This window comes from Actinomycetes bacterium (genome assembly GCA_024222295.1).
In the GTDB taxonomy this organism is placed as follows: Bacteria; Actinomycetota; Acidimicrobiia; order Acidimicrobiales; family Microtrichaceae; genus JAAEPF01.
This window is the reverse complement of sequence record JAAEPF010000025.1, coordinates 173,015-230,685: the sequence shown is the minus strand read 5'-3', so window position 1 is coordinate 230,685 and position 57,671 is coordinate 173,015. Positions and strand designations below refer to the sequence as shown.

Below are 57,671 nucleotides of genomic sequence, written 5' to 3'. Positions count from 1 at the left end.
CGACCGCCCCCGACAATCGCCACAAGCTCGAGGCCGGCACCTCGCTGGTCACCGCCGGGATGGTGGACCGGCTCGAGCCGCTGATCGACCAGTTCCAGTCGCGCTACGAGCCCCCGCGCGAGTTCGTGGTGCCGGGCGAGGAGAAGGTGTCTGCGTTCCTCGACCTCGCCCGCACTGTTGTGCGACGAGCCGAGCGGTCGGCTGTGGCCGCCGGGGTCGAGGGGAGCGAAGCCGTCCGCTACCTCAACCGGTTGAGCGATCTGATGTTCGTGCTGGCCCGCTGGCAGGAAGGCGGCTGGGTGGCCGCCAAGGAAGTCGACTGACCCGCACGACAGGCAACTGACCATCCTGAGCCGACTGCACCGGAGGTGCCGACCATGACAGACCTGCTTGCGGTGAAGGTGTCCACCAGCGCGCCTGCCGGCGCGACGGCGGTGGCCACGTTCGCGTTCTCCAACCGCCTCAACAAGATCGATGGGGTCAAGAAGGCTGCGGCCGAGCGCGCCGGGTTCACCGGCAAGCCGGGCTCGACGCTCACGCTCAACGACGGCGACAAGGTCCGAGTCGTGCTCGGACTGGGGCCATCGGGCGAGGCGGGCGCGGGTGAGTTGCGGACGGCCGTTGCGGCGTTCGTTAGGGGTGTCTCGAAGCACCGCAGGGCTGCGGTGGACCTCGTCGACGTGGACCTCGAGGTCGACGAGGAACGTGCGGCGGCGGTGGTGGCCGAGGGTGCGATCCTTGCCAACTACTCCTTTGACGAACTGAAGTCCGATGACGACGCGGGCCCCTCGCTCAGCACACTCACGATCGCAACCGAAGGTGACCTGCGAGGCGTCCGGGCAGCGGTCGCGAAGGCTGTCGCGGTTGCCGACGGCGTGTGCTTCGCCCGGGACATGGTGAACCTGCCCGGTGGCGACCTGACCCCGGAGCGATTCGCCCGCCTCGCTGCGGAACGCGCCGAGGCGGCCGGCCTCCAGGTCGAGGTCCTCGACGAGACGGCCATCGTGGACGAACGGCTCGGCGGCGTCATTGCCGTCAACAAGGGCTCCGAGCATCCGGCCCGGTTGGTGAAGCTGACCTACACACCCGACGACGAGGTCGCCGCGGGCGGCGAGACCGTCGCCCTGGTCGGCAAGGGCATCACGTTCGACTCGGGCGGGCTGAGCCTGAAGCCACCGGACGGCATGATCGGCATGAAGATGGACATGGGTGGAGCGGCAGCGGTGCTGGGCGCAATGTGCGCACTGCCGGCAGTCGGTGCGCCCGTGCGGGTCGTGTCGTACACGCCGATGACCGACAACATGACCGGCCCCGATGCCCAGCGCCCCGGCGACGTCTACACCGCTCGCGACGGCACGACGGTCGAGGTGCTCAACACTGACGCCGAGGGCCGTCTCATCCTCGGTGATGCTCTGGCGTTGGCCTCGGAGGAGGAGCCGGCGGCCATCATCGACCTGGCCACCCTCACCGGCGCCTGCCTGGTGGCACTCGGCGACCGCATCGCCGGCCTCATGTCCAACGACGACGAATTGAGCGAGCGGATCGCGCGAGCGGCCGACGAGGCGGGGGAGCGGGTGTGGCCGCTGCCGTTGCCCGACGACTATGCCAAGCAGCTCGAGTCCGACATCGCGGACGTGAAGAACATCGGCACCCGCTTCGGTGGAACGCTGACCGCAGGGCTGTTCCTGAAGAAGTTCGTGGGCGAGGGCATTCCGTGGGCACACATCGACATCGCCGGACCCGGCATGGGCAACGAGGCGTGGGAAGTGGTCCCGAAGGGTGGCACCGGCTTCGGCGTCCGCACGCTCGTGCGGCTGATCTCCGACTGGTTGGATGATCCGGCTGACGTGCAGGCCCCACAGGAGGGTTAGTACCATTGTGGGATCAACGACAGCGGCTTGCTGGAGGGGCACCGCAGTCGTGACCGCGCCGGGGTGGCAACAGCCGGCCTGACGGGGACGACCAGCGATTCTGGGCCGGGCGCGCCCGAAGCCGTCGGAAGCTCCGGTCGGTTCGGTCACCGCCCCGGCCTCGATGCGCTGCGGGGAATCCTCGTGGCCGTCATCCTCTGGTACCACCTCGCACCGCATCAGGTGCCCCTGGGCGTCGCGTCGATAGACGTCTTCCTGGTTCTCAGCGGCTTCCTGATCTGCACGCTGTTGCTCACCGAGATCGATGACGCCGGCCGCAGCACCGGCGTCGACCTGCGCGGGTTCTGGATGCGTCGGGCCCGCCGGCTGATCCCTGGTCTGTACGTGATGCTCGGTGTGGTCGTGGTGGCCTCGGCGCTCGGCGTGTACGAGTCGACCGAGGTGGCCCGCACGGCGCGGGGCTCGGTGTTCTATGCCGGCAACATCGTGCAGTTCGGCGGCGACTACTTCTCGGCGTTCGGCCAGCGGAACCCGCTCGAGCACCTTTGGACCCTCGCGGTGGAAGAACAGGGCTACCTGGCCCTGGCGATCGGTACCGCGCTCCTGGCGCTGGCCTGCCGCACCACTCGTTCGGCGCGGCTCGTGCTCGCCGTGGCAGCCGTGCTGGCCATGGCGCTCACAACGCTGCGGTCGCGGGGCCTGGTCAGTGGTGGTGCTGACTCCAACCGGATCTACATGGGATTCGACACCCGTGCTGTCGCCCTCTGCGTGGGCGTGTTGCTGGCGGTGTTGCTGTGGCGCCGCTGGAGTTCGGAGTCGGGCCCGATGCGAGCGGCGCGCGCGGCCGGCCTGGCCCTCGTGGCCGTGTTGGTGGTGGCGGCGGTGGTGGGCTCCTCCATCGCGTCTGACAGGTTCGCGTCGGGCGGATGGCTCGTGTCGTCCCTCCTGTGTGCCCTGTTGGTCGTGCTGGCGGTGCGCACCACGAAGCCGGGGGCGTTCACCCGCCTCGCACCGTTGCGATGGGCCGGCACCCGGTCCTACGGGATCTACCTGTGGCACCTGCCCCTGGTGGTGCTGATCGCGGAAGCCGGCGGCTGGTTGCGCAGCGGCGTCGCCGTGCTGGCCACGATTGCCGCCGCCGAGTTGTCGTTCCGCTTCGTCGAGTCGCCGTTTCGCGGCAACAGGGTGTCCGGCCGCTCATTCGTGATGCTGGTGATCGGGGCCAGCGTGGTGCTGGTTGCGATGACGTACCTGTCCGCTTCCGATGAGCCGGTGCCCGAGGAGGTTGCCTCCGGGAGCACGTTCCGCGGCGACGATCCGCCACCCGAGAGTTCAACCCAGGCCGGTGGCGACCCGGCACCCGCCCCCGATGCCGCAACGACAGCCCGTGAACGGGCGCAGTCAGGCGGGCCCGACGGTGAGCCGACCACCTCGATCAGCCGAACCCCGCAACGCGTGTTGGTCTGGGGTGGTTCATTCGCCACGATTGCAGGCGCCGCTCTGGCCGACACCGCTGCGGACCTCACAGTCGTTGCGCATCCGCAGTGCGTGAACCCCGGCGATTGCAGAACGGTTCGCCCGGGCGCTGAAGCACAGGGATTCGACCTCGTGGTGCTCGCGATCGGCGGTCCGGAAGCGTTCCACAGCCCGCCTTCGAACCCGTACGACGTATCGGCTCCCGAGCGTGGTGCCGCCAGACTCTGGGCCGAGCTGTCGGTGGCGTTCGGCGACGTTCCGGTCGGCCTTCTCACCCCACCCGACGAGCGCGAGAGCCTCGGTGAGGTGCTGCACCTGCGCCACCATGCGGGTAACGATCCGGCCAACTTCGTGTTCGGCGCTGATCCCACGCAGTGGCCGGGCGAGCTGGCCGAGCGCCTGGAAGCCCAGACCCAGGGGGCGGCCAAGACGAAGGTCATGCTCGTCGGTGATTCGGTGGCATGGTCGCTGGCCACCCGCTTCGCGCCCGATGGTGCAGTGGTGTGGGATCGCTCGCAGCATGGCTGCAACACCGCGGCGGGCAGGCAGGTGTCGCACAACTCCGGTGTGGACAACAAGGGTCCGGTATGTGATTGGCGCGAGGACTGGACGGCGGATGTGGCCGAGTGGGACCCCGATGTCGTGGTCCTGCACACGGGCACCTGGGAGAGCTATGACCGCCAGGTCGACGGCCGCCGCATCGAGGCGGGGTCACCCGAGTGGTCCGCCCTGCAGCGCCAGCAGTTCGAGGAGGCATACGGTGTCCTGTCAGCCGGGGGAGCGGTCGTCGTGTCGGTGATCCAGGCGCCCGCCTCGGAGACCGCTCCGGGCAAACCGTTCGAGACGCGTCCAGAGGAGTCACCCCGCAGGATGGCGGCGGTGCTGGAGGCTGCGCGTGCGGCCGGGCGCCTCCGTGGCGACGTGGTTGTACTCGACGCGGCGGAGGCGGTCTGCACGCCGGACTGCGGCTCGCCGGAACTGCGTCCCGACGGGGTGCACTACAGCCGCGAGGGCGCGGGGCTGATAGCCGAATGGCTGTACCCGCAGCTCGCCGAGCTCTACCCGGGTGGCTGAGCAACACCCGGCCCGTGGCCTGCCGACCCGGTCACCCTGCAGCGGACTCGCCAATCCGGTCGCTCACATCGCGTGGTAGTCGACGGTGCAGGTGTGGGGGCAGGGACGGCAAGTGGGTGCGCACCTCCAGTACCTCACCGTCGCGGGCCAGTCCGAAATAGCACAGCCGATCCACGGCGCGCGCTGTTGGGCCGTGTGCTCCCGATCGCCGACCAAGGCCAAGCCTGCGGGCCAGGTCGGCGCGGTCCATGTCGAAGCCCTCTGGCGCATCGCGCAGTGCCCGAACGAACGAGCGGTGGGCGAGCGTGGCGGCGGGACCGAGCACCGGAAGCCAGTACTGCTCCGCGTATCCGCCGAGCACGTCGTGGCCCTCGATGGCGAGTCGCGGGTCCCACCATGGCCGCACCGTGATCGTGACTGCTTCGTTCTCCCCGGGTTCATCCATGGCTGTCGACGGTAGGAAACCTGCGCTCGTTCGTCACCGGGTCGCGCGACCCGGTTGCACCGGACGGTTCGCGGTGCAGACTCGGGGCACCAGTAGGGTCTGCGGCGGTGCCCCCCGCCGACACATACCCCTCGCTCTGGCTGCGCGCGACCTGTCGGGTCGCGCGTCCCTTCCTGGCGGTCGTGATCGTGGCCATCGTGTCGTTGTGGGGTGCGGCACCGGCCGGTGCCGAGGAAATCCCGATCGGGCCGCTGTATCCGATCTCCGCCACTGAACCGGCACAGGAGGTGGTGTCCGCCGGAGCGGACATCCCGGTCACCTTCGGCCGGCGAGGCCCGCTGCCGACCGCTGACGGCTGGCTCGTCTCGGGTCCGGCGGTGCCCTTGCTGGGCATGGCGACCGTGGCGATGCTCGCAGGCGGAGCCATGATGCTGGCCAGACGGTGCCGCGACGTCTCACTGGGACTGTCACCGGTCGATCGCACCTGATCCCGGTCCGTCGCCGGGATCGGTCCGACGGCCCTTGCCCGTGGCGTCAGCTGCGCAGTCGTCGGGCGATCTCGGCGCCGATCTCCAGGCTCGCCGTCGCCGCTGGTGACGGTGCGTTGAGCACATGCATCACCTGTGAGCGAGCATCACCGCTGCGTTCAATCAGGAAGTCGTCCACGAGCGAGCCGTCTTCTGATACTGCCTGTGCGCGCACGCCGGCAGGGTGACGGTGCAGGTCCGAAGAGCCGATGTCCGGCACGAGTCGCTGGAGTTCACGCAAGAAGAGCGCCTTCACCGCCGACCGTTGCATCTCGGCGAGCCCCTGGCGCAGGTTGTCCCGTGCCAGGGCACGGAAACCGGGGTAGCGCAGGGTGTCGAGCAGGTCTCGGGGGTTGAGGTCGCGCCACCGGTATCCCTCGCGGCTGAAGGCGAGCACGGCGTTGGGCCCTGCGTGAACCGACCCGTCGACACCGCGGGTGAGGTGGACTCCGAGGAACGGGAAGTCGGGGTCGGGTACGGGGTAGATGAGGCCGTTGACGAGTTCGGCCGCCTCGTCGCGGAGTGAGTAGTACTCGCCGCGGAATGGCACGATCCGTGCCTTCGGCTCTGCGCCGGCCATGCGGGCGAGCTCGTCGCTGTGAAGGCCACCGCAGTTCACGACGGTGCCGGCCTCGAACTCCCCAGCGGTCGTCGAGAGCCGGCGCAGCCCGGTGGGGCCACGGTCGATCCGCTGCACGCGGGCGCCCGTGCGGATCTCGCCGCCGAGGTCACCGATGTCATCCGCCATGGCCTCGGCCACAGCCGGGAAGTCGATGATTCCGGTGCTCGCCACATGGACAGCCGCCATCGCTGCCAGGTTGGGCTCGTACTCGCGGGCGCCCGCGGCGTCGAGCAGCTTCACGTCGAGCCCATGCTCCACCCCGCGGTCGTGCAACCGTTGCAGGCCCACCATCTCCTCGGGGCGTGTCGCCGCGATGAGCTTGCCGGTCACCTCGACGGCGATGTCGTGCTCACTCGCGTACTGCACCACCGACTTGCTGCCGGCGATGCAGAGCCGGGCCTTCAGGCTGCCTGGCCGGTAGTAGATGCCGGAGTGGACGACGCCACTGTTGTGGCCGGTCTGGTGGCGGGCGATGCCATGCTCCTTGTCGAGCACCGTCACCTTCGACGTCGGGTCGTCGAGCATGAGCGCACGGGCCGTGGCCAGCCCCACGATGCCTGCTCCGATCACGACCACGTCGCAACGCTGTGCCATACCGGGTGGCACTCTATTGGAACGATGACTGGCAGCGACACCTCGACAAGCGACGCCACTGGCCCCTTCGACACGGCTCGGCGGATCCTCGCCGATGCGGAGGCGATAGCGGTTCTGACCGGCGCCGGGATATCGACCGATGCGGGGATTCCCGACTTCCGCGGTCCCGAAGGCCTCTGGACGAAGAACCCGGCGGCAGAGCGCGCATCAACCATCCAGAACTACCTGGCTGACGAAGAGGCTCGCCGTGCCTCGTGGCGGATGCGCATGGATGGCAGGGTGCAGGACGCCCAACCCACTGCTGGGCACCATGCCCTGGTCGATGTCGAGACGCAGGGTCGCCTCACGCACCTGACGACCCAGAACATCGACGGACTGCACCAGAAGGCAGGGACCAGCCGAGACCTGCTCACCGAGGTGCATGGTTCGGTCGACGGCATCGTGTGCGTGTCCTGCGGCAGCCACAGCGAGGTGGGGCCGATCCTCGACAAGGTCCGTGCGGGTGACGACGATCCCAGATGCGATGACTGTGGGGGCATCCAGAAGACGACTGTTGTGATGTTCGGAGAGATGCTGCCCGACGGCGCGATGGAGCAGTGCCGGGCGGCGATCGAGCGGGCCGACGTGTTCCTGGCCGTCGGCACCACACTCGAGGTGAGTCCGGTCAACCAGATGGCTTTCTGGGCGCTGCAGCTCGACCTGCCGGTGGTGGTGGTCAACAAGGGCGACACGGCGGCCGACTCGTTTGCAGCAGCCAAGGTCGAGCAATCGATCAGCGACGTGCTGCCCCGTCTGCTCGCCGGCTGACCAGGTTCGCCGGGCCAGCGGCTTTCCGGCTTTCGGGAATGTTGACCAAGTTGGTAGGGTTTATGGAGCTGACAGCTCCCCGCAGCTCTGCCACCACCCGGACAACCCGGCCGGCGCCCGGGAGCACCCGAACCGAAAGCCAGATAGATGCCCAGTTTCCGTGACCTTCTGAATGCAGCCAAGTCCGAGATCCGCGAGGTCGAACCCGTTGAGGCCGAGGGTCTCGTCGACGCCGGCGCCATCCTGCTCGACGTCCGCGAGGCCGACGAGTTCGAACAGGGCGCAGTGCCCGGCTCGGTCTTCCTGCCGCGCGGCCACCTCGAGAGCCAGGTGGAGGGCAAGCTGTCCGACAAGTCCACCCAGGTGGTCGTGATGTGCGCCGGCGGGGTGCGCTCCGCGTTCGCCGCCCGCACCCTGGCCGAACTCGGCTACGACGACGTGGTATCGATGATCGGCGGCTTCAACCGCTGGAAGGACGAGGGCCGCGACTGGCGGGTGCCCGAGGTGCTCACCCCCGAACAGCGCAACCGCTACCACCGCCACCTCCTGCTGCCCGAGGTGAGCGAGGAAGGCCAGCAGAAGCTGCTCGGCGCCAAGGTTCTCCTGCTCGGCGCCGGCGGCCTCGGATCACCGGCTGCGCTCTACCTCGCTGCGGCAGGTGTGGGCACCCTCGGCATCGTCGACATGGACGTGGTCGACGACTCCAATCTGCAGCGCCAGATCCTGCACAACGTGGACCGCGTGGGTGACCGCAAGGTCGACTCGGCCAAGAAGACCCTCACGTTGCTCAACCCCGACGTGAACGTGATCACCTTCGACGTGCGCCTCGATGCCTCCAACATGGAGGACATCGTGAGCCAGTTCGACATCGTGGTCGACGGCGCCGACAACTTCCCGGTGCGCTACATGCTCAATGACGCCTCGGTGAAGCTGGGCGTGCCTGTGGTACATGGCTCGATCTTCCGCTTCGAGGGCCACATCACGGTGTTCGATCCCCGCAACGGACCCACCTACCGGGACATGCTGCCGGAGCCCCCGCCGCCGGAACTCGCCCCGAGCTGCGCCGAGGCCGGCGTGCTGGGTGTGCTGCCCGGCATCGTCGGGTCCATCCAGGCGCTGGAGGCGATCAAGTTGATCCTCGGGCTCGGCGACACGCTCGTGGGGCGCTACCTGACCTTCGACGCACAGGACATGGAGTTCCGCGAGTTCAAGATCCGCAAGGATCCTGCCAACGAGATCACGTGGGAGAACCGCGACCGCGTCCAGGTCGTGCCGCTCGACGGCCACTGCATGCCCGCACCGCTGGCAGCTGCCGACTGAGCCGGCCACTGGGCCCGGCCAGTGGGAGCTTCCGAGCCCATCAGTCTGACGCGCCTATTCCCTGAGGTAGCTGTGTTCGATGTTCGTGGCGGCACGAGCGCAGGTTGTGAAGCAAGCTGACTCGCATTATGTTCGGTGTTCGTGGCGGCACGATCAGAGTCTGAAGGTCCCAGTGGGGCAACAACTGCTGAGTACTCCCGCGAACTCGGCGAGGCCATCGAAGCCCTGGGGCTCGACGTCTGGGTGCACGGGGACCATGTAGTCGCCGACGGTACTGCGATAACCCTTCCCGTCACCGAACGTGCCCACCCGCACCCGGGCGTCGTTGCCGGCCTGGTGGCAGACCACGAGTACCCAGGGCTGATGGTTGCCGACCGGCTCTCCGAGAGCGCTCGGCAGGTCTTGCGCGATGCCGGTTGGTCCTGGCTCGACCGACGCGGGCACATGCGGCTGTGGCTGCCCGGCCTGCGCATCGACGCTCCCATCGGGCTGGGCCAGGACACCCGCAGCGCCGTCACCTCGCCGTGGACCCCGGTCGGACTGGAGATAGCCCTGCATGCGCTGCTGCACCCCCAGCTCGAGGTGTCGGCCCGCAGCGTCGCACGCGACACCGGGCGTAGCGCAGGCGGAACGCAGGAGATCCTCAACCGCTTCGTGTCCGAGGGGTTGATCGGCTCACAGAGCCGACTGCCGCTGCTGCCCGACCTGTTCTGGGAGACGGCGTCGCACTGGCCCGACGATGGCTGGATGCCCCTGCCCATCGCCATGGAGGAAGCCGCGTGGATCGCCGGCTCCGATGAGCTGGTGCGGGTGGACGAACGTGCCGCCACACTCGGCGGTGCCCGGATCGCCGCTGCGGCCGACCTGCCTGCGCGCTGCTACGCCCCGAAGGCTGCGGTGCGAAGGCTTCGTCCCCACAGCCGCACCGACGAGCCGGCACGCACATGGGTTCGCCTGGCGCCCGTCACCTGGATCCCGGAGCTGGCCGGTTTCGAACCTGACGAAGCCCACCCGTGGCGCATCGCTCACCCGATCGTGTGTGCCCTGCGGCTCGCGACCGACGAAGCCCGCGGTCGCGAGATCGTCGAGGACTGGGGCGTAGTTCCTGAATGAACGACACACCCCACAACGCCCCGGCGACCGTGGTGCTCACAGGCCGCCCGGGGGGAACCACACACCTGGCGGTCGAGGCCCTCGCAACCCTGCCCCAGGAGTTCGTTCTCATCGGTGGGCTGGCCGTCCTCTGCCGCGTCGGGGTCCCGCACAGGGCGACTGTCGATCTGGACACGCTCGCCCGCAACCTCGAGGGATTCCATCCGGAACTCCAGCATCTGGCGCTGTCATCCAGCGGCGGTGGCCAGTACGTGATGCCGGGTCGCCTGGACCTGGACGTGATCGATGTCGCCACCGAAAGCGCCGAGGACGTGATTGCAGACCTGTCCGCACAGGGCGAGCTGAGCGACCTCGAGCTGAACGTGATCGCCCACACCTGGGCACATGACACCGCCACCGACGTGGCGATCGCGGTGGTCGACGAAGATGGCTCACCGCTCATCGGGCGGGTCGACCGGCTCGTGGCGAGTACGGCGGGCCTGGTCGCCATGAAGGCAACGACCGTGCCCTTGCGGGCGTCTTCCAAGCCCGAGAAGAAGGCGAGCGACCTGTATGACCTGGCGAGGTTGCTGGTGGGAGCAGTTGGCGCCGCCGAGGTCAACACTGCGCCTGACGAGTTGCGCGACTTCGTGCTCGACGCGCTGCATCGTCACTTCGTAGATGACCGGGGCCGCGATCGCACCTACCGCGAGATCCGCCGGTTCGACGAGGTCGCAATCGACATGGACGAGGTCGCCGGTTCGGTGGAAGACCTGGCCACCTGAGGGTCGGGGGCCACCAAACGGAGGGCGCCGACTAGAGGGTCACCTGCGGGTCCCGGTGTTCGTCGGGATGGCGCAGTTCCTTCACCAGCAGTGTCCCGGCCAGGGCGACAACCGTGGCGGCTGCAGCGACCATGCCGAGTTCCACACGCAGCAACAGGTCACTGCTCGACACGGCTGTCACCAGGAGGAAGACCACCACCGCGACACCCCAGGGCCAGCCGGTCTCGTGCTGGTGGTGGAGCGCGATCTGGGCCTGGTTGACCGTCATTGCGGTCATCATCAGCATCGATGCCAGTGTGAGCAGTCCCATGTCGCGGGCGCTCAACACGAAGTCGGAGCCGAACAGCAGCTCCACCAGCCACGGACCGACAGCGGCGGAGAAGGCCACAGCCACCACCGTGAGCCCGGCGATTCCGATGAGCAGGAGACGCATCAACCCGCGGAATTCAGTCATCTCGTCCGACGCGGCGTGGTGCGAGAGCCGCGGCAGGATGAACGCCTGTACGGCCTGGAAGAAGAACAGCGGAACCCGCGCGATCACCAGGCCCGACAGGAAGATCGATGCCTTGTCGCCGTCGGCGTCGCTGGCGAGCACCTCCACCGCAATGGTGCCCGAGTTCAGGATGACCGAAGTCAGCAGGGCGGTTAGCAGCAGGTGGGCGAAGCTGCGCCTCAGTGGGCCCCAAGGCGCGGGCTCGCCCTTGCCTCCAATCTGGGTGCCCCTGACCATCGGTGCGACCGAGCCGATGAAGGCCGACGACGTCACCACGATCGCGAACGCCATCGGTGACGCCACACCGGCGAGCGCCAGCACCAATGCGGGTATGGCCTTGATGGATGCGTCGACCACGAAGAACGTCGCGTATCCGTAGTAGCGCCCCGATCCAGCCAACAGGCCCCGCACCACATACGACAGCCCGACACCGAGGATTCCGTAGAGCAGGGCCAGCACAAACGAGAAGCTGCCCCTGAACAGGGCGCTCGCGAGCACCGGACTCAGTGCCAGCACCAGCACTGCCAGCCCCCCGAACAGGACCGCGCCCATCCTCGATACCTGGCTGACCAGGGCACCGAATGGCTCTCCGCGGGCGCGTCGTGCCGAGATGGATCGCGAGAGTTCCTGCTCGATCGGCAGGAACAGGCCGGTGCCGACCAGGTAGAGGCTGGCCCAGAGCACCGAGACCTGTCCGGAGTCCTCCGCTCCAAGTGCGCGTCCGGCAGCGGCCAGGAAGATGTAGGCGGCCAGGCCGTTGATGCCCAGCCCGATGCCCATGGCCAGCGGACCAGCTGACTCGAGGCGCTCGCGAAGCCCCGCCGGCGAGGTCCCGGGTGCTTGGTCAGGGGATTCCGGGTCTCTGTTCATAAGATCGGGGCGATGGTACCCCCGGCCCCAGAGGTGGACGCGGCTTCGCCCCCACCACCGCAGACTTCCCTGGTGGGCGTCGTGGTCCTCAACTGGAACTCCGCGTGGTTCACGCGCCGTTGCCTACGCTCTCTCGCCGCCCAGGACTACCCGGCCGACCGGATGAGGGTCGTGCTGGCCGACAACGGTTCGGTCGACGGATCCCGCGAGGAGCTCGCGGCGTGGCTGGCCCGCCCTGGCTCGCCGGATGTGGAGCTGATTGACAACGGCTCCAACCTCGGGTTCGCCGAGGGGTGCAACCGGGCCATTCGCCACCTTCTGGAGCCAGGCGTCGCACGAGTCGACCACGTAGCACTGCTCAACAACGACGCTTGGGCCGAGCCGGGCTGGCTGCGCGCGCTGGTCGAGGTGATGGAGGCCTACGACAACTGCGCGGCGGTTTCGTCGCGCCTGCTTCTCGAGCCCGGGTTCGCTGCGGTGGAGGTCGACTCGCCGCCGGGCCGGATCGAGCTCAAGGGAGCCCGGGTTGCGGCTCCCGACGGCACTGGCTCGTTCGATGTACTCGACCGGGTGCGCACCGACGGGTTCTCCGACGAAGGCGCGCTCGAGTGGCCGGCTCGGCGAATCTGGCAGCTTGCAGCCGGCAGTTCCGGGACAGTCTGGCTGCCGGCAGGTCCGGCGCAGACCGCCTCCAGGGTCACCGTTGCCGAGCCCGGCGGACCCGATGTCGACTTCGAACGCTCGGTTGGCGCGGGGCGCACCACGCTGCTCAACGGCTTGGGCACCGGCATCAACGAGTCGGGTGAGGGGTTCGACATCGGCTACGCCGAGCCCGACCCCTGGGCCGCACGGCCGACGCCGCCCGACGCTGCGCACTCGGAAGTGGTTGACGGTTTCTGTGGTGGTTCGGCGCTCCTGCGGGTCGACGCACTGGAGCAGGTCGGCCTGTTCGACCCGGCGTTCTTCGCCTACTACGAGGACACCGATCTTTCGTGGCGACTGCGCAACGCCGGCTGGGAGGTGCGCACGGCGCCCGCATCGGTCGCCCACCACGCGTTCGGTGCATCCGGCGGGGGAGGATCTCGCTGGCACCTGTTCCTCGACCGGCGCAACTGGTTGGTCACCAACTTCCGCAACGGCGACGGGCGCGCAGTCAAGCGTGCGCTGGGCTGGCTGTGGCGGGGGGCGTGGCGGCTGTTCCGGGTCAACATCTTCGGCAAGGCACGACGAGGGCAGCGCATCCAGGTGGAGCCGTTCTGGACCTGGAAGAAAGCAGCCATTGCCGCGTCGTTGCGTATCCCCGGCGCACGACGCCAACGACGGCCGGGTTGGAGCGAGAGCGACCGGGTGCGTGGCCTGTTCCAGCCGGGCGGCTCCCCGAAGGCACCGGAGCCGTGGCCCGGCGGGCCCCTGGTCGTCTACGTCGACGTGGGCGAGACCATCAAGGCCGGCTACCGCGCCGGCATCCAGCGCGTCGTATGCGCGCTGGTGACTCACCTTCCGGCAGCGAGCAACCAGCTCGAGGTTGTGCCCATCCGCTGGAACGAGCGCAACGGCGGGTTCCGTCGCGTCACGGCGGAGGAGTACGAGTCATTGTTGCGCGCCGGAGGAAGCCCTGAGTTGCCCGACGAACCGCCCGCCGTTGCGGGGGTCAAGGCCGCCTTGCGGTCGGGGCTTGGGCGACTCGGAGTCCTGGGCGCGGTCCGGCGGCGCCGCGAGCAGGTCTTCGGAAAGCAGCAGCGTGAGCTCGAGGACTCGCTGATGCTCAACCGCCTCGAGCCGGGAGCGGTGCTGCTGGAGGTCGACGCTGTGTGGAACGAGCTCGAGGTCGACCGCGGGGCGCTGCTTGCGGACCTGCGCCGGTCCGGGGTGCATGTCGCGTCGTTCATCCACGACCTGTTGCCGGTGGAGAACCCCGACTGGTTCGCGCCCAAGCTGCGCAGAATCTTCGACCCGGCGGCCCTTGCCCAGCTCCGTGAGTCCGAGTTGTTGGTCTGTGCCTCGGCCGCCACCCGCGAGCAGATCCAGCGGGTCGCGGACGACGCCGGCATCCAACCGTCACCGGTGTCGGTGGTGCCGCTCGCCACCGAAGACTGGAACACCACGGGTCGGACGGAGACGAGTGGCGAGGGGGCCGTGTTGCCGGCTGGTGTGCGGGCCGGCGAGTTCCTGTTGGTCGTTGGCACCCTCGAGCCGCGCAAGAACCACGCGCTCGCCATCGACGTGTTCGACCGCCTCTCCGGACAGTTCCCCGACCTGCAGCTCGTGCTTGCGGGCAGGCCAGGTTGGGGCAACGACGAACTCATCAGCCGAATCGAGGGCCACCCCGACCGTGGCGGTCGGTTGCGCTGGCTCGACGACGTGCACGATGAGGAACTCGACGCGCTCTACCGCAACGCACGGCTCGTGCTCGTGCCCAGCTTGTCGGAGGGGTTCGGCCTGCCGCTCGCCGAGGCCCTCGGCAGGGGAGTACCGGTGCTCGCCTCCACGGGCGGTGCGCTGGCGGAGCTGGGTGGCGACGCCGTGGAGCACCTCGACCCCCGCGACGTCGATGGCTGGACCGCGGCGGTGTCGCGACTGTTGTCGGACCCCGAAGCGCACCAGAGGGCACGTAGTGCCTCGGAGGGATTCGACGGCGAGACCTGGGACAGCACTGCAGCGGCCGTGGCGGACGCCCTGCTCGGCAGGTTCCGCCCGGGCGACGCCTGAGACTTTGTTGAGAATTCGTTACAGTCATCGCAACATTGCCCCGCGCGGTGTTAGCGTATTCACCGTCAGTGCGGGCGCCCTCGGCCCGCGACGAGGTCGGGACTCATAACGAATGAAGCTTCTTCGTCGCTTCGCCGTATTGGGCGCGATGGCGTTGTTGTTGCTGATGGCGCCGTTGCCACAGCTGTCCTTCACCGAGCAGGCGGTCGCGGCCACGGTCGACCTGCCGCCACCGGATGAGGCGACCGCCGAGGAGATGGCTGAGGTTCAGGCCGCCGCCGACGAACCCCTCGACACGCCGCGCGTGCAGGCCGTCGACGAGCAGGTCGAGGAGTTCTCCCTCATGGCGGTCGTGTTCGACGAGCCCACCGAAGAGCCGGTGATGCTCAGGGTGCAGAACACCGACGGATCCTGGACCGGGTGGGCAGAGCTCCACGCGGATCCCAACGAAGGACCCGACAACCCCACCAACTGGGGCACCGTGCCGTTCTGGGTGGGTGCCGGCCAGGCCTATGAGCTGAACCTGGATGCCGACGATGCCGAGGTTGCGCGAGTGGTCCTCGTGCGCAACGAGACCCGCCGGGCCATCACCGTGCAGGAAGAGGTAGCGGGCGCGTCCACACAGGCCCCGTTCGGCATCAACCCGCGTTCGGCATGGAACGCCCGCGCCGTCGGCTCGATGAGCTACGGCAGCACGATCAAGAAGGCCGTGGTGCACCACACGGTGTCGGGCAACAGCTACTCCCAGGCGCAGGTGCCCGGGATCATCGCCGGCATCCAGGCGTACCACCTCGACGGCCGCGGTTGGTCCGACATCGGATACAACTTCCTCGTCGACAAGTACGGCGGCATCTGGGAGGGCCGGGCCGGCGGCATGGATCGACCGGTGATCGGCGCCCACGCAGCCGGGTTCAACACCAACACCGTGGGCGTTTCGGTGATCGGCGACTACACCCAGACCAGCCCCACTGCTGCATCCAACGAGGCCGTCGCCCGTGTGGCGGGCTGGAAGCTGTTCCTCGGCAACCAGGAGCCGCTGGCGACGTCCAACTTCACCTCCGGCGGCGGGCCGAGATTCCCTGCCGGCACCGTCGTGAACCTCCCCAACATCGTCGGTCACTCCGACGTGGGGTCCACCGCCTGCCCCGGAAGCGTGCACGCTGCGCTCGGTGCGATCCGCCAGCGCGCCCAAGAGTGGTTCGTCTACACCCGCGAGGTCTCCGGGCCGGTCGGTAACCTCGAGTATCTGGGTTCCTCGGGATCCACGGTGACGGCGGTTGGCTGGACGCACGACCTTGATGGCGACAACCCGGTCCAGGTCAGACTCGACGCCGCCGGTAGGTCGGCCACAACCACCGCCAACGGCCCTCGTCCCGACGTGCAGGGTGCCTACCCCGGATACCCGGCCAACACGGGATTCAATGTGGAGGTCACGGGGGTACCTCCGGGCTACAACAACATGTGCGTGCGCGCGATCAACCAGAACTACGGCAACGACCTGACGTTCCCCTGCAAGTGGATAAACGTCGGTGATCCGGCCGGAACCAGCCCGACCGGGTCCATAGCGGCTGCGAATCCGCTCACCGGTGGAGTCGAACTCGGCGGCACCGTCCGGGACCCGAATGGACGGGTCCAGTCCGTCAAGGTCGAGATCGACGGCGCGATCGTGGCTGAAGCGGCCCTGCCTTCCGGGGACCTGTGGCTCGCCCGCGTGATCGGCATAACGGCCGGCCGCCGCAGGATCTGCATGATCGCCGACAACGTGGGTGCGGGTGTCAACACCCGGTTCGACTGCAAGTGGGTTGACATCCCGGGCGCATCGCCCTTCGGCTTCTTCGATGGGTTCTTCCAGGATGGCGACTACGTCAAGGTCAGTGGTTGGGTCATCGATCCGGAAACCAAGGGTCCGCTGTCGGTCCACATGATCTACGACGGCAGTACGTCCTGGGCGATCCCCGCCAACAGGTCCAGGCCTGATGTGGCAGCCATATACCCGGACTACGGCCCCAACCACGGTTACGAGTTCGAGATGCGGATGTCCAAGGGCACCCACACGCTGTGCGCCGTCGCAATCAACACCGGTTGGGGTGCCAACCCGCTGCTCGGCTGTCGAACGGTCACAGTCAAGTAGTTCGGATTCCTCCTGACGTCGCCGACAGCGGTCAAGATGGCGGCAATGAAGTTCCTGCTGGTCTCCACCGACCATACGAGCGCCACCACGCGTGTGCTTGCTGCCGGTCTGGCTGACCACAACCCGCACGCCCGGGCTGTGGTGTTGGAGGCCGGCCTGCGCTCGCCAAGGTTGATGGCCGGCGGCGACGGGGCCGTTCCGCAGGTGGACTTCGGGGGCCTTCGCTGGGCCGACTTCGTGTTGGCGCTTGGTCAGAGGCGTGCCGGTTGGGCTGCGCTGCCCTGGGTGCTGGAGTGGCTGGCCGTCGAGGGAGAGCTCGATGAGGCGGACTCGGTGGCGGTGCTCGACGATTCGTTCGCCGTACTCGGAAGCCTCGAGTCGCTGTTTGCAGCCGACGGAGCCATCGCAGCACGCGCCCGCCATGTCGATGACCGGCTGGGCGCATGGGGGGGTTTCGCACCCGGACTTGCCGTGGTGCCAGGACCGCAGTCGTGGGTGGGTTGGTGGAAGGACCGTGCGCTCGACCGCGTGCGCGGCGCCGCCGGCACGACGGCGGACCCCTGGTGGGATCTCCCACTCGACGCACGCACCATCACCGACCCGGCGCTGTGCCTATCGCCGTGGACCGCTGGCCAGATCGACCTGGATGCCTCCGGTGGAATCGGCGCAACCGGGGCACAGCCGCTCCTTGTCGACTTTGCAGGCTTCGATCCCTGCCAGCCGTGGTGGTTCTCGCCACCGGGAGGAGAGCCAACGGTCGCACTCGACAAGGTGCCCGCGCTGGCAAGGCTGTGTGACCAGCACGCCGAGCGCCTGTTGGCGGCCGGATGGAGCGCAACTGGCGGCAGCGAGCCTGATCTCCTCCTGCCGGGTGTCCGGGCCACCGATGAACTGCGCTCCTGGTATCGCGGGCTGCTCGCGGAGTCAGCGGCCACCGGTGGGGAGTTGCCCCCCAACCCACTCGTGCCGGGCGAGGTGCGGACGTTCGTGGAGCTGCTCGATGCCCCCGGCGAAGCTGATGGCACGGGTGTGAACCGCCACGTGGACCTGCTGGTCGACCGCAGGGAGGACCTGCTCGACGCGTTCCCCCATGCACGCTGGCAGGACCGGCCCCGTTTCGGCCGATGGCTCTGGAGTCATGGCCTGAGCGAGGGCGACAGCTCGCTTCTCACGTTGCCGGATCCACCGGCCCCGCTGGCGCCGGTGGTAAACGCCGGTGCGCGCCGGCCTTTCGGTGTGAACCTGGTCGGGTACCTCGGCGCCGACCTCGGCCTCGGCGTGGCGGCCCGGCGGATGCAACGGGCCTTCGACGCCGCCGGCATCCCGCACGCAGCGGTGAGCTACGACCGCACGTCGTCGAACCTGCGCGTGGGCGCGACCGGCGACACCACCGCTCCGTACCACTTCAACCTGTTGCTGATCACGCCCGACCAGCTGCCCCTGTTCGTGGAGGACGTGGGGGAGGGGTTCCTGGCCGGCCACCACAACATCGGCCTCTGGTACTGGGAGAGCGACGCGGTCGCGCCCCAACAGGAGGCAGCTTTCGGGTTGGTCGACCAGATCTGGGTGGCCACCCACTACCTCACCAAGGCGTTTTCGGGCCACGAAGGCACCCCGGTGCGCGTGGTGCCTTCACCGCTGGTGTTCGACCGCCCCGCCCCGGAGCTCGTCGACCGCACGCGGCTGGGCCTCGATGACCGGTTCACGTTCCTGTTCTCCTTCGACCACCTGTCGGTGTCGGAGCGCAAGAACCCCCTCGGGCTGGCCGAGGCATACCGACGCGCGTTCCCCGACCCCGACGGTGGCACCGCCCTGCTGTTGAAGTCGATCAACGGCCACATCTTCGCCGAGGACCACCAGCGCCTCGTGCACGAGACCTCCGACCGCGCCGACATCATCGTGCGCGACGAACTCCTGCCGGCAGCCGATCGGCTGGCGCTGGTGGCCGCGGCCGATTGCTATGTGTCGCTGCACCGCTCCGAAGGGCTCGGGCTCACCATGGCCGAGGCGATGGCCGTGGGCACACCGGTGATCGCCACCGCCTACTCGGGCAACCTCGACTTCATGTCGTCCGACAGTGCCCTGATGGTGCCCGCAACCGAGGTGGAGGTCGGCCCGGGCCAGTACTACCCGGCGCATGGGCACTGGGCCGAGCCTGACCTCGACGCAGCCGCTGACCTGATGCATCGCGTGCGTTCGGAACCGGGACTGTCAGCGGGCCTCGAGTTGGCCGCTGCGGCAGCGTTGGCCGAGTTCTCCTACGACAAGGTCGGCAAGGTGGCCGAATCGGCCCTTCTGGAGGCCTGGAAGTCGACCGCACCCTGACGCTTCGTTCGCGTGGAAACAGCCCGAAGCTGGTAGAACTGGGTCACGTGAAGGGACTGATCCTCTCCGGCGGAGCCGGCACGCGGCTGCGGCCGATCACCCACACGAGCGCCAAGCAGTTGGTGCCCGTGGCCAACAAGCCGATCCTGTTCTACGGCATCGAGGCCATGGTCGCCTCGGGCATCACCGAGATCGGGATCATCACCGGCGAGACCGGCCCCGAGGTCGTGGAGGCCGTCGGCGACGGCTCGCGATTCGCTGCCAATGTCACCTACATCCCCCAGGACGCCCCACTCGGGCTGGCCCACTGCGTGCTGATCGCACGCGAGTTCCTCGGCGACGACGACTTCGTGATGTACCTGGGCGACAACATGCTCCAGCAGGGCCTGGGTGACTTCGTCGGCCGGTTCGAGGCCGACAAGCACGCATCTGCCAGCCAGCGGCTCGGTGAGGACACCGCTCCTCCCGCCGCCCAGATCCTGCTCTGCCCGGTTCCGGACCCGCAGCGCTTCGGCGTAGCCGAGGTCGACGCCGAGGGCGCCGTTGTGCAGCTGGTCGAGAAGCCGGAGAACCCGCCGAGCAACCTCGCGCTGGTGGGCGTCTACCTGTTCACCGCGGCGATCCACGAGGCAGTGGAGTCGATCGAGCCGAGTGACCGCGGTGAGCTCGAGATCACCGATGCGATCCAGTGGCTGATCGATGATGGCCAGCGGGTGCGTCACGACGAGCTCGAGGGTTGGTGGCTCGACACCGGCAAGAAGGACCCGCTGCTCGAGAGCAACCGTCGGGTTCTCGAGACCCTCGAGCCCCGGTTCGAGGGCGACATCGACTCGCAGAGCCAGATGGATGGCCGGGTGGTGGTGGAGCCGGGCGCCAAGATCGTCGACTCACACATCCGCGGTCCGGTGGTCATCGGGTCGGGTGCGGTGATCGAGCGCTCCTACATCGGCCCGTTCACTGCGGTCGGCGACGACTGCCGGGTGACCGACTCCGAGATCGAGCACTCGGTGATCCTGCGCCGTTCGATCATTGAAGGCGTCCCGCGCCTTGCCGACTCGCTGATAGGCCGCGACACCGAGGTTCGCCGCTCCCAGCAGCGTCCCGCTGCCACGCGGCTCATGATCGGCGACCACTGCAACGTCGACATCCAGTAGCGAGCCGAAACCCGTCGGGCGGGACTCGCCCGGTGTTTCGACCTAGCGTGGGCACGCGCCACGCCGCCCCCGATCCGAAAGGCCCCCCGTGTCAATGGCAGATGTGACCGCAAGCGAGCTGATCGACGGTGTGCACATCGTGCGCCCGAAGGTGTTCGGCGACGACCGCGGCTACTTCGTGGAGACCTACCGGCGCGAGTGGATCCCCGGTGGGCGCGAGATGATCCAGGGCAACCGGGGCAACCGCGTGGCCGGTTGCCTTGTGGGCCTGCACTACCACCTGCACCAGGCCGACTACTGGTATGTGCCGTTCGGTCACGCCCGGGTCGTTCTCCACGACCTGCGCCAGGGCAGCCCGACAGACGGCGCCACACAGATGATTGACCTCGGTGAGGTCGACGGTGGCCCCAACGAGCACCTCGGGTGCTACATCCCGCCGGGCGTGGCGCACGGGTTCGCCTCGATCACCGACATGGCAATCACCTATCTGGTCGACGGCTACTACAACCCGGCTGATGAGCTCGGAGTGGCGTGGGACGACCCCGACATCGCAGCCGACTGGGGCATCGATGGTGAGCCGATCCTGTCGGACCGCGACCGGTCGAACCCGAGGCGCACCGAGATCGAGCCCATGTGGCAGCCCCATTCGTCGCTTCGCACCTGAGTGCCGGGACCTGTCGCCACTGTTTCTGTACGCCCTTGACGCGCTGACCTGAGAGAAGGGAACGAATGAGGATCTTCATCACCGGTGGAGCCGGGTTCATCGGCTCCAACTACGTCCGCCACATCCTGGCCAACACCGACGACTCGGTAACCGTGTTCGATGCGCTCACCTACGCCGGCAACCGCGAGACGCTCCGCGAGTTCGACGACAACCCGCGGTTCAGCTTCGTGCACGGCGACGTCTGCGACCGCGATTCGGTGCGGGCCAACCTGCCCGGCCACGACGCAGTGGTGCACTTCGCAGCCGAGAGCCACGTCGACCGGTCACTGCTTGATCCCGACGTGTTCGTGCGCACCAACTGCATGGGCACCAACGTGCTCTGCGACGTGGCCGTCGATGCCGAGGTGGAGCGGTTCCTGCACATCTCCACCGACGAGGTGTATGGCTCGATCGAGGACGGCTCGTTCTCCGAGACCGACATCCTCCAGCCCCGTTCTCCCTACAGCGCAGCCAAGGCGGGCTCCGACCTGATCGCACTGGCCTACTACGAGACACATGACCTGCCGGTCGTGCTCACCCGGTCGTCCAACCAGTACGGGCCCTACCAGTTCCCCGAGAAGCTGATCCCGTTCTTCGTGACCAACCTGCTCGATGGCAACACGGTGCCGCTCTACGGCGACGGACTCAACGTGCGTGACTGGCTGTTCGTGTCCGACAACTGCCGTGGCGTTGACCTCGTGCTGCGCGACGGGCAGCTGGGCGAGGTGTACAACATCGGCGCCGGCAACGAGCGCACCAACCGCGACATCACCGACCGCCTGCTGGCGATGCTCGGCAAGGACGAGTCGTCGGTGGAGTATGTGGAGGACCGCAAGGGTCACGACCGCCGCTACTCGATCACCCACGACAAGGTCGCGGCACTCGGATGGCGGCCCGAGACGTCGTTCGAGGATGCACTCGAGCAGACCGTCGCCTTCTACGTCGACAATCGCGACTGGTGGGAGCGGCTCAAGGCCCGGGTGAAGAACCGGTGAACACCCGCGTGGAGCGAGACCGATGAGGATCATCGTCACCGGCTGCAACGGCCAGCTGGGCACTGAGGTCATGGAGTTGCTGTCGCCTCAGGGCCAGCACGAGGTGATCGGCCTCGACCTGCCCGACCACGACCTGACCGACCGCGATCACGTGCTCGGGGTGATCACGTCCAACCAGCCCGACGCGATCATCCACGGCGCCGCGTTCACCGCCGTCGACGCCTGCGAGGAGCAGGTCGACCTCGCCTACCAGGTCAACTGTGCGGCCACCCGGTTCGTTGCCGACGGTGCCCGGCGTGTTGGCGCACACGTGGTGTACGTGTCGACCGACTACGTGTTCGACGGCACCAAGGATTCCCCCTACGTGGAATGGGACACCCCCAACCCGCAGTCGGTCTATGGCCGCACCAAGCTCGGCGGCGAGATGGAGATCGACCCGCGCTGGTCGATCGCCCGCACCTCCTGGGTGTGCGGCTACCACGGCAACAACATGGTCAAAACCCTGCTGCGCCTCGCAGACGAGCACGACACGGTCAGCTTCGTCGACGACCAGATCGGCCATCCCACCTTCGCCGGCGATCTCGCCCGCATGGTCACCAAGCTCGCGGTCGAACGAGTGCCGGGCGTGTTCCACACGACCAACCAGGGCGCTGTGAGCTGGTACGAGTTCGCTCAGGCGGTGTTCGAGGCAGCCGGCCATGACCCCGGGCGGGTGAGTCCGATCTCCACCGGGGAGCTGCAGCCGCCCCGCCCGGCGAAGCGGCCCGCCAACTCGGTGCTCGACAACATGGCCTGGCGCATGCACGGCTTCGAGCAGAGCCGCGACTTCCGCGAGCCGCTCGCGGAAGTCGTTGCGAGGCTGGGGGCCTGACCCGTGACGGACCCGGCGCCCGCGCTGACGGCGACCAGAACCATGCCGAAGTGGTGGCTGTGGGCCGTGTTTGCAGGCTTCGCCCTCAGTTTCTGCACGTGGGTGTTTGCCAGCCCGCTCATGAGCTCGCCTGATGAACCTGCCCACATCATCCGGGCCGCCTCGGTGTGGCACGGTCAGTGGGGCGGGCCGAAGGTGTTGTTGCCCCCGGACCCGGCAGCTCCGGGCCTTGACATATACGCCACCGAGGTCGAGGTTCCTCGCTACTACGCCCGTTCCGGGGAGATCCCCGGGTGTTGGGCGGGTCAGCCTTCCATAGGCGCTGACTGCGCGCCCGAGGTGGAAGCAGACGACGACCTGGTTGACTCGGTCACCACTGCGGGCGTGTACACGCCGCTGTACTACTCCCTCGTCGGATGGCCCTCACAGCTCACTGCATCAGGGCTCGGGGTGTACCTGATGCGGATCACGTCTGCACTGCTTTGCGCCGGACTGGTCACCTTGGCGGTCGCTGCGCTCGGACGAATCCTCGACCCGAAGCTGGCCTTGCTTGCTGTGTGGGTGGCGGCCACGCCGATGGTGCACTTCCTGGCTGGCAGTGTGAACCCGAACGGTCTGGAGACATGCGCCGCGATTGCAGCCTGGGCGGCTGTTCTGGCGTTGCTCACGAAGGCGGCCTCAGGAGAACTCGACAGGTTTGCGCTCTGGTCGTTCGTGGGCGCCGCTGTGGTGCTGGTGCCTTCACGCACGCTCTCGCCCGCGTACCTGCTGGTGGCGGTGGTTGCAGCGGCCGCATTCAGCGGGCTCGATGCCGTGAGGTTCCTGGTGCGCCAGAAAATGGTGTGGGTGGGTGCCGCCGTGGTCGGGGTTGTGGCCTTACTCACCCTGTTGTGGGCCCGCGCCGCCGACCAGGTCGGCTCGATATCGGGTGGCTACGCACCCGACAATGAGAACATCATCATCTGGCTCTCCGCAGGAATTGATGACTGGGTGCGGCAGATGATCAGCGTGTTCGGTTGGCTCGATACGGGGCCCGTGGTCATCACCCTCGCCCTCTGGCTGGCCGTGGTCGTGGCTCTGGTGGTGTTCGGGGCGATGTGGGGCCGCCCATGGAGGGTTGCGGGCCTGGCGTGCCTCGTGTTCGGATCGCTTGTGTTGCCCGTTGTGATCCAGGCACCGGTGGCGGCGGAGCACGGGATCGCATGGCAGGGGCGCTACCTGTTGCCGGTCGCTGTCGGGATCCCCCTGATGGCAATGCTCACGGCCGACGATCCGGGGCTGGCCAGCCGGCTTCCACTCAGGCGTCTCGGGGGCCTCGTGCTGGTGTCCACCGGGGCGGCGTTGGTTGTGGCCCATATCGTGAGCATGCAGCGGTACGTGACCGGGATCCTTGAAGGCCCCGCGCAGATACAGAACTACATCGGCGCCGATGGATGGAACCCCCCAATCCCGAAGCTCTTGCTCCTGCTTGTGGCACTGGCGGCGGCCCTGTGGCCGATTGCGGTGCTCTTCGCTGCCCGCCGCGAGGCGCCGAAAGCGTCGGTGGAGGCCGCCAACGAAGCCTAATGTCGGGTCCGCGGCATGCCGATGGGTAGGGATGCTGGAGGAGTCATGAAGACGCGGCTCGCAACTGGGGTGTTTGCAGCGTTGGCTGTGTTCGCGTTCGGGCTTGTGCCCTCAGCGCAGGCCGCCGTTGCCTCGGCTCCACCGGCGCCCGTTCTCAGTCGGGTGACGATCCCTGAGGCAGCTGAGTACTTCACGGATGTGTGGGCCGATCCCATGGACATGTCGAATCCGGAGGATTTCGACACCACTCCACACCGCCGGAGCCCGGGCATCAACACCTCCATGGCCAACGGAGTACTCAACTACCACCAGTGGTGGGGAGCGGGGCGCCTCTATTTCACGGACTCGGCTCCAAATGAGTTGGTCGTACTCGAGCACCGCGAGGCCACTCACCGCCCAATCGACTCCTCGCGGTACACCCGGCTGGCGGTGCGTGCCTACACCGACCGCAACATCACGGGTTTCATCGTCTGGGACCACTGCGCGGGGCAGGTGCCAGGCGGGGCCTGCCAGGGCACCAAGGCCTTCAACCTGAGGGCGGGCTGGCACACATACGATCTCGACCTCACGGGCGCCAACGATTCCGACAGCTACACCGATGCGGGCCAGCCCAACAGCATCGCGGGCACGCCCTGGACGCAGGGGCCGATAGTCCGGCTCGCTTGGCAGCCATCGGCAGCGGGCGTGTCCGGCGTTCAGGGAGTCATCGACAGCGTACGGGTGTACCAGCCGGGCACGGCGACGGTGGGCGTCACCAACTCCGGTGCCACCGCCAACCTGTGGCACGACAACAACTCCAACACCGCAGACAACGGCACCGCGACCAATCAGGGGTCGGGGGCGGGTGTGCTCCGCCACAACCTTGGTCCCGGCCAGTCCACCGTCGACCTTGGTGCGTTGGTCCCGGGGGCATACCACCTCGACTTCGAGATCGGTGGCGACTTCTCGGCGCCGTCACCCGCCGTGACGATCGACCCGGCACCCCGGCCCGTCGTGCTCGACCCGGACGTGGCAGGCGAAGGCGACTGGTTCGAGGCAACGCGGGGCGAAGGCAACGACTACTCCAACGTCGCCGACACGTTCACCATGTTCGATGGCCTTCCGAATGTCCGCAATGCGGAATTCGGGGTGTTCGGTGGGCAGCTTCATGCACATTCGGCAGGCCTGTTCGATGACCCGCAGGTGTACCTCACGGATGCCTTCTGGAACGGGCCCGTACTCGATGCAGAGGAGTGGCACCGGATCACGTGGCGGATCACCTACGACGGCACCTGGGGCACCAATCAGGTGCCCGGAGAGGGCCTCGACACCCGGTTCTGCTGGTTCCTCGCCAACGGACCGGCCACGTGCAGCAAGGACGTGTTCCCGGTGCTCGGGCCACAGACGTACTCAGTGGATCTCAAGACGGCCAACCCGGCAGATGTCGAGAACGTTGGTCAGTCCGGTCTCGGGTTCGGCGGCCCGCTGAGCCGCTGGGTCCATCTGCTGCGGTTCGACCCGCATGAGGATCCGGGCATGAGGAGTTGGCACCTGGACGACATCCGGATTGCCCACGACGACCGCATTCCCTACGGGGGCAGCTTCCCCATCCGCTTCGAGGACCGGGCGCACCAGGCCGGGTCGACCGCTGAGGTGTTCGTCGACACCGACCCCTGGCTTGGCAACGGGGCAAGCAACATCGCGAACGTCAACGTTGCTCCCGGTGTCAACACCGTGCACTGGTCTGGTGCCGACTTCCCACCGGCTCGGTACTGGGTCCATGTGAAGATCACCGACCCCCTCGGCAACCGCCGAACGCATACGTCAACCGGTCCGGTGGACCTGCCTGACCCGGCCAAGTGGTCACCCTTCGGCACACTTGAGGCCGTCGAGGGTCGCAAGGGCTACATCTACCTTCGTGGCTGGAGCATCGACCCGAGCTGGGTGCGTGACCCCACCGACGTGCACGTGAGCATTGATGGTCACAGCATCGACCTGGGCCCGGCCAACCAGGCGCACCTGGGAATCGGTCTCATGCGGACCGACGCCGGACCATGGCATGGCTTCGACCGCCAGATCCCTGCCGCTCCGGGGGCTCACGACGTGTGTGTTTACGCGATCAACTTCGGGCACGGCGCTCACACGGGCATGGGATGTCGCACCGTGGTGGTCAAGTAGCGGTCAGCGACGCTGGTTCTGGCGGCTCGCCGAGCGCCTGACCACCTCGAGAAGCAGGTGTGGCGGTAGCAGTGAGTCACGCTCGACATCTGCGTCGATGGAGCCGTCAAGGATGTCGATGAAGCGGTCGAGCTGCGTTGCGAGAGGTTCGCGCTGGTGGCGGATCACCGGGATGTCGATCACGGTCTGTTGGCTGTAGCCGAGGCCGGAGTCCTCGACCGGGGCATTGCCGACATGTCGGTAGATGGTGATGTCCTGCCGAACGAGGTCGAGCTCGATCTGCCGGTCGAGCTCGGTGATGGTGAGGGTTCGGATCTTCCGCTGTGAGGTGCGGCTGGCAGTCGCCATGCCGATGCCACCTGATGGGAAGTCGACGATTGCGTCGGCCATGTCCTCGGCGCCCTCTGCGCTGTCGGGGTGGAAGAAGCCGAGGTGGCCCTCCGCTGCGGTCGGCTCCTCGTTGAACACCCGCAACAATACGTCGAGGTCGTGGATGAGCAGGTCCGAGGCGACACCGGTGCGGATCCGGGCGACATAGGGCGAGTGCCTGGAGGCGGCGGCGTGGATCGGCTTCTCCACGAACTCCATCGCGGTGAGGATTGCCGGGTTGTAGCGCTCGAGGAAGCCACACATCAGGGGGAGTCCGAGTTCGGCCGAGCGGTTCACGATCTCGGTCGAGTGTTCGAGGGTGTCGGCGAGGGGCTTCTCGACCAGCATCGGCTTGCCGGCGTCGAGCACTTCAAGTGCGATCGGATGGTGGAACTGCGTTGCGGCGGCCACGAACACGGCATCGACCGACGCGAAGTCCGGGCCCTCGACCCAGCTCGAGCCGAAACGACCGGCGATCTCCTCGCCGACCTCGCGGTTGGGGTCGGCCACCCACGCGAGCTCGGCGCGGTCCGACTGCGAAATCACCCGGGCGTGCAGCGAGCCCATGGACCCGGCGCCGATCAGGCCGATGCGCACCGGGGTCATCAGGAAAGCGCCGATCTGATGGTGGAGGCGACCTTGTCGAGGTCGCCATCGGAGAGTCCGGGGTGCACGGGCAGCGACAGGACCTCTCCGCAGACCCGCGCCGCGACCGGGGTGTTGTCCGTTCTAACCAGGGGATGGTCCCTGTAGCAGTCGTAGTCGTGCACGAGCTTCGGGTAGTAGATCCCGCAGCCCACGGCATTGGCCTGCAGGTTGTCGTGAAGCTCGTCGCGGCTGAGTGCGGCATCGTCGGTGACGCGCACCGTGTACTGGTGCCACACATGGCCGCGTCCCTCAGCGACACGCGGCGTCACCAGCCCTTCGATGCCGGCCAGCGCGTCGGTCAGAGCGGCGGCATTCCTGCGGCGCGCCTCCACGTTGGCGTGGTAGCCGGCCAGCTGCGGAAGCCCGATGGCAGCGGCCACGTCGGTCATCCGGTAGTTGTTGCCCGCCATCTCGTACTGGTAACGGGCACGCATGCCCTGATTGCGGAGCAGGCGCAGCCTGTCGGCGAGAGCGTCGTCGGTGGTGGTGACCATTCCGCCCTCACCTGTGGTGAGGTTCTTAGTCGCGTAGAACGAGAAGCAGCCGAGTCCGCTGGAGCCGGCCGCGCGGTCACCGATGGTGGCTCCGTGAGCCTGCGCAGCGTCTTCCACCAGTGCCAGGTCGTTGGCTTCGACGATCCGGTCGATCGCATCGAGGTCGGCGCACTGGCCGTAGAGGTGGACCGGCATCATCACGCGGGTGCGGTCGTTCACAGCGGCATCGGCCGCGGTGGGGTCGATGTTGAAGTCGGCGTCGCTGATGTCGGAGAACCGCACCGTGGCACCGGCGCCGAGGATCGCGTTGAGGGTGGCCACGAAGGTGAAGGGTGACGTGATCACCTCGTCGCCGGGCTCGAGTTCGAGTACCTGGATGGCGGCGATCAGCGCTGTGGTGCCGTTGTTGACCGCGACCGCATGCGGGACCCCGGTGAGCGCAGCGAAGCCGGTTTCGAACTCGGCCACCAGCGGGCCCTGGGCCACCTGCCCTGACCGGAGCGCCTCGACCACGGTCTCTTCGGTGCCCTCGGGCAGGGCCACTGTGGAGATGGGAATCATCGGGGGCGATGCTAGGTGATCGCCCTCCCGCTGCCATTCTTCGCCGCCGCGCGGGCCACCCCTACACTGTCGGTTACATGAGCGACGAGATCCCACTTGGACGCCCCACCACGGGCGACGAGGAAGTGGAGGCGGTGCGGGAGGTCCTCGAGTCGGGCTGGGTGGCCGGTCAGGGGCCGGCCGGGCGCGCCTTCGAAGCCGCATTCGCCGCAACCGTTGGTGCTCCGCATGCCAAAGCGGTCAACAACTGCACCGCCGGCTTGCACCTCGCGTACCTGGCGCTGGGCGCCGGGCCGGGCGACGAGGTGATCGTCGCCGACTACACCTACCCGGCCACCGCCCATGCCGTTCTCTACTGCGGGGCCACGCCGCGGTTTGCCGATGTGAAGCCCAACACCGGCCTCGTCGACCCCGCGTCGGTGGAGGCCCTCGTTGGCGAGCGCACTGTGGGGATAGTCGGCGTCGACACCCTCGGCCAGCCCGCCGACTGGGACGAGTTGGGACGCATAGCGGAGGCGAAGGGCCTGTGGCTCGTGGAAGACGCAGCCTGCTCCGCGGGAGCAAGTTATGGCGGCCGCCCGGCGGGCCACCCTGGCCTGGCCGACGCCGCCACGTTCAGCCTCCACGGACGCAAGGGGATCACATCCGGAGAGGGAGGCGTGGTCACCACCGGCCGTGACGACGTCGATGCGTTCGTGGGCACCCGGTTGTCGTTCGGGGTGGAGTCGGCACTCAGCCGCTCCGGCGCGGGTGGCCTGCCCATACCCGTGTTCGCCAACCTCGGGTGGAACTACAAGATGTCCGACATCGCGAGTGCGATTGCACATGTGCAGCTCGGCCGCCTCGACGGCATCCTCGCTGCCCGGTCGAGGGCTGCGGCCGGCTACGCCGAGCTGCTGGGCGGCACGGAGCTGCTCGAGCTTCCGGTGGTCGCGCCCGGTCGAACACACCCCTGGCAGACCTACGCAGTGACGGTCGCCCGGGAGGTCGACCGTGGCCGGCTGGCAATGCGGCTGCGCGAGCAGGGGATCGGCTGCAATATCGGCACCTTCGCGTGCCACCTCCAGCCGTTGTACGAGAGCGACGACGTCTGTGAGACTTCAGCTGACGTCTTCGAGCGGCATCTGGCGATCCCGATGCATGGCGAGCTGTCCGAGTCCGATGTGGAGCGGGTGGCCAAGGCCGTGCTCGACACTGCTGCGGACTGCATCCGCTGACCGCCGGCCCGGCAACACCCAGAAAAGGAACCCCCCCGACATGCCTGACAAGCCCACAGTCCTGTTCACCGGCGGCGCCGGCTTCATCGGGATGCACGTGCTGCCGATGCTGCTCGAGCGTGGCTACCGCGTGCGCATCCTCGACTCGATGACCTACCGCGGCAACCGCGAGCAGGTCGAGGCCATGCTCGGCGATGACGTGGAGCTCGTCGAGAACGATGTGCGTTACGGCGGAGCCGTCCAGCGGGCGATGAAGGGATGTGACTACGCGATCCACTTCGCGACGGTCTCGATCAACAAGTCCGTGGCCGACCCCGACGAATCGGTCGACATCAACATGCGTGGCAACCACAACGTGATCGCTGCCGCAGCCGAGCAGGGCGTGAAGCGCCTCGTGTTCGCCTCGAGCGCCTCGGTCTACGGCGAGCCGGAGTCGCTGCCCATGGCCGAGGACGGGCCGCTGAACCCGCTCACGCCGTACTGCATCGGCAAGTACACAGGGGAGCTGCTCTGCGGCTTCTACGAGCGCCAGGCCGACCTGTCATGGATTGCGCTCCGATTCTTCAATGTGTACGGCCCGGGCCAGAAGACGCAGGCGTACTACACATCGGTCATCAACCACTTCGTCAACCGCATCGTGGCGGGCGAGCCGCCGGTGATCGACGGCAAGGGCGACCAGTCGATGGACTTCGTGCACGTGCACGATGTGGCCGCATCCGCGGTTGCTGCACTAGAGGCCGACCGTTCCAACATGGCAATAAACGTGGGCACAGGGATCCAGACGTCGGTTGCCCGCCTCGCCGAGATCCTGATCGATGCGGTGGGTTCGGACGTGGAGCCGATCTTCAACCCGCGAGACGTTCTGGTGAGCCGCCGTGCCGCCGACATCACCAGGGCGCAGGAAGTGCTCGGGTGGAACCCCACCATCGCGGTCGAGGACGGAATGGCCGAGTTGGTGAAGGAAGCTCTGGGACGGTGACAACCGACCCCACCACGGGGCTGCCCGACAATCCCTTCCACCCCCTCGCATGGATCGTGGGGGAGCCCCAGATTGGCGAGGGAACCTGGATCGGCGCGTTCTGTGTGGTTGACGGCTCCGGCGGCCTCACGATCGGAAGCGGATGTGACCTGTCTGCCGGATCGCAGGTGTACACGCATTCGACTACGAAGCGGTGCGTGTCGGGCAGGGAGTATCCAGAGGTCGACCGCGCTCCCACCACGATCGGCAACCGCGTGTTCATCGGGGCCAACGCAGTGGTCAACATGGGCGTGACAGTGGGTGATGGTGCCGTGATCGGCGCAGGTGCGGTGGTCACGCGCGACGTGGCGGCCGGCACGATCGTGGCGGGTGTGCCTGCGGTGGTCATCGGCCAGGTAGAGGTCGACGGCGGCGACGTGACACTGCGCCACGAAGGGGAGCTGCCCTCGTGAGGATTCTCGTGGTCAACAACTTCTTCCCGCCGAGGGTGGGCGGCAGCTCGCACCTGTCGGAGTCGCTCGCGCACCAGTACGCGCTGGAGGGCCACGAGGTGCTGGTGCTCACCGCAGCGTTCGGCGATGCCCCCGCCGAGGAGGAGTCGGACCGTGGCTACCGGGTGGTGCGCCTGCCTGCGTGGAACCTGCCCAAGTTCGGCCTGTCGATCGACTTCGACATCACGTTCGCATCGAGGCCGTCCAACATCAGGCGGATCTCGAAGCTGCTGGGCGAGTTCCAGCCCGAGATCGTGCACCAGCACGGTCAGTTCCTCGACCTTGCATGGCTCACCGGCCGCTGGGCAGCGCGCCACGACGTCCCCGTGCTGTTGAGCGTGCACACGCGCCTGGAGAACCCCAACCGGCTCTATGCGCTCGCTTTCGCGCTACTCGACTACGGCATCGTGCGGCCGCTGGTCAACTCCTATGACCCGTACATGGTGGTCATGGATCGCAAGATGGACGCGTACATCCGGTCCCGGTACTTCACCCGGGAGCAACGGATGGTCGACATTCCCGTTGGCATCGAGGTCGGGCGCTTCGCACGGCCCGGAGACGGCGGCCGGGTGCGCGAGAAGTGGGATCTCGGTGACAGGCCGGTGGTGATGTCGCTCGGCCATGTGATCCCACTGCGCGACCGGATGCTGCTGGTGGAGTCACTGCCGGGTGTGGTGCGCCAGTTCCCCGACGTGGCTGTGATGGTTGTGGGCAATGTGCACTTCCCCCGTTTCCTCGAGCGGGCCGAGGAACTCGGTGTGCGCGACAACATCATCACGACCGGTGCTGTGCCGAAGGACGAGATCCCTGACTACTTAGCTGCGGCGCAGGTGGAGGCACACGACCTGGAAGGCCTGGGGTTCGGCACAGCGAGCCTGGAGGCGATGGCCGCGGGTGTGCCCGTGGTGGCGGCGGTGCACGTGGACAACTTCCGCGGCATCGAGCTGCGCGACGGCGACAACGTGGTTCTCGTGTCGGAGGGCCGGCCCGCCGAGCTCTCGGGGGCGTTGTCGAAGATCCTCTCCAACCCCGACGCCGCACAGCACGTGGCCGAAGAGGGCCAGAAGCTGATTCACGAGTACTTTACGATCGAGGCCGTGGCTGCAAAGCACCTCGAGGCGTTCGAGCGGATCACCGGCACCTGACCGGCCGGCCGGGGTTCAGTCGGCGCTGGTTGCCTCGGCGTAGCGCTCGAAGGCGCCCTGCAGCCCGTCGGGCGGCACCGGCAACGCGGCGGGTGGGCCGGGCCAGTCGGCGTAGGCGGAGTCGAGCTCCTTCGCGACCGATTCGTTGATGCCGAGGCGCTCCATGCCGACGACGTTGGCGCCCTGAACCCGGCATGGGTTGCCGAACGCCTTGGCAAACGGTGGCACGTTGCGTGTGAGCACGGCACCCATCCCGACCATGGCCCCTTCGCCGACAACCGTGCGCTGGTGGAGAACTGCGGCGAGGCCGAGGTTGGCGCCCTCACCGATGCGGCAGTGGCCACCCATCACCACCGTGCTCGCCATCGTGACGCCGTCGGCGACGTTGCCGTCGTGGCCCACGTAGCAGTTGTTCATCACGTAGCAGTCGCTGCCGATCCTCGTCTGGCCGAAGTGGGGGGCGTGGATAACCACACCGTCACGCAGCACGTTGTTGTCGCCGATCAGCAGTCCGCCATGGTCTGCCGGCTCCTCCCACGCCGCGGGGTGCGGCGCATCTCGCATCTCCGCCGGCGTGCCGATCACCACGTTGGGGCCGATCCAGTTGCCGCTGCCAACGGTTGCCGGGCCGAGGATCACCGCGCCGGGACCGACCACGTTGTCGTCTCCCAGTTCGACACCCGGTCCGATGACTGCGCTCTCGTGGATGCGGTTCACGCTTCCCACGCTACGGGGTCAGAGCCGGTAGAACACCGGCATGCACCACTCGAGCTGGGGGCTGATGAATGGTTCCCGCACCGAGCCCTTGTCGCCCCAGCGGTCGAGCAGCCAGAGCTCGTCCTCACCGGGGTGCAGGCTGCCGCGCGATGCCGACTCGGGATGCTCCAGCACGGCATGTGGTGTGTAGACGACCCGGTAGCCGTACTCGCCGATCCGAAGGCCGAAGTCGACGTCGTTGTAGGCCACGCGGAGGCGCTCTTCCATGCCGCCGACGCCGAGCAACACGGAAGGCCGCACCATCGCACACGCAGCGGTGACCCCCGAGGTGTCGCGCACGAACTGGTCCATGCCCATGTAGCCGCCGAGGTCGATGTTGTAGGCGAGCCCGGCCATGCCCATCACGATCCCCTCGTGTTGGGGCCGATCGCCGCGCATGCCCTCGGGGAACATCAACTTGGCGCCCACCATTCCGACCTCGGGACGCTGGGCGTGCTCCATCATCCGCAACAGCCAGTCGTCGTTGCGGGCCCACGTGTCGTTGTTGAGGATCAACAGCAGGTCGCCGCGGGCGTGGAGCGTTCCGAGGTTTACCTGCCGGGCGAACGAGAACTCGTGGGGGTAGCGCACCACCTGGTGGCCCTCGGCCACGAGCTCGTCCATGTAGGCGAGAGTGGCCGGGTCCTCCGAGTCGTTGTCGACGATCAGCAGCTCGTAGTCGATGCCGCCCGTCGTCTCCCGCACCCGGCTGATGCAGTTGGCGAGCAGATCCACCCGGTCGCGGGTGGGGATCATGATCGTGAGCAGCTCTGAGGTGTCGACGCTGTAGCGGATCCGGTGCGTCGTGTCGTACTCCCCGTCACTAACGGTCGCCGGCTCGAATCGGCGCACGATCGACTCCTCCAGCGCCCTTTGCCCGGCGTGGTGCGCGGCCGGCTTCTCGGATGTGGCGAGGGCGGTGGAGCCGGGGATCATCCGCCACGAGTACAGCGGCTTTGCGATGTGGCCCACCGACGAGCCCCGCTCCGCGATCCGCTCGGTGAGGCGGAGCACGAGGTCGTAGTCCTGGGCACCGTCGAACCCGCGCCGGAACCCACCCACTTCGTCGACCACCTCGGCGCGGGCGCACAGCAGGTGGCACACATAGTTGACGCCGCGCACGAAGTCGGGCGACCAGTCGGGCTTGAAGAACGGCATGCCGAGCTGGCCGTCGAGCAGGATCTTGTCCTCGTCGGAGTACCACATGTCGTATTCGGGGCAGGTGGTGATGTAGCGGGCGCACCAGGCAAGCGCGTCGGGCTTGAGCACGTCGTCGTGGTCGAGCAGCACTATCCAGTCGCCGGCAGCCATGGCGAGGGCGTCGTTGCTGGCGAGCCCGATGCCCTGGTTCCACGGGTTGAACTGCACCAGAATGCGATCGTCGGCTTCCTCCCAGCGGCGCAGCACCTCGTGGTGGGCGTCGGACGGGGAGCCGTCATCCACGATGCACAGCTCCCAGTTGTCGTGCTGCTGGGCCGCCACCGACGCAATGCACTCATCCAGCAGGTCGGGATCGGTGTCGTAGGTGGGCACGAGCACGCTGAAGCGCACTGCCGTCGACTCGGGTGTCTGCGTTGGAGTGGATGCGGGCGGTGCTTCGAGGTGGGTGCGGGCGAACACCCGGTAGCGGGCATCCGCGTCGACGGTGCTCTGGAGGTTGATCGACGTGTCGCGATCGTGGAGCCGGATCGGCAGCATCTCGGCTTCGAGGGCCTCGATGCGGGGGTCGGCCGCAGCAAGGGTGCCCTCGTTGGGCACCACGAGGTACTCGGTGGTTTGGAGCGCTGCTTCGGTGCGTCCCGTGCTGCGGCTGCCCGGTGCTGCGATGATGCCGGCCGAGGCCAGTTCGGCTGCCAGCAGGGCCGACGCCGTGCCGTCGACATCGCTGAGCATGTGTGCCCGTTGCACCTTCACCAGTTCGTCGCGCAGTTCCTCCTCGGCCAGCAGCGCCCGGACCGCGGCAGCCTGGCCATCGGGGTCGTCCGCCACGAACAGCGAAGCCAGTTCACCGAAGTCGAGGCGGGCCATGGCCGGGTCGTCGATTCCCAGTGCGGTGGACGTGGCGACCCAGGGGACCCCTGCGGCTGAGAGCTCGAAGCGCCTTGTGAAGGTGGGGACTCCGTAGGAACGCAGGTCGAGCGCGATCCCGGAGGCTGAGGTCGCATCGGCGGATTCGCGCAGCGCCGCGATTGGGGCGCTGCAGCGCACGTTGTGGCGAAGTCGGGCGACGGTGTCCTCGGGCGTGATCAGCACGCCTTGGTCGATGCCCAACCCCGAGATCACCTGGTCTAGCGCCGGGAGAGCACCTTCGTCGGGCGTTGCCCACTCGTCGGTGAGCCGGGCCGGCATGACCACATGCGCAGCGACATCGCTGCTGCGTGCCGGCTCGGGCAGAGCGGCGGGCGGTACGACCGCGGCACCGAGCGGGACGGTCGCAGCGACTTCGGCCGTGGGAGTCATCACAAGGTCGGCGCGCTCCAACAGCTCCGACTCGATCGCGACCAGGTGCTCGATCTCGGTGTCGATGCCCGGTTGCTCCGCATCTCGCATGGTCGTGCGTCCGAGCAGACGTTCCTGGCTGGGGAGGTGATCGAGATCCACCACCACGGGGCCGGTCCATCCGAGCACCGCTTCGCGGTGCGCACGCGGCAGCAACAGGGAGGTTGTGACGAGGCACGCGCCAGGGCTGTCGAGTCGGGCGAGGCGCCTGGGCACACCCTCGCGGTAGGCGACGTCGACGGTGACCCCCGCCGAGCGCAACGCCGTTGGCGCGCCGCCCTCCGGCAACAACTCGGCCGGCACGAGGGTGATCGCGAACCCGAGGTCTGCCAGCTCGAGGATGCGGCGGAACACCTGTCTGTCGCGTGGGTCGGCCGAGCGCGGGCCGGGGATGCTGCGGTGCAGGACCGCCAGCTCGGTGGCGGTCATTCGGTGCTCAAGTGGGTTGTCATCGGCAGTCGGGTCATGGGGGAGTGGGCCGGTAGGATCGACACCGAAACGGTACCAGCGGCCCTGCTGGCCCCCGTTGACACGACCCCGACGGGGTCGAACACAACACGGCTGGGTGGCCGTGGTCTGGATGGAGTCCGATGTCGAGCAGTGGGATCAGCGAGCCGACCGGAGCCGATGGGCCGTCGGAGCTCGAGGAACTTCGCCTCCGCGTGGCCGCGCAGGATCGCCTGATCGAGGCGATGGTCGACGAGAACGCCGACATCCACGAGCTGCGGCGCCGCAACCACCAACTCGAGCAGTACGTCGGCAAGCTGTTGACCCTGCCGGGTGTGCAGGCCGCACTGAAGGTTCGGCGCAAGGTGCTTCGCCGCCCTGAGCCCGCCGAAGGCTGAACCGCCGGTGACGCTGCCCGTCGCCGACATGTGCCGCAGCCGTGCACCGGTAGCCTTGGAGCCATGTCGCTTAGCTTCGTGATCATCGGCGGTGGCCCCGCTGGCACCCAGGCCGCCACCACCGCGGCCCGCCTCGGGGCCCAGGTGACCCTGATCGAGCGCGACATCGTGGGTGGCGCTGCCCACCTGCTCGACTGCGTGCCATCCAAGGCGATGATCGCCACGGCGGAGGCGCTCGACGACGTGTCGGCTGCGTCGGGAATGGGCCTCTCGGTCACTCCGGCTGCGCTCGACCTCGACGCGCTCCGTTCCCGGATCGACACGATCACCGGGCGGCTGGAGGAACAGGGCCGTTCCCTGCTGGAGAGCCAGGGCGTCGACATCGTGCGCGGCACCGGCCGGCTGGTCGACGCAAACACGGTCGTGGCCGACACGACCGAGGGCGAGCTCAACTTCGAAGCCGACGCCGTGATGGTGAGCACCGGCAGCCGCCCCCGCATCCCCGACTGGGCAGAGCCCGACGGCGACCGGGTGCTCACAACCCGAGACGCCTACCCACCGAAGGAGCTGCCGTCACACCTGGTGGTGGTGGGCTCCGGTGTGACCGGTGTTGAGTTCGTGCACATGTTCTCGAGCCTCGGCTCGGACGTGACCCTGATCGTGAGCCGCCAGCAGGTGCTGCCCGGCAAGGACCCGGAGGTCGCAGCCGTGCTCGAGGACGACTTCCTCGGTCGCGGCGTGCAGCTCTTCAAGGGCGCTCGCGCCGTGGGCGTCGACCGCACAGAGGGCGGCGTGTCGGTTCGCTGCAACGACGGGCGCGTGGCCGAGGGCAGCCATGTACTGCTCGCCATCGGGTCGGTGCCCAACGTGGAGGGTGTGGGCCTCGAGGCAGCCGGTGTGGAGATGGACGGCGACTGGGTGGCCGAGGTCGACCACCACATGCGCACCAACGTGCCGCACATCTACGTGGCCGGCGACGTGTCGGGCAAGCTGCCGCTCAGCTCGGTGGCCTCGATGCAGGGCCGCAAGATCGCCGAGCACGTGATGGGCCTGCACAAGGTCGACCACCGCCACCTCGACTACGAGAAGGCCGCCTCGGCGATCTTCACCGAGCCCGAGATCGCGGATGTGGGCCTCGCCGAGGCCGACGCGTTCGCCGAGGGTCGCAAGGTGAGGGTAACCAAGGTGCCCTTCGCCAGTTCCGCGAAGGCCTTGATCAACAACGACCCCCGGGGGTTCGTGAAGATCATCTCGGACCCCGCGACCGGGGTGGTGCTCGGCGGCTCGATCGTGGGCAGCGCGGCAGCAGAGCTGATCGCAGTGATCGCGGTGGCTGTCACCAACGGCCTCACGGTCAACGACATCGCCGAGTGCATATTCGTGCACCCCGCGTTGTCCGAAGCCCTCACCGAAGCCGCCGAGTAGGCGGGCGTAGGCTCGCCAGTCCGCGGGCTAGGTGGATTCGGCGCGCTCCGACAGCTGGGCCAGCAGCTCGGATGTACGGTTGGCCTGCTCGGTGAGCTCGATGCTCAGCTCGCGTACCGAGTCGCGAACGCCGATCGCGATGTCGTTGGTTGCCTGCGGGTCGACCTGCGAGAGCAGCGACTCGATGTGCTCGACCTGGTGGCTGAGCGCCAGCGTGCGCTGGTTGACCTCGGCCAGCAGGGCCGTGTCATGGGCGGCCTGCTCCTCGAGGCGCAGCACGCGACGATGCACGTCGGGGAGCTGCTTGAGGGCGCCCAATGTCGCCCTGAACCTGTCCTTGAGACCCACGTGCGTACCTCCGTCGCGGTGACGGTCATCACTGTAGGAGGGTTTCCGGCCCTGAGTGGCGCCACTGGTACCGTTGGTTCTCCCCCTACCAGAGGTGTTCTTTGTCCACGCCCGCGCAGGTCTGGCAGTACCGCACGCTGATCGGCAACCTCGCCCAGCGAGACCTGAAATCCCGATACAAGAAGAGCGTTCTCGGGTGGCTGTGGTCGCTGATCAACCCGGCCGTGACCCTTGCGGTGTTCACGGTGGTGTTCGGCGTGTTCCTGCGGGCGGAACCCCCGGTCGCCGGCAATGGTACGACGAGCAGCTTTGCGCTCTACCTGTTCAGCGCCCTGGTGGCCTGGAACTTCTTCTCCGGGACCATCAACACCCTGATCGCCAACTTCGCCTCTGCCGGAGGGCTGCTAACCAGGACCTACTTCCCGCCCGAGTGCCCGATGGTCTCCGGCCTGATGACGACGGCACTGCAGGCAGGTCTGGAGACGCTGATCCTGATGGGTTTCATGGTGCTGGTCGGCAACGTCAGCTGGACCTTCGTCATCGGGCTGCCCGTGCTGATCCTCCTGGCGCTGTTCGCCTACGGCCTGGGCCTCGTCGTGGGCCTCGGGAACATCCGCTTCCGGGACGTCGGCTACCTGGTCGGAATCGGACTGCAGGTCATGTTCTACGCGACCCCGATCGTCTACCCGCTCTCCATCGTGCCCGATGGATGGCAGACGCTCATCCGCCTGAACCCCCTGACGCACTACGCAGACGGCATGCGCAACGCCTTCTACCTCCACTCGATGCCGACCGCGGTGAACTGGTCGGTCATGGTGGGTTCTGCTGTCGCCAGCCTCGTGCTGGGCTGGTGGATCTTCTCGCGCAACGCACCCAAAGTGATCGAGGAGCTGTGAGATGAGCGCGATCATCGTCGACAACGTCTCGAAGAAGTTCAGGTTGCAGACCGACCGCGCCAGCTCGGTGAAGGAACTGGTGACCCGCCGGGACCGCAGTGCCGGAACAGATCAGTTCTGGGCACTCAGGGATGTTTCCCTGGAGATACCCGAAGGCTCGATGTACGCGCTCATCGGTCACAACGGCTGTGGCAAGTCCACGCTGCTGCGGTGCATTGCCGGCATCTACCGCCCCACCGAGGGGCAGGTTTCCGCCACCGGCCGGATCTCGACGTTGCTGGAACTCGGCGCCGGATTCCACCCAGACCTCACCGGCCGCGAGAACGTGTACATGAACGCCACGATCCTGGGCATGAACCGCAAGCAGATCGACAAGGTGTTCGACGACATCGTCGACTTTGCCGGAGTCGGGGAGTTCATCGACTCGCCGGTGAAGATCTACTCCTCGGGCATGTACGTGCGGCTCGGGTTCTCCGTGGCCGTGCACGTCGACCCCGAGATCCTCATCATCGACGAGGTGATTGCGGTCGGCGATGAGCAGTTCATGCGGCGCTGCTTCGAGCACCTGTACGACCTGCGCAAGAAGGGCGTGACCGTGGTCGTGGTGACACACGGCATGGACACGGTCGAGACCATGTGTGACCGGGCGGCCTGGCTCGACCACGGCGAGCTTCAGCTCGAGGGGCCGGCCGCCGAGGTCGCCGGCGCCTACCTGAAGAAGGTGAACGCCGCCGAGCGGGAGGAGCGAGCCGAGGCGCGGGCCGCGGAGGAGTCAGAAGGGGTGAAGGTCGACTTCGACTGGACCCGCGAGGCTGACTTCGGTGAGGAGATCGAGATACGCCAGGTGGCGCTTCTCGGGCCCGGAGACGAGCCCGTGAACACCCTGGAGCCCGGCGAGCGGTTCGCCATCAAGATCGACTACATGGCGCACGAGCGGGTGGAGGAGCCTGTCTTCGGGTACGGCATCCACACCGAATCCGGGGTTCACGTCTCCGGGTCCAACACGAAGTTGGATGGCACGTCCACCGGCACGCTGGAAGGGCCGGGATCGGTGCTCCTGGAGCTGGGGCAGCTGCGGCTGCTCCCCGGTAAGTACGAGTTCACCATCGCGGTCAACGACCGATGGGTTCAGCACGTGTACGACCGCCACGTGCGACGCTATGTGCTGACCGTCCACCGAGGTGAGGACGCCGTCGGTGCCGGACTGGTCGAGCTGGACGCAACCTGGAGCCTTCCGGAGGAACGATGACTGCAACGGGATTGGTAGGGCGGCTCAAGCAGATTCCGGGGCTCACCAGGCTCGGGCTGCTTCTGCGCCGGGTACTACTGCGGATCGAGGGCACGGGTCCTAGGCTCGCCCAGGTCGAACAGGCCGTCGCGGACATACATCCCGCCACGGTCGACAACAGCGTCCGGTTGAACCGCCTCGAGAAGCACATGCCGGCGGTGCTCAATGCGATCACCTCGTTCTCGGGAGCTGCGAGGCGCCTCGAGCGCCACATGGCCGAGGCCCAGCAGCAGGTGCGCGAGGTGTGGGCCGGCGAGGCGGAGCGGTCAGAGGCACTGGGTCGCACGTGGCACACCCAGACCGAGCACGCGAAGTCGATCAACGACCTCTGGCAGCGCATGGAGACGATCCGCCACGAGCTGATGGTGGAGCTGCGCTACGGCGACTCACGCGGGGCGGCGCCGGCGGTGGAGGCGAAGATCATCGATGCCGCGAAGGTCGACTCCGCGCGCGCCGAGGGGTTGCGGGTCAACCTCGGCTGCGGCCACCTGCCGCTCGACGGGTACGTCAACGCCGACATGCGCGACCTGCCCGGCGTGGACGTGATCGCCACCGCCACCGAGCTACCGTTCGGCGAGGGTGAACTGGTCGAGCTGTTCAGCGCCCACCTCGTGGAGCACTTCCCGCAGGAGCAACTCCAGCGCGAGATACTCCCGTACTGGATCTCGCTGCTGGGGCCGGACGGAGTGCTGCGGATGGTCGTGCCCGACGCCGCCTCGATGCTCGCGGCGTTCTCCGAGGGCGACATCCCCTGGGAACAGCTGCGGCGTGTGCTGTACGGGGACCAGGAGTACGAGGGGGACTTCCACTTCAACATGTACTCCTCTGAGACCCTGGCGGGTCTGCTCGCAGAAGCAGGGCTGACTGACGTCGAGGTGGAGGCCGAGGGCCGCGAGAACGGCGACGCGCTCGAGATGCAGTTGGTCGCCCGAAGGGCCAAGTGACCGGCAGTCCCATGCGTCGCGCGTTCTCGGTTGTGGTGTGCACCCTCGACCGCGCCGAGTCCCTCGAGCAACTCCTCGTGGCACTGCGCCAGCAGACGCACCCCTGTTTCGAGGTGGTCGTCGTGGCGGGGCCCTGCACCGACTCGACCGACGCGGTCCTCGAGCGCCATGCCAGCGAGATCAAGGCTGTGCGCAACCCCGAGGCCAATCTCTCGCGCAGCAGGAACCTTGGGGCCGCCGCCGCAGCCGGCGAGGTCGTGGCGTTCATTGACGACGACGGGATACCCGAGGCCACCTGGCTCGACGAACTGGACGCCGCCTACGCGGACGACGAGGTCGCTGGTGTCGGCGGGGTCGTTCGGGACCACACGGGCTACGCCTTCCAGTGCCGTTTCAACAGCGCAGACCGCCTGGGCCGATCCGACTCGACGTCGGAGGTGCCGCTCGATGACCTGTGCTTCCCCGGCACCTGGCAGTTCCCGTACCTGATCGGCACGAACTCGAGTTTCAGGCGTGACCGGCTCGTGGAGGTCGGCGGCTTCGATGAGGAGATCGAGTTCTACCTCGACGAGACCGACGTGTGCCTCCGTCTCATCGATGCCGGCTACGTGCTGCGCCAGCTGGACGGTGCCGAGGTCCACCACAAGTTCATGCCCAGCTCCCGGCGTACCTCCGACCGCGTGACCGTCGACCTGTTCGCGGTCGTGAAGAACAAGATCTACTTCTCACTGGTCAACGGGCTCGGCGAGACACCCGCGGACCAGCTGATGGCCGACAACTCGCGGTTCGCAGCCGAGCTCCGCGAGGACCTGTTGGCCCACGGTGACGCCGGGCGGATCTCCGACGGAGAACTCGAGTTCGGGCTCACGCGCCTGGAGGAGGCATGGCCGGCCGGGCTGGAGGTCGGCTACCGCGGTCGGGTCTCCATGCTGGAGGACTCCGACCCGTCGGAGCCGACCCTGCTGCCGTTCCCGACCATTGCGGCACCGGCCGGTGGACGGCGGCACGCGGTGTTTGTGTCGCAGTCGCTGCCACCCGACGACACCGGGGGAATCGGCAGGTACATGCTCGACACCGCGCGGGAGCTGGCCCGCAGGGGTCACGAGGTCAGGATCGTGACCACCGGTCACGGCCACAACACGGTTGACCTGGAGGAGGGAGTCTGGATCCACCGGGTCACCAAGGCACCCGACGCTCCGGACCGACCCGATGGTGTGCCCGCACGGATCTGGGGGAACGCATCGTCGGTGGCAGGGGAGGTCAACCGCATCCACGGCCGCAGGCCGGTGGACGCCGTGCTCGGAGCGATGTGGGACGTGGAGACACTGCGGCTGCTCGATGGCGAGGTGCCCGTGGTCACCACCCTCGTGACCACCCTGGGGATCACGCTGCCGACGAAGCCGGAATGGACCTCCGACCCGGCGTTTATGTCGGACTTCGTGGAACCCTTGCTGGCGCTGGAGCGGCAGGTGATCGAGCGCAGCGATCTCGTGCACGCGATCTCTGACGCGGTGCTCGAGGAGACCATCTCGGTCTCCGGGGCGGGGTTCGATCCGGGTCGGGCCGTCGTCAGCCCTCTCGGAGTGCCGGACCACCTCGGCCCTCCGTCGACCAGCGCGGACTCCGCGCCGGTCGTGCTGTTCGTCGGGCGCCTCGAGAAGCGCAAGGGCATCGACCTCCTGCTGGACGCGGCACCGCAGATCCTGTCCGCCGACGAACGGGCCAGGTTGGTGATAGTCGGCCGGGATGACATTCCCGGCGAGTCGGGCCGGCCACCACGGTTGGACTTCGAGGACGCCCACGGCGACGCGGATTGGGCCGGGAGGGTCGAGTTCTGCGGAATGGTCGACGACGACGAGCTCTGGGCCGCCTACCGGGATTGCACCGTGTTCGTGGCGCCGTCTCGATTCGAGTCGTTCGGCCTCGTGTACGTCGAGGCAATGATGGCCGGCCGCCCCGTGGTGGCCCTCGACAGTGGGGCAGCCCGCGAGGTGGTTGTGGATGGCGCCACGGGACGCCTCGTCGCTGCAGACCCGGCTGACCTGGCTTCCGCCGTGATCGAGCTCTGCGCCGATCGAGGTACTGCAGAAGCGATGGGCCGGGCCGGACGGGACCGCTACGAGCAGCACTATTCGGTCGGAGCGATGGCCGACTCGTTCGAGTCGCTCCTCGGCGAGGTGGCGGGGAGGCAGTCGTGAAGGTCGCGATCGTCACCGGCCTGTGCATCGAACTCGATGCGATATCGGATTCGGTGGTTGCGCAGCGATCGGTGCTCGTGGACGCCGGTCACGAGGTCATGGTGTTCGCCCAGGGGGGTGGTGCGCTGCCGGCCGGGGCCATCGTGGAGACGGCCGATCCATGGTGGATGGGCGCGCATCCGGACTACGCGGGTGCCGACCTGGTGATCTTCCACCACGGAATCCACTATGACCTGTTCAACGCCCTGCAGCTCCGCCACGACCACGCGGTGGTCGTGGTGCACTTCCACAACATCACGCCGCCTGCGCTGCTGTCCGGCGCGGCGGCACGGGCAGCATCAGAAGGTTTGGACCAGCTCGCCGCCGCGGCAATGGCCAACCTCGCGTGGTGCGACTCGCAGCACAACGCAGATGTACTGGCGATGCACGCCGCCGTCGGTCTGGCGGACACGCGCGTCGTGCCGCTGCTGGTCGGGGGAGTCGACGGACCCGGTCTCGGTGGGGCATCCCCGCGCTCGGGCGTCCTGTCGGTCGGCCGGTTGGTGCGGGCCAAGTGCCACGCAGACGTGATCCGCGCGTACGCGTCCCTTGGCGAGCAGGTACGGGCACGCAACCCCCTGACGATCATCGGGCGCCGGACTGAATCCGAGCCCGGCCATCCATCTGAACTGCTGTCCCTCGGCGAGTCCGTCGGCATCGCCGACCAGCTAAGGCTGCTGGTCGACGTGCCGGCGAAGGCGCGTGATGGTGCGTACGCCGAGAATGCCGTCTTCGTCATCGCCTCACACCACGAGGGCTTCTGTGTTCCCGTCATCGAGGCACTGGCCGGTGGATGCCAGGTCGTCGCCACCGACGCGGGCGCACTGCCCGACACGGTGGCCGGCCTTGGTGCCGTGGTTCCGGTCGGCGATCTGGATGCCTTGTCCGGTGCGATGGAGGGAGCGCTCGCAGGGGCCGGCGACCCCGATGCCGGGGCCGTCGAGGCGTACGTGCGAACATTCGGGCAGGACGCATTCCGCAAGCGTGTGCTTCTCGAAGCGACCAACGCCGTTCACCGTGGGAGGGGCAGGAACATGGCCGAGCTCGAACACGACCGAAGCCGGTTCGCGCCCAAGCAGAAGCGCCTGCTGGAGATGCTTGCGTGTCCGGCCTGCTCGGGCGGTCTGGCGGTGCAGGGCGAACTCCAGGTCGACGGAGCGGTGGCGGCGGCCGACCTCGTGTGCGCGGTGCATGGTCGCGTCGGCGTGATCGAGGACTTCCGTCCCGGGTTCCTGCCGCGCAACCTCGAAGCGGGCGACCCGGTGGTCGGGGGAGAGCTGGAACAGGCGGTCGACCTGGATGCCGACGCCGTATGGAACGGTGCGTGGTCGCCCGTGCCCGAAGGCCGCCGTGCAGAGGGAACCGGTGATGACTGGTTCGCCTTCGAGTGCGGTGCGGGGGGCTTCGAGATCACGTTCCTGGGCCACGAGTGGAGTGGCACCGCACTGGTGGAGGTGGAGGGAGGCGAGCAGCACGAGGTCGACCTGTACCGATCGCCCCCCGAGCCCGTGCAGGTGGGCATCAGCGGTCTCGGTGATGGCACCCACCGGGCATGCGTCACCGCGCTCGGGGGCTCGTCGGGCCCATCGCAGGGCGCGCAGGTGGTCGTGCGGTCCGCGCGCAGGGCGGTACCGATTGCGCAGCTCCGCCCGCCGGGAGTGGGTGCGGTCAACAGGGGCAACCCGTACCCCGGGCGGTTTCCACAGCTGGTCGCCGAGATGCCGGTGGATGGCGTGGCACTCGACTGCGGTGGTGGCGACCGCCGCTACGGCGACGACCGTGTCTACAACCTCGAGTACATGGACTACGAGCTGCCCGACCTCTATGGCGACGGTCTCGCCCTCCCCTTCGCCGACGACTCCTTCGACCTGGTGCAGAGCCAGGCGGTGCTCGAGCACGTGCCAGACCCCCAACGCGCCGTCGACGAGATCGTCCGGATACTCAAGCCAGGTGGACTCGCGTACTTCGAAGTGGCGTTCATGCAGCCCCTGCACGCGGTGCCGTCGCACTACATGAACGTCACGCCCCACGGAATAGAACACCTGTGCCGGGATCTGGAGGTGGTCGACAAGGGTGAGTTCGGCGGGCTGGCCGAGACCATCGGTTGGATCGGCGGACTCGTCGATGCCGAGTCCAGGCTCGGACCTGGGCGGTTTGCCGAAGTCATCTCCGCTCTCGACGATCTCGACCGGTCGTTGTCCGCCGACGAACTCCGCATGGCTGCCAGCGCCGTCTACCTCCTGGGGCGAAAGCCCTGAGAGGATGTGGGCCATGACCAGCGCCACCACCCAAGCGAAGAGGCTCGTGCGCAGGGCCTTGGACAAGGCCGTTCACCCCTACCTGGTTGATCTGGCGGACCGCATCGACCGGGTGGGTCAGCCTGCCCCTGTCGGCGACACGGGCGCTGGGACAAGCGACGAGAGCAACGCGCCATCCGTGGTGTTCCACCACACGCTGCACGAGTTGCGGACCATGGAGCTCGAACGAGTCCGCAAGGGCGCCCGGACCGCGGTGAGTGTCGGCGCATCGGGCCGCTGGTACTTCGACTGGTTCGAGAGGCACTACGGCGAACTCGACTCGCACGTCGGTGTCGAGGCATTTGAGCCGAAGCCCGAGGATCTTCCCGATTACGTCACCTGGGTGGAGTCCACCGCCGACCGGTTCGAGGGGGTTGGGGACAACACGGTGGACCTCGTGTTCGCCGGCCAGACCACGGAGCACCTGTGGGCGCAGGAACTGGCCGACTTCCTCCTCGAGAGCGCCAGGGTGCTGCATCCTGGTGGCCAGTTGGTCGCAGACAGCCCGAACAGGCTGGTGACCGAGCACCTGCACTGGAGCCACGGTGGGCACACGGTGGAGTTGTCCGCAGCGGAGTTCACCGAACTTCTGCGGCTCGCTGGATTCGAGCCGACTCGCGTGAGCGGTGATTGGCTGACCCGCTATGACGGTCGTGTTTGGGAACTGGAGGAGGGACTCGACCAGCCCGCCGCCCTGACTCGCCGTATCGCAGGTTCGTCGGCTGATCCTGATGACTGCTTCATCTGGTGGATCGACGCAGAACGAACCAGCCGCGACCCGGACGAAGCCGCCCTCAGGAAACGGGTGGCAGATGTGTTCGACTCACACTGGAACACCCGGATCAGCCGGGGCATGTGGCCCGGACCCGGCAGTCCGGGCCCGCATCTGGGAGGTGGCCACACCGACTGGGTCTCGTCCCTGCCGATCATGTTGCATTCGGGGCATTGGGTCCTGACGGTGCGATCGGAGGGAAGCCCGTCTCAGGACATGAGAAAAGTTGTGGCGCGTTTGTTGGCACCGGGGAACGTGGTGCTGGAGGAGAAGTCACCCGCCTCGGTCGACGACGCGTCCGCGTCGTTCGAGTTCGAACTGGACCAGCTCTGGATGGCGATCGCGGTCCAGCTCCGGGCCGTGGATGTCGAGCATCCGGTACAGCTGGAGATGCCGGTCGACCTGAGATGTGACGGGGTTGAGTAGCGGAGCGGGCGAGCAGGTGGTCCGCAGGCCCCAGCACCCTGCGGCGAAGCTCGACCCCTGGTCACGAGCCCGGTCATGGGTACGCAGCGAGTACGGAGTCCGGGTGTTCGCCTGGCTGCTGATCGCGCTCCCGATGCTCCTGTGGGCGGCTGCGCTGTGGCCCGCCGTCATGGTGGCCGACTCGGTGGACACCTGGAACCAAGCCGCAGCAGGTCCGGTCGTGGACTGGCACTCTCCGGTCTACACATATCTCCAGCGCGCCGCATACCTGTCGGTCGGATCTCCAGCCGCGGTCGTGCTGCTGCAGATCCTGGGATTGTCCTATGCGATCAGGAGAGTGCTCGGCGTGGTGGTGTCGATCGGTGTGCGGCCGCTGCTCGCATACGGCTTCGGAGCGGGCGTGGCCATCCTCCCGCCGGTCGGCGCCTTCCCCTCACACCTGATCAAGGACGTCCCCTACGCCATCGGCTTCTTGCTGGCGCTCGCATTCATCGCGGACCTGGCAGCGAAGCGCTGTGGGCTGATTCCGGAGGGGACCACCCGGAGATCGGCTCTGGTTCTCTTCGCGTTGGGTCTGACGTTTCTTCTGCTTATGCGGGTCAACGGGCCAATCGCCGCTGCCGGGTTCGGCGTGGCGGCAGTCCTGTTGGCGAGACAGCGCCTGCGTGTGGTCGTGGCCTGCGTGGCCTCGCTGGCTGCATACCTGTTCGTGACGCTGTTCGTGTACCCGGCCGCCGGCGTGGTGGATGCCCCTCCGAACGTGAGCGCGGGCATCTATGTCATCGGGCTCAGTGCCGCATACCAGCAGGAGCCGGAATTGGTGGCGGAGAGCGCAGTGGACGACCTCGAGCTCTGGGCGACACAAGAGGAGTACGAGGAGCAGTTCAACTGCCATTGGGCCGGTACACCTTTTCAATCCCGCTTCTACACCCCGATGCCGGTCTCCCCCGACGACCTCAGCGATGCATGGCGCGAGGTCCTGTTCGCAGACCCCCTGCTTCTAGTCGGCACCCATCTCTGTGCGGCATCGCCGGCCTGGAACCCGATCGCGTCGCCAGAGGAGAGAATTAGGTACCAGACGCTGTGGGACGTGGTCGTGGAGAACCCCCAGGGCGTGGTTTCCGATCCGTTCTCTGACAGATTGGGCGCCGCTGCCCGGAACGTGCTCGCATTCGTGGGGCTGACGAACGAGGAATCAAGGGCCTGGAATCCGGTTGTGAGCCAGTTCCTTCTCTGGAGGGCCTCAACCTGGATGTACGTGCTGGCAGGTTTGGTGACGGCGGGGGTGGTTCGTTTCCGAAGGTGGTGGGGGCTCGCACTGCTGGTGCCTCTGGCGGCGCAGGCCGTCTCGGTCATCGCCCTTGCCGGACCGCACTATCGCTACACGGCGCCGGTCTGGATCGGGTCGGTTCTCCTGATCCCCTTGGGCTGGAAGCTGGCCATCGCTGGTTCCGGGGTCGCCGAACCCCGGTTGGCTGAAGCCGGCACACCTCCCTGATCCGGCAGGCCGATCCCTGTGTGCCGCCCCCGTGCGGCCTTCGATGGGTTCCTCGCCCACGCGCGGTTTGGTGGAGAATGGATTCGTGAAGGCGGTTGCAGAGGATGCCGAAGCCACATCGGAAGCAGATGAGGACGAGGCGCTCCACCACGGATCCGCCAGAGCGGTCTTGATCTGGTTCAGGAGTGCCAACGGGCAGCGGTTCCTCGGCTGGCTCGCAATACTCATTCCGCTCCTGGTGTGGGCCGCCGCGATGTGGCCGGCGGTGATGGTCGCCGACTCGAAGGACTCCTGGAACCAGGCCGTGGTCGGTCCGGTGAACGAGTGGCACAAGCCGACCTACACCTACGTCCAGAGGCTGTCGCACGTGCTGGTGGGCTCACCCTGGGGCGTCACGGTCCTCCAGTGCGGCCTGATGGCATGGGCCGTTCGACGTCTGCTCGATGTTGCAGTGCTGGTCGGAGCACGCAGATGGCTTCTCTATGGGTTCGGTGCCTTCGTTGCACTCACCCCACCCGTCGGCGCCTTCACCGTGCAGCTGATCAAGGACGTGCCCTACGCCATTGCCTTCCTGGTAGTGATGGAGTTCGTGGGCAAGGAGGTGGCCGCCAGGTATCTGCACCGATCCGCCCAGCAGGATCACATGATTCGTCGAACGATCCTGTTGTTCCTCGGATTGGCCGGACTGGCACTCATGCGCCAGAACGGTTCGCTGGTGCTGGTCGGTTCGGCGGTGGCCGCAGTCTTCGTGTCACGCCACTGGCGTCTCGCCGCTGCTGCGGGGTTCTCAGCACTGGTCCTGTCGATCACCCTTTCCTCTCTCGTGTACCCCGCTGTCGGGGTGGTCGAGTCACCGCAAAGGAGCAGCAGTGCGCCCTTCGGCCTGGCTGTGAGGACCTTGTTCGCAGATCGCCCAGAAGACGTCCCCGAGTATGTAGTTCCCAGCCTGGAACTTCACGGGAGCCAAGCTGAGTATGCCGAGCTGTACAACTGCCACTGGGCGGGAAGCGAGTTCCAGCCTCGGCTCTATCAGCCCAAGCCTGTCGACCGGAGCGCCATCAGGCGCGCGTGGTTCGAGGCATTCCGGGACGACCCCTTGTTCATCACTGGAGCGCACCTGTGTGCAGCCTCTCCGGCATGGAATCCGATCGCGACTGAAGAGGAACAGGCCTACTACCAGACGGTGTGGGACGTTGTCGTCGAGAACCCGCAGGGATTGGTCAGCGACCCGCTCTCGGACCTGCTCGGTGACTACGCACGAAGGTTGCTGAGATTCGTGGGGCTCACCAATCACTCGGACAAAGCCTGGAACCCCGTGGTCTCGCAGTTGGTGCTGTGGCGGGCCCCTACGTACGTGTACCTTCTCGCTGCGGGACTGCTCGTGGCGGGGATCAGGTACGGCCGGTGGAGGGCACTCTGGTTGCTCGTGCCCTTCGTGGCTCAGGCGGCATCGGTGATCATCCTAGGTGGACCGCACTACAGGTATATGGCTCCCGCGTGGATCGGTTCAGTACTTCTGCTGCCACTGGCATGGAAGCTGTCGACGCGCGGTCGCCTTGGACAGCGGATCATTCAGACGGACCCTGGAGCAGGGACTGGCCAGCACGACGCGTCTGCGTGCCGAGGCGGTCACTCGCAGCGACGCCTGACCTCAACCCAGTAGGAGTCGTCGCCGAAACGGTCGACGAGGCAGAACTCCGCACGTAGCTGGTTGAGCGCATCTGTGTCCGCCTCGGGCGCAGCTGGAGTGTCGCTACGCCCGCTCCCTTTGGAGTTGATCACGATGAGGTCTGCCGAGGCGGGATGGCCCAGGCTCAGCAGGAAGGGGTGGTACCTCACGTTCGGCAGGTCGAGCAGTGGAGAGTAGGACTCTGCGATCACGGTCTCGTCCGGCGGAAGCGTCTCCTCCAGGTACCGCCTGGCGTCGGCACGGTCATCCCCATAGAGACCGTCGGACCAACGTATCCAGCCGGGAACGAGGGAGAGAGTTGCGGCGGTCAGCAGGACGCCGGCGGTCATCGTTCTTCGGTGCGACCACGACGACCTTGCGAGGAGGACAGTGGCGCCCACCACGGCCAGCGACACCATTGGAGCGACGAGCGGAAGCAGGTTGCGCTCGAATCGCACGCTTGCAAGCGACACCAGAACGAAGTACAGCAGTGCGAAGGTCAGCAACGGTGCGCTCCGCCGGACCGGGAAGCCCGTCACGAACACCGCTGCAGAACCGAGCGCGAAGAGACCTAGTCCCCAGACCAGCTGCGAGGAGTTGAACGCGAGTACGGCTCCTTCAGCGCCGAAGTGGCCGGATTCGTAGTGGCTTCGGATCCCCTCGAGGCCGGATGAGAAGTCCTCCCAGCGAAAGATCACGCCAGGCGTCGTTGCCAGGAACGCCACTGCCGCCGCCAGGCACACCGAAACTGCCAGTCGTGCGCGGGTTCGCCATGGCTCGGGCACCAGTGCCACTGCGACGAGGACTCCGATCACGACGACAGCGGTGTTGTACTTGGACCCGACGGCCAGTCCGGCAAGAAGCCCGGATGAGATCAGGAGCTGCCAGGTTCGCCGTCGGTACCAGAGGACAGCGCAGGTCAGAGCCGCCATGGTTGCCGACGATGCCAGCATGTCGGGGGTGTACAGGACGGAATGCCGGACGTACATGGGCGACAGCCAGACGGCCAGCGCTCCCACAGCCCCCGCAGTCTCGCTGGAGGTCAGGCTTCGGATCGCGAATCCCGCAGCTGCGGCAGCTGCAATGCCGGCCAGGAACGAGATCAACCTGAGCGCGACCATCGCCCTCTGGTGGTCCGTCCGCGAGACCCCCATCGTCTTCGAGTCGACCATTCGCTCCGATTCGTCCGCGCCCGAGACCTTCAGCACTGCGGCGCCCATGATGAACAGCGCCGAAGGATACGTGTACCAGTCCGTGAGGAGGCTCGACCGACGTGCCATGTCGTGCGCGACGTTGGCCGTGATGGGCTCGTCAGGATGGCTGACGTTCGGCAGTTCTCCCGAGGTCAGGGCCGGCAGTCGGATGACCACTGCAACGAGAAAGACCCCGCCGAGCACGATCCTTATGGTCCGAGAGGCTCGGCGGTGTCCTGTGTCGGACGGCACCGCGTCGCCTTCTCTTCCAGCGACTTGGGTGCGCGATCGGATGCCCAGCACGAACCGACGGTAGCCCAGCGGCAAGGATCTGTGAGAACGACCGCGCGGGTGCTCAGACCCGCTGTACGAACACCCTGGGATGATCGGCTGCCGCCTCGCCGGCGGTCACACCTGATCCTGGTCGCGTGATCGGCCCACGGATGGCCAGGTCCGGGTCGCCGGACTCCTTACCAGATGAAGAACTGAAGGCCAGCCGGAGACCAGAACTCCTCGTCGCTGTCCATGTACCGGGATGGGCGGCGCTCCACGGTCGGTTCGAGTCGGCTCTCGGCGACGATCGTGTCGGTCACGTGCAGCGGTTGGCCCAGCAAGCTGGTCAGCTTGTCGGCTTCCTCCGCACGGATGGTCACGACCGCCAGGTCCCGTCCGACCGCACGTGTGGACGCCTCGATCTGCTCTAGCGCCGACGCGGTCAGCTGAGGTACCGCCAGTCGGGCCGCGGGCAGGCCACACCAGCTCCTGATCGCCTGGGGGAGCGCCTGACCTTCGAAATCCCCGACGACGACAACCGAGGAGTTCCCGGGAAGTCGATCACACAGGGCGACCAGCCCGAGGTCGAAGCCGTGTTGTTCGCGCATCAGCCAGACCGGCATCGTCGGCAGCGCCGCGGAAGTCACGATCGCCAGGGTCGCGGCGACGACGATCGGCCGCCGCCAGTGATCCGCGAGCTTCGCCGTGGCGTACACCACGGCGAAGACCGCGAAGAGGACGAGCCCCGGGAGGATCACCGGCAGGAAACGCCTCATGACCCAGATGTGATCCGGTGTGTTCCTCGGGCCCCACCAGTACACAGCCCCCGTGCCCAGTACGAAGAGGGCAGCGAGTGCTCCGTCGGTGGGCACCCTCGTGGTCCAGATGAGGCCGACCAGAAGGGCCAGGCCGACGATCGCTAGCAACAGCGTGAACGCGCCGAGGTACCAGGCCATCCACTCCATGGTTTGCTCCGAGTAGCGCCGGAACAGGTCGCGTTCGAGCCCCTCCGCCACCTGGAGATCTCCGATGAGACCCCATATCTGTGTCCCGCCCCGCACTTCCTGGAGTCGAGGTCGGACCAGCCAGGCAGCCAGCATCATCATGGCGACCGCGCCACCGCAGGTCGCACCTGCCACTCGTCGTGCCTTCGCGCTGATGGAACGCGAAGTTGCCAGTCGCGGACCGAGGATCGCTGCTGCGATGCCCACGACAGCGGCTGCGGCGAGCAAGGCCATCGACTGCAGGAGCTGCGAACGCAGACTGTCCGGGTACCCGCCCGAGAACCCCAACACGTCAATGGCGGCGAAGCCGGCCACCACAGTTGCGCCCCCAGCCGCGAGTCCAGCGTTGCGGCGTTTGTCGGCAAGGTGTTCGGGTCGGGTGAAGAGCACCGCCGCGCCACATGCAACGAACAGGAGCGCAACCAGGATATAGCCGTCGACGCGCGCAAGTGCCGTGGCTCCGATCAGCGCCCCACCGAGTACCGACGCCGGGCGGGATCGGAGCTCTGACGCGACGGACAGGGCAAGGATGCCCGACCACACGAACAGCATGGCGAACGGCTCGGAGAATAGATCTCTGGCCACGTACACGAACGGCATGCAGGCGGCGACGGCCGCCACCACTGCCGCGCTCGCCAGCGGTGCACCGGTGAATCGCACAGCGACCGCATACACCGACAGGAGGGCAGCGGCCGCCACGAGAGCCCCGGTGGCGAACAGCAGGCGGTCGCCTCCGATCTCGGCGCCCATCGCTGCCATCGCAGACGGGAGGTGCATGAACTGGAACTCGAGGTCCCCGGAATCGACTTGGTAGACCGCAGCACTCGAGAGTTCGATCCCCTCTGCATCGCCGAATCCCGCCGCAGGATCCCTGACGGTCAGGGTGCCTGCCTGTTCGATCCACTTCGCAGTTGCCACGTAGCTGCCCGGGTCTCGGTCGATCAGCACGTGGTTGGAAGACGCGTAGCTACTCCATGCAGCGGCCAAGATGGCGACCAGGACCGCAATGCCGGCACCCACATGAGCCGTGGTCGACGCCCTACCTCCCGCCGGGGATCGGCCGGCGACTGCCCGGAACGCAGCCAGTGCCGCAAGCGCCCCGACCGAGGTCGAGAGCAGCGCTGCCCCGAGACCTCCCAGCGCTCCTACCATTGCCAGCAGCAATCGCGATGAACCCGCAGCAGCTACGAACGATCCTGCGGCCACCGCCAGACCGGTCATCCAACTCGGCGGATGGTCAGACGATCTCTTTGACCTCTCGAACCATCCCGAGGTTCCGGCGTGCAAGATCTACTCCGTGGCGGTCGGCATGGTCGTTCGGGTGCCGACCATAGATGACCGTTCGCCTACGATCACTGTCGTCCATGAAACTGATCATCCAGATCCCCTGCTACAACGAGGAAGAGACGCTTCCGGCAACACTGGCGGACCTTCCGCGTGAGGCGCACGGTTTCGACTGCGTTGAGTGGTTGGTCATCGACGACGGGTCGAGTGACCGCACGGCCGAGGTCGCCGAGGCCAATGGCGTCGACCACATCGTGCAGGTCCCGGAGAACCGTGGACTTGCACACGCCTTCCTCACAGGCCTCGACGCCGGGCTGCGACTCGGCGCGGACGTGATCGTCAACACCGACGCCGACAACCAGTACCAGGGCGGCTGCATTGCGGATCTGGTCGCTCCGGTCGCGGCCGGCGAGGCCGACATGGTGGTCGGCGAACGCCCGATCGAGGCTGTGGACGACTTCTCCCCGATGAAGAAGCGCCTGCAGCGTTCCGGCAGCTGGGTGGTTCGAAAGCTCTCCTCCACCGAGGTGCGCGACGCGGCGTCCGGGTTCAGGGCCTTCGACCGCGAGGCTGCGATCAGGCTCCAGGTGTACGGCAAGTACAGCTACACGATGGAGACGATCGTGCAGGCGGGCTGGGAGGGGCTCCGCGTCGTGTCGGTGCCCATTCGGGTGAACGCGAAGACCCGAGACTCCCGCCTGGTCAAGTCGATCCCGCAGTACATCTGGCGCTCGGCATCGACGATCGTACGGACCTTCGCCCTGTACAAGCCGTTCAGGTTCTTCTTCCTGGCCGGGCTGTTGCCGTTCCTGATCAGCCTTGCGCTCGTCGGCCGCTGGTTCTACCTGCAGTGGTTCACCGACGATGTGGCCAGCCGCGTGCCTTCCCTGGTTGCCGCTGCTGTCTTCCTTTTGCTCACCGCACAGATCTGGGTGGTCGGCTTCCTGGCCGACCTGCTGGCCGCCAACCGTCGCATGACGGCGGAGATCCTCCACGAGCAGCGCAGGGCTGCCCTCGATGCCTCGGGCATCCCACCCAACTGAGCCATGGGAAGTGGCAACAAGCAGCTGTCCGTAGTCCTGTTCGGTTCCTACGACGCCGGGCTGCATCCGCGCGTGGCGGTGCTTCGTGACGGACTCGAGGCCAACGGTAAGGATGTGCGCGAACTCAACGCTCCGCTCGGACTGACGACGGCGGACAAGGTCGCAGCGGCGAGTTCGGCCCGCCGCGCGATCGGCTTCCTGCTGGCGACGGCACGCAGTTGGATGAAGCTGATCCGGCACCGTAGAGGCATTGGGCGCCCGGATGTGGTCGTCGTGGGCTACCTCGGACACCTGGACGTACACCTGGCGGCCTTGCTTTTCCCGCGTAGCGTGGTCGTGCTCGACTACCTGGTGGGCCTTTCGGACACCATGCGTGACCGTGGGCTGGGAAGGAGCTGGCTCCAACGACTGCTCGGGGCCGCCGATCGAGCCGCCACCGCGCGGGCGGATTTGGTGGTCGTCGACACCAGCCACCACCGTGAGACACTCCCGGCCGCTGCTCGCCACAAGGCTGTGGTGGTGCCGGTCGGCGCCACTTCCGAGTGGGCGCCCATCGAGCCCGTGTACCGTTCCGGCGCGCTGCGTGTGGTGTTCTTCGGTCTCTACACGCCGCTGCAGGGTGCCCCGGTGATCGGCAAGGCGATCTCCCTTCTCGCCGGACGAGACGACATCCGGTTCACGATGGTCGGCTCCGGACAGGACCTGGACAGGACCAAACAGGCGGCTTCAGGCTCTCCGAACGTCGAGTGGCTCGATTGGGTCGACTCCAGGGAACTCCCCGCGCTCGTGGCAGGCCACGACGTGTGCCTCGGCATCTTCGACACCGGCGACAAGGCCATGCGGGTGGTGCCCACGAAGGTGTACCAAGGCTTGGCTGCGGGCTGCGCCGTCGTCACGGGTGACACGCCAGCGGCTCGATCCGACCTGGACGGGGCTGCGGTTCTCGTGGAGCCCGGAAACCCCGAAGCGCTGGCCGACACGCTTGCCGACCTCTGCGACGATCACGAGGCCCTCGTAGCAGCACGGGCGGCTGCTGAGACTCGGTCGGCACGGTTCGCGCCGGCCCCGGCAACCAAGATCCTGGCGTACCGGCTGGGCGAGTTGGTGCCAGGCAGTTCAGAACCCGTCGAGCCCCTCACGAGCTGATGTTCGCAGCCATTAGATTCGGTCTTCTGCAACGGTGCTCTCCGCGCCGGCCGCAGTCCGACGTTGCAGCAGGAGTCGTGGTCGAGCGTGAAGCACATCCTCATCGTCAACCAGCACGGTGACAATCGGGGAGACGAAGCTGCCCTGTCCGCGATGTTGCAGGCCCTGGATGATCGGCTGGCTCCGGTGCGATTCACCGTGCTCCACCAGTTCCGTTCGAAGGCGAGCGAGGTGGCCGTCCCGCAGGAGGTGCGATGGGTTCCACTGCGGCTGCCGCTGCTCGAGGTCCCCGCGTTCGTGCTCTACCTCTTGCTCGAGCTGGTCGGCCGCAAGGCCCGCTGGATGCTCGGTCCGTCCGCAAGGGCGGTGATAGAGGCCTACGAGAATGCAGACCTCATGATCTCGGCACCGGGTGGGCCGTACTTCGGTGACATCTATGCAGGTCATGAGCCCGTTCACTGGCTCTATGTGTGGATGTCGAGGATCTACGAACTCCCCTCGGTGCTCTACGCCCCTTCGGCCGGACCGTTCCGGCGGAAGTGGATGAATCCGTTCCGCCGGTTCACGTACCGGTCCTTCACGAGGGTGACCCTTCGGGAGGAAAGGTCCGCATCGATGGTTCGGGAACTGATGGCGGGCTCCCTCGACCTCGAGGTGACCGCCGACTCGGCCCTGCAGGCGCAAGTCGGTGCATTGGAGCGCAGCGACTGGGTTTGTGACGGTGAGTCGATGGAGGGCAGGTTCGTCCTCGTGGTCTCGGCGATCGACTACCCCTATTCGGGAGACCGGGATCCGGACTCCCGAAGGGCCAACTACGACCGCTCCCTCCTTGCTGCAGTGGTCCGTCTCTGCGAGGAGGAGTCAGGTAACCGCGCGTGCCATGTGGCATTCGTTCCGCAGCTCCACTCCGCGAAGAAGCGCGACGCTCCGTACCTGGAATCCCTCGCTCGAGGAGTCCCGGACTGGATCTCCACCGAGGTTGTGGACGAGACGCTCTCGGCCGGTGCCCAGCGTGCTCGCTTCGCGGCTGCGGACGCGGTGATCGCCGGCCGTTACCACCCGGCGGTCTTTGCCATCTCCGCACGAGTCCCCGTTCTGTGCGTACCATACGAGCACAAGGCAACCGGTGTGATGGAGGCCGCCGGCATCGGAGAGCACGTGCTCGAGCTGGATGACGTCACCCCTCGCAGGATGGCCGACGCCGCGTTGCGAATGTGGGCCGAGCGGGACTCCATCAGCGCAGTACTGTCGACCACCGCTCCGGAGCTCCGGGCACGCGCATCACGCACGAGCGACATCGTCGCCGAGGTCGTGGACGAGAACTTCCCGACCTGACT

Annotated in this window: 44 protein-coding genes (1 of these 44 cut by a window edge); 34 read left to right on the top strand and 10 right to left on the bottom strand. The window is 67.4% G+C overall.

Features of this window, described 5'->3' with window-relative positions; genetic code table 11:
• From GY812_10655 to GY812_10645, 3 genes are all read left to right on the top strand, one after another.
• A protein-coding gene (locus GY812_10655) for a cob(I)yrinic acid a,c-diamide adenosyltransferase (GenBank protein ID MCP4435937.1) crosses the window boundary here: on the top strand, positions 1–323 show its 3' portion. It extends 217 nt beyond the left edge of the window; only the last 323 of its 540 coding nucleotides appear in the window; the start codon falls outside the window, past its left edge; it ends in the stop codon at positions 321–323.
• A 54-nt stretch (positions 324–377) separates the two neighbouring features.
• Complete coding sequence (locus tag GY812_10650) at positions 378–1,871, top strand: leucyl aminopeptidase (protein MCP4435936.1); 1,494 nt, start codon at positions 378–380, stop codon at positions 1,869–1,871.
• A gap of 63 nt (positions 1,872–1,934) precedes the next feature.
• A complete protein-coding gene (locus GY812_10645) occupies positions 1,935–4,421 on the top strand; it encodes an acyltransferase (GenBank protein ID MCP4435935.1) in 2,487 nt (828 codons plus the stop codon).
• A 31-nt stretch (positions 4,422–4,452) separates the two neighbouring features.
• Here the strand turns inward: GY812_10645 and GY812_10640 are convergent, their stop codons facing one another.
• Positions 4,453–4,866, bottom strand: coding sequence for a hypothetical protein (locus tag GY812_10640; GenBank protein MCP4435934.1), 414 nt, complete (start codon positions 4,864–4,866; stop codon positions 4,453–4,455).
• Positions 4,867–4,973: 107 nt separating this feature from the next.
• On the opposite strand from GY812_10640, the gene GY812_10635 reads away from it, so the two are divergent.
• Positions 4,974–5,354, top strand: a complete 381-nt coding sequence (locus GY812_10635) for a hypothetical protein (protein ID MCP4435933.1) — start codon at positions 4,974–4,976, stop codon at positions 5,352–5,354.
• A 46-nt stretch (positions 5,355–5,400) separates the two neighbouring features.
• Here the strand turns inward: GY812_10635 and lhgO are convergent, their stop codons facing one another.
• The gene (lhgO, locus tag GY812_10630) at positions 5,401–6,609 is read right to left on the bottom strand and encodes an L-2-hydroxyglutarate oxidase (protein MCP4435932.1); all 1,209 of its coding nucleotides are present in this window, start codon (positions 6,607–6,609) and stop codon (positions 5,401–5,403) included.
• A gap of 24 nt (positions 6,610–6,633) precedes the next feature.
• On the opposite strand from lhgO, the gene GY812_10625 reads away from it, so the two are divergent.
• From GY812_10625 to GY812_10610, 4 genes are all read left to right on the top strand, one after another.
• On the top strand, positions 6,634–7,416 hold the full coding sequence (locus GY812_10625) for an NAD-dependent deacetylase (GenBank protein ID MCP4435931.1): 783 nt from the start codon (positions 6,634–6,636) through the stop codon (positions 7,414–7,416).
• Between the two features lie 147 nt (positions 7,417–7,563).
• Positions 7,564–8,736: a molybdopterin-synthase adenylyltransferase MoeB gene (gene moeB / locus GY812_10620; GenBank protein MCP4435930.1), complete on the top strand. Its 1,173-nt coding sequence runs from the start codon at positions 7,564–7,566 to the stop codon at positions 8,734–8,736.
• Positions 8,737–8,877: 141 nt separating this feature from the next.
• Positions 8,878–9,849 carry a hypothetical protein gene (locus GY812_10615; protein ID MCP4435929.1) on the top strand — a complete coding sequence of 324 codons (972 nt, stop codon included), beginning with the start codon at positions 8,878–8,880 and terminating at the stop codon, positions 9,847–9,849.
• Positions 9,846–10,613: a nucleotidyl transferase AbiEii/AbiGii toxin family protein gene (locus GY812_10610; GenBank protein MCP4435928.1), complete on the top strand. Its 768-nt coding sequence runs from the start codon at positions 9,846–9,848 to the stop codon at positions 10,611–10,613. Before GY812_10615 ends, GY812_10610 begins: the two co-directional genes overlap by 4 nt.
• A gap of 31 nt (positions 10,614–10,644) precedes the next feature.
• Here the strand turns inward: GY812_10610 and GY812_10605 are convergent, their stop codons facing one another.
• The gene (locus GY812_10605; GenBank protein MCP4435927.1) at positions 10,645–11,976 is read right to left on the bottom strand and encodes a hypothetical protein; all 1,332 of its coding nucleotides are present in this window, start codon (positions 11,974–11,976) and stop codon (positions 10,645–10,647) included.
• Positions 11,977–12,048: 72 nt separating this feature from the next.
• Between GY812_10605 and GY812_10600 the strand changes: the two genes are divergently transcribed.
• From GY812_10600 to GY812_10560, 9 genes are all read left to right on the top strand, one after another.
• The gene (locus tag GY812_10600) at positions 12,049–14,685 is read left to right on the top strand and encodes a glycosyltransferase (protein ID MCP4435926.1); all 2,637 of its coding nucleotides are present in this window, start codon (positions 12,049–12,051) and stop codon (positions 14,683–14,685) included.
• A 112-nt stretch (positions 14,686–14,797) separates the two neighbouring features.
• Complete coding sequence (locus tag GY812_10595; protein MCP4435925.1) at positions 14,798–16,816, top strand: peptidoglycan recognition protein; 2,019 nt, start codon at positions 14,798–14,800, stop codon at positions 16,814–16,816.
• A gap of 45 nt (positions 16,817–16,861) precedes the next feature.
• Positions 16,862–19,141, top strand: a complete 2,280-nt coding sequence (locus tag GY812_10590; protein ID MCP4435924.1) for a glycosyltransferase — start codon at positions 16,862–16,864, stop codon at positions 19,139–19,141.
• A gap of 47 nt (positions 19,142–19,188) precedes the next feature.
• Positions 19,189–20,295, top strand: coding sequence for a glucose-1-phosphate thymidylyltransferase (locus GY812_10585; protein MCP4435923.1), 1,107 nt, complete (start codon positions 19,189–19,191; stop codon positions 20,293–20,295).
• Positions 20,296–20,383: 88 nt separating this feature from the next.
• Positions 20,384–20,959: a dTDP-4-keto-6-deoxy-D-glucose epimerase gene (locus GY812_10580; protein ID MCP4435922.1), complete on the top strand. Its 576-nt coding sequence runs from the start codon at positions 20,384–20,386 to the stop codon at positions 20,957–20,959.
• Between the two features lie 65 nt (positions 20,960–21,024).
• Entirely contained in the window at positions 21,025–21,993 is a 969-nt protein-coding gene (rfbB, locus tag GY812_10575) for a dTDP-glucose 4,6-dehydratase (protein MCP4435921.1), read from the top strand.
• Positions 21,994–22,015: 22 nt separating this feature from the next.
• Entirely contained in the window at positions 22,016–22,864 is an 849-nt protein-coding gene (rfbD, locus tag GY812_10570) for a dTDP-4-dehydrorhamnose reductase (protein ID MCP4435920.1), read from the top strand.
• A 42-nt stretch (positions 22,865–22,906) separates the two neighbouring features.
• Positions 22,907–24,430 (top strand): DUF2142 domain-containing protein, encoded by a 1,524-nt coding sequence (locus GY812_10565; protein MCP4435919.1) that lies wholly within the window; start codon positions 22,907–22,909, stop codon positions 24,428–24,430.
• A gap of 45 nt (positions 24,431–24,475) precedes the next feature.
• Complete coding sequence (locus GY812_10560; protein ID MCP4435918.1) at positions 24,476–26,587, top strand: hypothetical protein; 2,112 nt, start codon at positions 24,476–24,478, stop codon at positions 26,585–26,587.
• 3 nt (positions 26,588–26,590) lie between these two features.
• On the opposite strand, the gene GY812_10555 is transcribed toward GY812_10560, so the two are convergent.
• A complete protein-coding gene (locus GY812_10555) occupies positions 26,591–27,562 on the bottom strand; it encodes a Gfo/Idh/MocA family oxidoreductase (protein ID MCP4435917.1) in 972 nt (323 codons plus the stop codon).
• Complete coding sequence (locus tag GY812_10550) at positions 27,562–28,659, bottom strand: DegT/DnrJ/EryC1/StrS family aminotransferase (protein MCP4435916.1); 1,098 nt, start codon at positions 28,657–28,659, stop codon at positions 27,562–27,564. Before GY812_10550 ends, GY812_10555 begins: the two co-directional genes overlap by 1 nt.
• Positions 28,660–28,736: 77 nt before the next feature.
• Here GY812_10550 and GY812_10545 point away from each other — a divergent pair, with 77 nt between their 5' ends.
• From GY812_10545 to GY812_10530, 4 genes are read left to right on the top strand one after another with little or no spacing between them, the layout of a single operon-like run.
• Positions 28,737–29,876 carry a DegT/DnrJ/EryC1/StrS family aminotransferase gene (locus tag GY812_10545; protein MCP4435915.1) on the top strand — a complete coding sequence of 380 codons (1,140 nt, stop codon included), beginning with the start codon at positions 28,737–28,739 and terminating at the stop codon, positions 29,874–29,876.
• 40 nt (positions 29,877–29,916) lie between these two features.
• The gene (locus GY812_10540) at positions 29,917–30,855 is read left to right on the top strand and encodes an NAD-dependent epimerase/dehydratase family protein (protein ID MCP4435914.1); all 939 of its coding nucleotides are present in this window, start codon (positions 29,917–29,919) and stop codon (positions 30,853–30,855) included.
• On the top strand, positions 30,789–31,307 hold the full coding sequence (locus tag GY812_10535; protein MCP4435913.1) for an acyltransferase: 519 nt from the start codon (positions 30,789–30,791) through the stop codon (positions 31,305–31,307). Before GY812_10540 ends, GY812_10535 begins: the two co-directional genes overlap by 67 nt.
• On the top strand, positions 31,304–32,491 hold the full coding sequence (locus GY812_10530; protein ID MCP4435912.1) for a glycosyltransferase family 4 protein: 1,188 nt from the start codon (positions 31,304–31,306) through the stop codon (positions 32,489–32,491). Before GY812_10535 ends, GY812_10530 begins: the two co-directional genes overlap by 4 nt.
• 15 nt (positions 32,492–32,506) lie before the next feature.
• On the opposite strand, the gene GY812_10525 is transcribed toward GY812_10530, so the two are convergent.
• Entirely contained in the window at positions 32,507–33,208 is a 702-nt protein-coding gene (locus GY812_10525) for a UDP-N-acetylglucosamine acyltransferase (protein ID MCP4435911.1), read from the bottom strand.
• An 18-nt stretch (positions 33,209–33,226) separates the two neighbouring features.
• Positions 33,227–36,175, bottom strand: coding sequence for a glycosyltransferase (locus GY812_10520; protein MCP4435910.1), 2,949 nt, complete (start codon positions 36,173–36,175; stop codon positions 33,227–33,229).
• A gap of 161 nt (positions 36,176–36,336) precedes the next feature.
• Here GY812_10520 and GY812_10515 point away from each other — a divergent pair, with 161 nt between their 5' ends.
• Positions 36,337–36,591 (top strand): hypothetical protein, encoded by a 255-nt coding sequence (locus tag GY812_10515; GenBank protein MCP4435909.1) that lies wholly within the window; start codon positions 36,337–36,339, stop codon positions 36,589–36,591.
• 63 nt (positions 36,592–36,654) lie between these two features.
• The gene (locus tag GY812_10510; GenBank protein ID MCP4435908.1) at positions 36,655–38,016 is read left to right on the top strand and encodes an FAD-dependent oxidoreductase; all 1,362 of its coding nucleotides are present in this window, start codon (positions 36,655–36,657) and stop codon (positions 38,014–38,016) included.
• A gap of 27 nt (positions 38,017–38,043) precedes the next feature.
• On the opposite strand, the gene GY812_10505 is transcribed toward GY812_10510, so the two are convergent.
• Positions 38,044–38,364 (bottom strand): hypothetical protein, encoded by a 321-nt coding sequence (locus GY812_10505; GenBank protein ID MCP4435907.1) that lies wholly within the window; start codon positions 38,362–38,364, stop codon positions 38,044–38,046.
• A 101-nt stretch (positions 38,365–38,465) separates the two neighbouring features.
• On the opposite strand from GY812_10505, the gene GY812_10500 reads away from it, so the two are divergent.
• The 8 genes from GY812_10500 to GY812_10465 all read left to right on the top strand — a co-directional run bounded on the left by GY812_10500 (position 38,466) and on the right by GY812_10465 (position 50,385).
• Positions 38,466–39,260, top strand: a complete 795-nt coding sequence (locus tag GY812_10500; protein ID MCP4435906.1) for an ABC transporter permease — start codon at positions 38,466–38,468, stop codon at positions 39,258–39,260.
• 1 nt (position 39,261) lies between these two features.
• A complete protein-coding gene (locus GY812_10495) occupies positions 39,262–40,509 on the top strand; it encodes an ABC transporter ATP-binding protein (GenBank protein ID MCP4435905.1) in 1,248 nt (415 codons plus the stop codon).
• Positions 40,506–41,492 carry a hypothetical protein gene (locus GY812_10490; protein ID MCP4435904.1) on the top strand — a complete coding sequence of 329 codons (987 nt, stop codon included), beginning with the start codon at positions 40,506–40,508 and terminating at the stop codon, positions 41,490–41,492. Before GY812_10495 ends, GY812_10490 begins: the two co-directional genes overlap by 4 nt.
• On the top strand, positions 41,489–43,690 hold the full coding sequence (locus tag GY812_10485; protein ID MCP4435903.1) for a glycosyltransferase: 2,202 nt from the start codon (positions 41,489–41,491) through the stop codon (positions 43,688–43,690). Before GY812_10490 ends, GY812_10485 begins: the two co-directional genes overlap by 4 nt.
• The gene (locus tag GY812_10480) at positions 43,687–45,987 is read left to right on the top strand and encodes a glycosyltransferase (protein MCP4435902.1); all 2,301 of its coding nucleotides are present in this window, start codon (positions 43,687–43,689) and stop codon (positions 45,985–45,987) included. The genes GY812_10485 and GY812_10480 overlap by 4 nt, the downstream gene beginning before the upstream one ends.
• Before the next feature lie 13 nt (positions 45,988–46,000).
• Positions 46,001–47,224 carry a methyltransferase domain-containing protein gene (locus tag GY812_10475; protein ID MCP4435901.1) on the top strand — a complete coding sequence of 408 codons (1,224 nt, stop codon included), beginning with the start codon at positions 46,001–46,003 and terminating at the stop codon, positions 47,222–47,224.
• Positions 47,217–48,722 (top strand): hypothetical protein, encoded by a 1,506-nt coding sequence (locus GY812_10470; protein MCP4435900.1) that lies wholly within the window; start codon positions 47,217–47,219, stop codon positions 48,720–48,722. The genes GY812_10475 and GY812_10470 overlap by 8 nt, the downstream gene beginning before the upstream one ends.
• Positions 48,723–48,807: 85 nt before the next feature.
• Positions 48,808–50,385: a hypothetical protein gene (locus GY812_10465; protein ID MCP4435899.1), complete on the top strand. Its 1,578-nt coding sequence runs from the start codon at positions 48,808–48,810 to the stop codon at positions 50,383–50,385.
• Here GY812_10465 and GY812_10460 read toward each other — a convergent pair.
• Positions 50,352–51,788, bottom strand: a complete 1,437-nt coding sequence (locus GY812_10460) for a phospholipid carrier-dependent glycosyltransferase (GenBank protein ID MCP4435898.1) — start codon at positions 51,786–51,788, stop codon at positions 50,352–50,354. The genes GY812_10465 and GY812_10460 overlap by 34 nt on opposite strands.
• Positions 51,789–52,054: 266 nt before the next feature.
• Positions 52,055–54,082, bottom strand: coding sequence for a hypothetical protein (locus GY812_10455; GenBank protein MCP4435897.1), 2,028 nt, complete (start codon positions 54,080–54,082; stop codon positions 52,055–52,057).
• A 143-nt stretch (positions 54,083–54,225) separates the two neighbouring features.
• Between GY812_10455 and GY812_10450 the strand changes: the two genes are divergently transcribed.
• The 3 genes from GY812_10450 to GY812_10440 all read left to right on the top strand — a co-directional run bounded on the left by GY812_10450 (position 54,226) and on the right by GY812_10440 (position 57,669).
• A complete protein-coding gene (locus GY812_10450; protein MCP4435896.1) occupies positions 54,226–55,188 on the top strand; it encodes a glycosyltransferase family 2 protein in 963 nt (320 codons plus the stop codon).
• 3 nt (positions 55,189–55,191) lie between these two features.
• Positions 55,192–56,334 carry a glycosyltransferase family 4 protein gene (locus tag GY812_10445; protein ID MCP4435895.1) on the top strand — a complete coding sequence of 381 codons (1,143 nt, stop codon included), beginning with the start codon at positions 55,192–55,194 and terminating at the stop codon, positions 56,332–56,334.
• 87 nt (positions 56,335–56,421) lie between these two features.
• Positions 56,422–57,669 (top strand): hypothetical protein, encoded by a 1,248-nt coding sequence (locus tag GY812_10440; GenBank protein MCP4435894.1) that lies wholly within the window; start codon positions 56,422–56,424, stop codon positions 57,667–57,669.
• Positions 57,670–57,671: the final 2 nt, after the last annotated feature.

Bases quoted from the DNA above. Each gene is read 5' to 3' on its own strand.
- GY812_10650 (MCP4435936.1), top strand. From the start codon at position 378: ATGACAGACCTGCTTGCGGTGAAGGTGTCCACCAGCGCGCCTGCCGGC.
- GY812_10640 (MCP4435934.1), bottom strand. From the start codon at position 4,866: ATGGATGAACCCGGGGAGAACGAAGCAGTCACGATCACGGTGCGGCCA.
- lhgO (MCP4435932.1), bottom strand. From the start codon at position 6,609: ATGGCACAGCGTTGCGACGTGGTCGTGATCGGAGCAGGCATCGTGGGG.
- GY812_10625 (MCP4435931.1), top strand. From the start codon at position 6,634: ATGACTGGCAGCGACACCTCGACAAGCGACGCCACTGGCCCCTTCGAC.
- moeB (MCP4435930.1), top strand. From the start codon at position 7,564: ATGCCCAGTTTCCGTGACCTTCTGAATGCAGCCAAGTCCGAGATCCGC.
- GY812_10610 (MCP4435928.1), top strand. From the start codon at position 9,846: ATGAACGACACACCCCACAACGCCCCGGCGACCGTGGTGCTCACAGGC.
- GY812_10605 (MCP4435927.1), bottom strand. From the start codon at position 11,976: ATGAACAGAGACCCGGAATCCCCTGACCAAGCACCCGGGACCTCGCCG.
- GY812_10595 (MCP4435925.1), top strand. From the start codon at position 14,798: ATGAAGCTTCTTCGTCGCTTCGCCGTATTGGGCGCGATGGCGTTGTTG.
- GY812_10590 (MCP4435924.1), top strand. From the start codon at position 16,862: ATGAAGTTCCTGCTGGTCTCCACCGACCATACGAGCGCCACCACGCGT.
- rfbB (MCP4435921.1), top strand. From the start codon at position 21,025: ATGAGGATCTTCATCACCGGTGGAGCCGGGTTCATCGGCTCCAACTAC.
- rfbD (MCP4435920.1), top strand. From the start codon at position 22,016: ATGAGGATCATCGTCACCGGCTGCAACGGCCAGCTGGGCACTGAGGTC.
- GY812_10565 (MCP4435919.1), top strand. From the start codon at position 22,907: ATGCCGAAGTGGTGGCTGTGGGCCGTGTTTGCAGGCTTCGCCCTCAGT.
- GY812_10560 (MCP4435918.1), top strand. From the start codon at position 24,476: ATGAAGACGCGGCTCGCAACTGGGGTGTTTGCAGCGTTGGCTGTGTTC.
- GY812_10555 (MCP4435917.1), bottom strand. From the start codon at position 27,562: ATGACCCCGGTGCGCATCGGCCTGATCGGCGCCGGGTCCATGGGCTCG.
- GY812_10550 (MCP4435916.1), bottom strand. From the start codon at position 28,659: ATGATTCCCATCTCCACAGTGGCCCTGCCCGAGGGCACCGAAGAGACC.
- GY812_10545 (MCP4435915.1), top strand. From the start codon at position 28,737: ATGAGCGACGAGATCCCACTTGGACGCCCCACCACGGGCGACGAGGAA.
- GY812_10540 (MCP4435914.1), top strand. From the start codon at position 29,917: ATGCCTGACAAGCCCACAGTCCTGTTCACCGGCGGCGCCGGCTTCATC.
- GY812_10520 (MCP4435910.1), bottom strand. From the start codon at position 36,175: ATGACCGCCACCGAGCTGGCGGTCCTGCACCGCAGCATCCCCGGCCCG.
- GY812_10515 (MCP4435909.1), top strand. From the start codon at position 36,337: ATGTCGAGCAGTGGGATCAGCGAGCCGACCGGAGCCGATGGGCCGTCG.
- GY812_10510 (MCP4435908.1), top strand. From the start codon at position 36,655: ATGTCGCTTAGCTTCGTGATCATCGGCGGTGGCCCCGCTGGCACCCAG.
- GY812_10495 (MCP4435905.1), top strand. From the start codon at position 39,262: ATGAGCGCGATCATCGTCGACAACGTCTCGAAGAAGTTCAGGTTGCAG.
- GY812_10490 (MCP4435904.1), top strand. From the start codon at position 40,506: ATGACTGCAACGGGATTGGTAGGGCGGCTCAAGCAGATTCCGGGGCTC.
- GY812_10475 (MCP4435901.1), top strand. From the start codon at position 46,001: ATGACCAGCGCCACCACCCAAGCGAAGAGGCTCGTGCGCAGGGCCTTG.
- GY812_10455 (MCP4435897.1), bottom strand. From the start codon at position 54,082: ATGACCGGTCTGGCGGTGGCCGCAGGATCGTTCGTAGCTGCTGCGGGT.
- GY812_10450 (MCP4435896.1), top strand. From the start codon at position 54,226: ATGAAACTGATCATCCAGATCCCCTGCTACAACGAGGAAGAGACGCTT.
- GY812_10445 (MCP4435895.1), top strand. From the start codon at position 55,192: ATGGGAAGTGGCAACAAGCAGCTGTCCGTAGTCCTGTTCGGTTCCTAC.